The organism is Micromonospora sp. NPDC050200, from assembly GCF_040656135.1.
Taxonomy (GTDB): Bacteria; Actinomycetota; Actinomycetes; order Mycobacteriales; family Micromonosporaceae; genus Micromonospora.
On the sequence record NZ_JBFALG010000046.1, the window covers coordinates 1 to 56,022 of the forward strand.

A 56,022-nucleotide genomic window follows, 5' to 3' on the forward strand; every position below is an offset into this window, starting at 1 on the left:
TGAAACGCCTGGTCAACCGCCAGATCCTGACCGAGACCGAACCCGGAATATTCGCCCTTGCCCCGAAAAGGACCTAACCTTCCGAACCGCCCTCTGAGACGGACGTGAACCGGCTCGCGATCACCATCAGGCGGCCGGGGCAACGGCTCCGCCGGTCTGCGATACCGCGTGCGTGCCGCCGTGCCGCTAGGCTATGTCCTTGACGCCGCATGGCTTGCAGGGGAGACGGACATGTCGCAGGGTCGAGCTGACCAGCCCGTGGAGGATGTGACCTCCAAGCTGGACACGACGGTGCCGCACTCGGCACGGGTGTGGAATTACTGGCTCGGCGGTAAGGACAACTTCGCCCAGGACCGGGCAGTCGGCGACCAGGTCCGGGCGGTCTTCCCGGAAATCGTCGAGGCGGCACAGTATTCGCGGGCGTTCCTGCGCCGGGCGGTGACTTATCTCGCCGCCGAGGCGGGCATTCGCCAGTTCCTCGACGTCGGTACCGGCCTGCCCACGGCCGACAACACCCACCAGGTCGCCCAGGAGATCACGCCGCAGGCGCGCATCGTCTACATCGACAACGACCCGATGGTTCTCGCGCATGCCCGGGTGCTGCTGACTAGCAGCCAGGAGGGCGCCACGCAGTACGTCGACGCCGACCTGCGTGACCCGGAAAAGATCGTCCAGGACGCCCGCGGAACACTGGACTTCACTGAGCCCATCGCGTTGATGATGCTTGGTGTCATGGGTCATGTCGAGGACCCGGCCGATGCCCGTGCCATCGTCGGCGCTCTGGTGTCGACCCTGCCGTCCGGCAGCTTCCTGGCGATGTCCGACGGCACGGCTACCAGCGAGCGGGTGATCGAGTCGCACCGGCAGTACAACAAGAGCGGCGCCGTGCCATATCACCTGCGCGAGGTCGCCGACTTCACGGCGTTCTTCGACGGCCTCGAACTCGTCGAGCCGGGTGTCGTGCCGCTCGGCCACTGGCGCCCGGACAACAGGCCAACAGCCGTCGTGGATGGCTACTGCGGGGTCGCCCGCAAACCCTGACGTGCGGGCGAGCCGGCCCGAGCCTGCCAGTACTCCGAAGCGCCTCGTCATTCGGCGCACGTCGCAGGCTCCGGCTGGCGGGCCGTCTCGGCGAGAACGCGGTCGGACGGTCGCTGCACCTTGCCCCTGGCGTTATAGGACGTATGCCCGTTCCGTGCCCGAGCCATCCACTCGGCTGCTGCGGCGGTCGGGAGCGCACTGGGAGCAGGCGGGAGCACTAGACACGACTCCTAGCGAAACCGACGTCCTGCTATTTTCGCCGCTCACAGCCCGTCAAGCATCGTTGCTCTGCCTGGTTGACCTCTTCGGGAAGACCGAAGTGGTCAGGGTTCGCTGCTCCCCGCCTGGCTGGTGCCGGCTGTCGTTTTGCGGCCCGCTGACGCCAGTCAAGAGGATCTTGTCGCATCGACGTATGGCTCTGGGCTCAGCCGTGCTGTTATCGGGATGGATCCCGAGAACTGAGACTCGAATCCCACCGGCAACCCTCTTGCCAGGGCCTCCTGCTCGATGATCTCTTCGGCGCGCCCGAAGAGATCAGGTTCAGGCGCTAGATGGTCGGCCGACGTCCTCATCTAGCCGATGAGCGAGCGCATCCTCCGAAGAGGCGTGCAGAGGAGCCGGTTGGCGTCTCGCGGGCCGTGCCGGTGCCTCGTGTCCACGGTGGTTCGGCCTCGTCCGCCGTGCGTGTGGTCCAGGTCCCTCTTCCCCCCGCGAGTGATCCGGTCCCCTCTCGAGGGGATGCGTGGGACTCGGCGTGGCTGCGATCTTGAAACAGCAACGCTAGGCATTGCCTACCGGATTGCGGGATGCACATGGCCATCCGCAACGATCAGCGTGGACAAGGAGATTTCCCTATGACCGCTCGCACCATCCTGAGGAAGCTGCACGGCCGGACGGCGGTGGGCGTGCCCCGCTGGGCCATGCTGGCCGCATACGCCGCCGCCCTGACCACGCTGCCCTCCACCATCTGGCGGATCACGGCCTTCGTCTTCGAGGCTCCGCTCGTGAAGCGCATGGACGCCCCGCCGCCCGGCCACGGTCCGATCCTGTTCGAAGGGGTCTGGTACATCATCACGCTCACCCTGGTCAGCGAGGTGCTGGCATTCCTCGCCCTCGGGCTGGTGTGCGAGTGGGGCGAGGTGTGGCCGAGGTGGATCCCGGGCCTGCGCGGCCGCCGGGTACCGACCCTCGCCGCCGTCATCCCCGCCAGCCTCGGCGCGACCGCCCTGCTGATCTTCCCGTACGCGCTGGCCATGATGGCCTCTGGCCGGATGCTCAACGGCAGCCCGAACACGCCGATCACAGAGGGCTGGCAGAGCGTCGCGATCTGGATCGCCTACCTGCCGCTGGTCGCCTGGGGACCGCTGCTCGGTATCTTGACCGTTCACTACCACCGGCGCCGCCGAGCTGCCCAGTCCGCCACCGCCGGGTCCCGAGAGGCCGAGGTCGCCCTGGCCGGATGACAGGCCCATCCGAAGAAAGCTCACAGCGTGCTCGATCATCTATCCGAATCACAATGCCCATGATTCGTGACAGCGGGCTGACGTCGTCCGTACATCGGCGGGTGCTGCTGGCCGCTGACAGATCAGCTAGCCGCAAGCCGCACGGCCCATCCTGATCTGCCGCCGATCGTACGCGCCCGGCGCCGGTCCACCGCCACACTCCGTGCGCCCGTCCCTGCTCGGCCAGCACGCACTCCTGCCGATAAGTGCCCGGCTGATCCTCAATCCTTGGCCGTGCCCTGGTGGTGGCGCTCGGCGAGTTGCTTCAGGTTCAGTAGCTGACGTCGAGCCATGATCAGGTCGCCGACGGACAGCCCGAGGGCGGCCCAGCGGGTTGTCTGCATGACGACCTTGAGCAGCAAGCGCGTGTCGTGGCTCTGGGGCACGAGGACGTAGGACATGAAGGCGCCCATGATGGTGCCCGTCAGCTGTTTCCCCGGGTCGACCGAGACGATTTTGCCCAGCTCCCGTCCGCCAGCAGTAGTGAATCCTTCTCCGACTTGTGGCTCGGGAAGGCCTACCAGCTCGCGAGGTGAGCGGCGGCCAAGGTTGTCGATCCAGTCATAGGAGTATGGCGCAAGCCTCACTTGTGCAACCCACGGCCACACCACGTCGGCAGACGCCTCGACGCGTACACCCCGCCACGCCTGTAGCGTGGGTGAGACGACAAAATCGTCGCACGGATAGCAGCGCAATATCTCGCTGTCGGTCACGCCCCACCGGTCACCGATCATGCATCCATTTTCCACCAACGCCCGGGATCCGGATCTGCCGCGATCCGCGCGCATCCGTCCGTGGTGCAGTGACCGAGCGTGGCCGGATGAAGCGACCGCCCCAGTGATGATGGCAGCCTTCAGGTCGACCGCCCCTGGTCCCGTCGGCATGTGGATCTTTGTACGTCGCGGCGTACCTACCTATGTACTCAGGCCCGTACGCGGACATGGGCTGCTCCGGATTTATCCGTAGCGGGGCCGGGGATCGGGGGAGCGGGGTGGGAGCAACCGGGTGCGTTGAACGGCAGTCAACTGCACTCAACGGCGCCGAATAGCGCTCAACGGCACCCGTGCCGACCTGCGGTTCTGTGTTTCCGCAGGTCAGAGTCGGTGCAGCGTCCTGCTTCACACCGAGTGCTGAGCTATATAGAGCAGCAGTCGATGGCGCTCTATGTCACCTGGTGGGGGAGTGTCCGCAGGTCAGGGCGGTAAGGAGCTGCTGGATGGCCTGGCCTTGCATGTGGGTGCAGATTGGGTGCAGGCGAAGTGGTCATCCCGCCCGAAGTGCTCACCGCAGTCGGACGCGGAACAGCGCGGTGACCTGCGGTGATGTGGGCGAGCAGGCCGGCGTGGCCTCCCAGAGAAGACCGAAGTGGTCAGGGTGGGCTGCTCCCCGCCTGGATGGTGCCGGCTGTCGTCCTGGGGCCCGCTGACGCCATTCACGAGGGCCACGCCGCATCGACGTACGGCTTTGGATGGCGCCGTGGTGGCATCGGTATGGATCCCGAGATCTGAGACTCAAATTCCACCGGCAACCTGCTGATCAGGGCTTCCTGCTCGGTGACCCCTTCGGCGGCTCCGAGGTGGTCAAGTGCCTCACCGACGGACGCAGCCAGCCGAGTTCGAGGGGTTACCACGGCCGGCGGCGACCGCCTACTGATCTCCGACATGGCTCTATGCCGTGCGCTCTCTACCTCCGAACGAGTGTCAGCGTCTCCGCAGCCAGGTTCACCCGCCTCGGCCTAAGTGAGCTTCCGGGAACTTCGGTTACCAGTTGCCGGTGCGGGCGAGTCGGCGTGACATTGTTATGATCATGGCGATGTGGATCATGGCTTCGTGGTGGTCGGGTTTGGTCTGGTAGTCGCGTACGCAGCGGCGATGCTTGCTGATCCAGGCGAGCGTTCTCTCTACCACCCACCTGTGGGGCGGGACGACGAAGCCCGGCTTGGTGCGTTTGACGATCTGGACAGTCAGGTGCAGGACGTTGCGGGCCCAGACGAGGAGTCGTCCGGTGTATCCGGCGTCGGCCCAGACCAGGGCGATGGTGGTGAAGCGTTCGCGGAGTCCGGCCGGTAGTCGGTGGGTGGCGTCGCGGTCTTGCAGTCCGGCCATCGTGACGATCACGGCCGGCAGCAGGTCGCCGGTGTCCACGGCGAGGTGCCGTTTCGTTCCGTTGATCTTCTTGCCGGCGTCGTATCCTCGGCCGGCTCGGGGCACGGTGTCCGCGCCGCGCACCGACTGGGAGTCGATGATCGCAGCGGTCGGTTGCGGGTCGCGGCCCTCATACACGCGGACCAGGTCGCGTAGCGCGTCATGGATGGCCTGCCACACGCCGGCCTTGGCCCAGACGCGGAACCGGTCGTAGACGGTGGTCGGTGGCGGGAACCCGACCGGCAGTTGCCGCCATGCGATCCCGCCCCGCACCAGGTAGAAGATCGCGTCCAGGACCAGGCGACGGGAATGCTTCTCCGGCCGCCCGCCCCGCCCACCGGTGTTGCCCGGCGCGGGCAGCAACGGCTCAATGATCGCCCACTGGGCATCGGTCAACGAGGACGACGGGTAGAACCCGCAGGTCGGCGGCGCTGACACGCCTGCCGGGTGGGCCGGGCATGACACACAGACACACGCAGGCGACAATGACACAACGAGCTCCTGGTGAACGGCTGGCCTAGACAACCGCCGAACTACCAGGAGCTCGCTCCATATCGATCCACCACACGCCGTGCTTCACCGCCTTGTGACCATGCACCCTGCCGAGTTCCCGGACGCTCACTAGATGGAGTGATGCGCGTCACGTCGTGTCATGTCTCGGTGTTCCGTGGTGTCTTGGGGACATGACTGAGCACAACACACGCCACAAGGTCGTCGTCATCGGCGGTGGTTATGCCGGAACGCTCGCGGCCAACCATCTGCGGATGCGTGCCGGCGTCGACATCACTCTGGTCAATCCCCGGCCGGACTTCGTCGAACGAGTGCGGCTGCACCAGTTCGTGGCCGGCACCGGCGACGCCACGGTCGACTACGGCAAACTGCTCGGCGAGGGCATCCAGTTGGTTGTCGACAGCGCCACGCGCATCGACACCGCCGCCAGCGCAGTGCAGTTGGCGTCGGGCCGCACGCTGAACTACGACTATGTCATCTACGCGGTCGGCAGCACCGCAGCGATACCGTCATCGGTGCCTGGCGTGGCCGAATTCGCTTTCCCCATCGCCGAGTTCGAGGCTGCGCGGCGGCTGCGCGCCAGGCTGGAGGGGTTGCCCGTCGATGCTCCGGTCACCGTGGTCGGCGGCGGACTGACCGGCATCGAGACGGCCGCCGAGCTGGCCGAGCAAGGACGTACGGTCACCCTGGTGTGTGGCGGAAACCTGGTGTCGTCATGGAGTTCGCCGGGTCGCCGATACGCCGCCAAGTGGCTGTCCCGGCACGGTGTCACCGTGCGCGAAGCTGACGTGGTAACCGAGGTTCGGCCGGATGCGATCGTCTTTGCCGACGGTATGGTGCGTTCGAGCGCACTGACCATCTGGGCGACCGGTTTCGGCGTGCCGGAGCTGGCGGCCGCGAGCGGGCTGCGCACCGACACGCTCGGCCGGGTGCTCACCGACGAGACGTTGACCAGTGTCGACGACGACCGGGTGGTCGCCGCCGGCGACGCCGCGGCACCGTCGGGCCAGCCGCTGCGGATGAGTTGCCAGGCCGCCGGGCCGCTGGGGGCCCAGGCCGCCAACACCGTGCTGAGCCACATCGCGGGGACCGAACCGGCGGTGATCAACCAGGCCCTCACGGGGTCGTGCGTCAGCCTCGGCCGGCACGCCGCCATGCGACAGCTCGCCCGCAAGGACGACACCGTGATGAACATCTACATCGGCGGCCGGCTGGGCGCCGCGATCAAGGAGCTGACCTGCAAGGTCGCGGTGTCGAGGATCCGTCGCGAGGCCCGCAAGCCGGGTTCCACGGGCTGGGTCAAGGGCGGTCGGCGGCTGGAGCAGCCGGCCTCCGCTGCGCGGGTGGTCACGTCCCCGTGACCACCGACGAGCATGCCGAGCGGTTCACCCTGTTGCGGCCGCTGCTGTTCACGATCGTCTACGAAATACTCGGCTCGGCCACCGAATCCGACGACGTGCTGCAGGACAGCTATCTGCGGTGGGCCGAGGTGGACCTCGCGACGGTGCGGGACACCAGGTCGTACCTGGCGCGGCTGGTGACCCGTCAGACGCTCAACGCATTGCGGGCGAGCGCGCGCCGTCGCGAGGACTACGTCGGCCCATGGCTGCCCGAACCGCTGTTGCTCGACGAGAACGACCCGTCTGCCGATATGGTGCTCGCCGAGTCGGTGTCGATGGCGATGCTGGTACTGCTCGAAACACTCACCCCCGATGAGCGTGCGGTGTTCGTGCTGCGCGAGGTGTTCGGCTTCGGCTACGACGAAATCGCCGCAGCGGTGGGCAAATCCGTGGCGACGGCGCATCAGGTGGCGCACCGCGCCCGCGAGCACGTGCAGGCGCGACGCAGGCGATTCCAGCCCGTCGACGCCACGAAGACCGCGCAGATCACCGAGCAGTTCATGACCGCGGCGGCCACCGGTGACATGGCAGGGCTGCTCTCCCTGCTCGCGCCGAACGTCACCTGGACCGCCGACAGTGGCGGCAAGGCCACCGCGGCGCGCCGGCCGGTGGTGGGCGCGCGGAAGGTGGCCGCCGTCCTCATGGACCTCTTCCGCACAGGACGGCAGATGCCGGGCATGCGGATCCAGATGGCCAACTGCAACAACGCGCCCGCGATGGTCGCCCACATCGGCGACCGCCCCGAAGGCGTCCTCCTGATCGAGATCATCGACGGGAAGATCACCAACTTCTACGCCATCCGCAACCCAGACAAACTCGTCGCGATGACGGTCCCGCGTCAGATCAGCCGGTAAGGAGCCGACAAGCCACAGCGAATTGGGTCACCATCGCGTATGTCCTGCGAAGGCTGAGCGACGCGGAGTTCGGCGGCGGTCTGGCTGAGAGTTGCCCTGATATCTACGCGCCTGCAGGTCCTGGCGCCGGAGGTTTCCCTGTGGGGTGACCGGTGGAGGCAAGGCTCAAGCAGCGGGGGGCCTTCGGCCGATCCGTGGCCGGGACAAGGTTGCCCGCCTGCTCGCCGGTGTCGCCCCCGCTTCGGCAAGGCTCTCAATGTCGTCTACCGCAGGGTCAACGGCGACTCATCGGCGCTGCTGTTCGCCGGTGACTCCCCCTTCGCCGTCGTCGTCCTCGACCTCACTTCGGACGGCAGCCAGGTGTGCGGCATCTACGCCGTCATCAATCCCGACAAGCTTTCCCACGTCGACTGAACACTGAGGAAACCCCATGTTGCGAAAAGTAATGACCTTGCCCAGTGGCAGGATTGCGAAATGGGCCATCGTGGCCATCTGGGTCGCCCTGATGGTGCCGGCCTTCATGCTGGCCGGCAACCTGGGCGACGTTGAGAAGAACGACAATTCGGCCTGGCTGCCCAGCAACGCGGAGGCGACCAAGGTCATCGACCAGGCCAAGAAGTTCCAGCCCGCCGAGACCCTGCCCGCGATCGTGATCTACGACCGGCCCGAGGGCGTCACCCCTGCCGACATGGCCAAGGCCCAAGCCGACGCCGAAGCCTTCAAGGGCATCGAAAACGTCGTGGGGCAGCCACAGGGCCCATTGAAGGCCCAGGACGGCAAGGCCATCCAGACCGTGGTCCAGGTTCACGACGGTAACGAGGGCTGGGACGGGGCCCACAAGGTCGTCGACGCGATGACCAAGATCGGCGAACAGAACGCCAACGGTCTCGGGTTCCACGTCACCGGACCGGCCGGTTACGCATCCGACTCGATAACGGCCTTCAGCGGAGGAGGCGCCCTGGGGGCGATCACCGCGTTGGTGGTGGTCGTCATCCTGCTGTTCACCTACCGCAGCCCGTTGCTGCCACTGCTGCCGCTGCTGACCGCGGGCGGCGCCCTGGTCACGGCGGAAGCGGTGATCTACCTGCTGGCGAAAAGCGCCGGGCTCACCGTCAACACGCAGACCAGCCTCATTTTGACCGTACTGGTGTTCGGCGCCGCCACCGACTACGCGCTACTGCTCATCTCGCGGTACCGGGAGGAGTTGCGGCGGCACGAGGACCGGCACGAGGCGATGGCGGAGGCCCTGTACCGCTCCAGTCCCGCGATCATCGCCAGCGCCGCGACCGTCGCTATCAGCCTGCTGGTGCTGCTGCTGGCCACCCTCAACTCCACAAAAGGGCTCGGCCCGGCCTGTGCCGTCGGTATCCTCGTCGGGCTGCTAGCCATGGTCACCCTGATGCCGGCCCTGCTGGTCATCTGCGGCCGCTGGATCTTCTGGCCGGTGAAGCCGTCGTACGGCTCGGCCGGGACAGCCAAGGACAGCATCTGGACGCGGGTCGGCACCGCCCTCTCCAGCCGGCCGCGGATCGTGTGGGTCGGCACCGCGCTCGTCCTCGGCGTCATGGCGATCGGGGTGACGGGGCTCAAGGCCGATGGGATCCCGAGCAAGGGCCAGTTCACCAACGAGCCGCAGGCGGTCGTCGGCGAGGAGATCCAGTCCAGGCACTTCCCGGCCGGGTCGGGAGACCCCATTTACGTCGTGGCCAAGGCTGCCTCGGCGGAGCAGGTCAAGAGCGTGCTGTCAGGCGTCCCAGGGATCGCCGACGTCGCGGCGCCGATGATCAAGGATGGTGAGGTCTTCGTTCTCGGGACGCTCAAGGACGCTCCCGGCAGCAAGGCCGCGATGCGCACCGTCGAGCAGGCCAGAACTGCGGTCCACAAGATCGAGGGTGCGGGTGCCCGGCTCGGCGGCAGCACGGCGATCGCACTCGATACACAACAGTCTGCCGCCCGCGACTCCAAGGTGATCATCCCCGTCGTACTGATCGTGGTTTTCCTCATCCTCGCGCTGCTACTGCGGGCGATCGTCGCACCGCTGCTGCTCATGGCGACGGTGGTGCTGTCGTTCGGAGCGGCCCTCGGCGTGAGCGCTCTGATGTTCAACCATGTGTTCGACTTCGCCGGGGCGGACGCGAACTTCCCGCTCCTGGTGTTCGTGTTCCTGGTCGCCCTGGGCATCGACTACAACATCTTCCTGGTCACCCGGGTGCGGGAAGAGGCACTGCTGCACGGCACCCGGCGCGGCGCGCGGACCGGACTGTCCGCCACCGGCGGTGTGATCACTTCGGCGGGTCTGGTACTGGCCGGTACCTTCGCGGCGCTGGGATCGCTGCCGTTGGTGTTCGCGGCGCAGCTAGGGTTCGCGGTCGCGTTCGGCGTGCTGCTGGACACCATGATCGTCCGCTCGGTGCTGGTCACCGCGCTAACCTTGGACGTGGGTCGATGGATGTGGTGGCCCAGCAAGCTGTTCAAGCACCACGACCCACAGCCGGCGGGCGAGCCCGACCCCGAACCCGCTCCCGCGGGCGCGGGCAGGTGACAACCTTCCGCCACGGGCCTTCTGGCGGCGGCCGGAAGGCCCCGGTTCTGGAGGCGACGCCGCTCGGGAAGGCCGGCCGTACGGTGCGCGGCCACGACCGTGTCCGGCCGCGACCGGACCGCTGGGAACTCCAGATACGCGTCCAGCAGCGCTAGCCCGAACCGCACGACCAGATCACCAGCCGCATTCAGGGACCGCCGCAGACGCAGATCCCCCAAGACATACAGGAACCTCTCTGCCCGAGCCGCCAGCATCAACCGGCTGTGGATCAACAAATACCTGCATATCAAGCGGAAGCGGATACCGAGCAGATGCCACGGCGGGGTGGTGCGCAGCAACCCCACCATGACTCCGATTAAGGCGCTCAAGCCGGTTTCGTGGGCCAACTCCGGCCTTCACAGTGCTGTCAGGTTCAACCAAGGTGGGGCCGCCTCAGGTCGTCCAGGTGAGACCACGACAGCCGTCACACCACATCAGCGTCGCGCGAGTGCACGACACCTGTCGCGCACTCGCGCCCGGCAGGCGGCGGCACCGCTGCCAGCCGAAGCGCGCGGCGCGCTCACTGACCCGGCAGGACGCCACCGCCGCACCGGCACCGGACCTGATCAGGCGGAACTTCACCGCCGACGCCCCCGGACAACGCCTCGTCGGGGACATCACCTATCTGCCCACCGCCGAAGGCTGGCTCTACCTGGCCACCACCATCGACCTGCACACCCGCGAAGTCGTCGGACACGCCATGGCCGCGCACATGCGCGCCGAACTCGTCGCCGACGCCGTCACCCTCGCCCACCGACGCGGCCTGGTCGCCCCGCAAGCGATCTTCCACTCCGACCGCGGATCCCAGGGCAATACACCTCCACCGAGTTCCGCACCACCCTGACCAGCCTCAACATGCGGTCGCCAATGGGACGGGTTGGCTCCTGCTACGACAACGCAGTCGCAGAATCGTTCTTCGCCACCCTCAAAGCCGAGATCGGCACCCGCGTCTGGGCCACCCGAGCCGACGCCCGACGAGATGTCTTCGCCTACCTCACCTACCACAACCACAACCGCCCACACTCGACACTCAACCATCGCACACCCCACGAAACCGCGCCTGCTACCGTCAAAACCACGCCCTCGCGGCATGAAACCCCGGTGTCCGGTCCCAGGGTGGAACCTCACCACCAAACGACAGACGTATAGCCGGGCGGATCTCGACCTGCACCGCAAGCGAGTCCTGCTGGACTGACAGGGTCACTCCGATCACGAGAAGTGGGCCAGATCCTGGATTGAGGCGGCGTTGACACCACAGATCTGATGGCGGTTGCCACCCGCGCGGGGCCTACTACGGACCGTCGATCGGACCGGCTCGGCGTTGCGATACCGTCAAGGCGCCCACACCGGCGTCGAGCAGTCCGCGTTTGCCGGCTGGCGATGCTCCGCAGGGCGCCCGACGAATCCAGGGAGATACCGATGCCGGAGCCCGAGCCCGTTCAAGGCGCCCACGCCGAGGACGCGGACACGCCAACCACGACCGAGACCGAGACCGACGACCCTGCCGCTTACGCAAATCGGGCCGCCCGACGCGCGAAGGGCAAGGTTGCCTCGCCTCAACCGCATGGAAAGGGTCAACGCCTCGGCGGCCGGGGCTCGGTCCAGAGCCCGCGCCAGTGGGGTAACCGCCGAAGCGGCTGACCCGTTGGTGGAGCATTCGTCGGCACATGGCTCCCGTTGCCGTGGCGATGATGGCGGGGCAGCAGGGCTGGTGTAGTCAAGGTCCGCCAGCGAGACGGCCCTGCGGGCTTGAGATCCATAGGACGTCGGGATGGCGAAATTGCAGCTGCGTGAGGCGGTAGACAACCGATGCTTTCATCTGGGCGACGTCGCTGGCGAGACCCGCCGGGGCTGACAGGATGGCGACGTGTTGGCTGAACTCGATAGACGGCTGGTTGTGGCGCCGATGGCTGGCGGACCGTCCACCCCGGCGTTGGTCACGGCCGCCTCGCGTGCTGGTGCCGTAGGTTTCCTTCCGGCGGGCTACCAGTCGCCGGAGGCGGTGGAGGCCGCAGTGCGGACAGTGGCCGCGGCCTCGGTGCCGTACGGGCTGAACATCTTCGTGCCGTTTCCGCCGATCGCCGACCCAGGGCCGATCGAGCGGTACCGGCGGGCGTTGGCTGGCGAGGCCGAGCGGTACGGCGTCGAACTGCCGGCCGTGCGAACCTACGACGACGACAGCTTCGCAGCCAAGGTCGAGCTGGCCGTGGCCCTCGCGCCGCCGTTCGTCAGCTTCACTTTCGGGGTGCCCGATCGGGCGGTGGTGGTCGCCCTGCGTGCGGCGGGCGTGACGGTGCTCATCACAGTGACGAGTGTGGCCGAGGCGCTCGCTGCAGTCACCGCCGGGCCGGACGCGCTGGTCGTCCAGTCCGGTGCCGCAGGCGGGCATGCCTCGACGACGCGCCCGGCCGAGCACCGCGGCGACACCGAGGTGGGGTCGTTGGTGTGGGCCGTCCGGTCCGCGGTAGACCTGCCGCTCGTGGCCGCCGGCGGGATCAGCTCGCCAGCGGCGGTGGCGGCGGCGCTCGCCGCCGGGGCCACCGCGGTCCAGGCCGGCACGGCGTTCCTGCTGGCTGACGAGGCGGGCACCCGGCCGGCGCAGCGGGCCGCCATGACGTCCGGGCGGTACCGCGACACGGTGGTCACCCGGGCCTTCACCGGCCAGCCCGCACGGGCGCTGCGCAACCGGTTCACCGAGCAGTACGGCGACATCGCGCCACTGGGGTACCCGGCGGTCCACCACCTGACCGCTCCCATACGCGCCGCCGCGGCGGCCACAGGTGATGCCGAGGCCCTGAACCTGTGGGCCGGCACCAAACACGTCTCAGCTCGGCCCGCTCCTACCGCCCAAATCATCGACAGCCTCATACCGTGAACGTTGACGGGCAGGCCACACCCCACTCCACGGAGTGGACGAAGGCCGACGTGATGGCTGGGAGGCGAGGGCGGGACGCCGACAGCAAGCCATGAGCCGGCAAGATCGTCGGGCATGTTGCCGCACTTTCCGCTACCTGCTGGTGTTCTGTCTCGAAAATAGATAGCCGGTTGGTGTGATGCTGGTCGTGAGTCGTGCCGCGGCACCGTTGGTGCTTGATCCTGGCCAGCGTGAACTGCTGGATTCTCTGGCGAAGTCGCGGACCGCGGAGCACCGCCTGGTCCAGCGGGCGCAGGTGCTGCTGCACGCGGCCGACGGCGCCTCCCGGCTGGCCCCCTCTCGGGTGGCGTCAGATGCCGTCAGCCTGATCGGGCGAAGAGAAACCATGATCACGAGCATGCCGGCTCGCCGCATTAGGCGGATGAGCTGCCGTACTCATCCTGTGAGCACCAGGCCTCCGGCCACAGGCTCCCCTCGTGTGGAGCTGGCCCCTGCCGGTGTAGGCCCACCAGAAGCTGCGTGTTCTCGCACGGGACTCAACCTCACCGTACGAAACGTCACCACGCACACCCGGCATGAGCTCACTGAACAGGAAGGCATGAAGCGGCTCGCGGCCTATAGCTACCTGGCCCGACTGCTCGACAAGTCCGAGATTCGTCGTGCTGAGAGCATGACGGACGGCTGAGCGCAGCCCTCGCTGGCCATGCGGTCAGGGCGGCCTCGCTGCAGGGGCGGTACGGAATGCGGTGGCCCCGGTCAGGCCCATCCTCGGCGCCGCCGGTCACGGTCTCGACGCCGAGCCTCCCGATGATCGACGAGTCGAGAATTTGTGCGCCATTCGCTGGTGCCTATCGCTGGACGAGGGTCTGGCCGCACACTATTCGTATGGCTACCGCTACAGCCGCGCGGGTCCGTACGGTAACGGGGGCTGCCGTGCTCACCGCCCTGGTCCTGGTTATCGCCTTCGGCAACGCGGCCTACAGCGACTGGGCGAGGGACCATACATCGAACGACGCGTGGGGCTTCTTTCTGAAGCAGTTGGCGTGGCCGGCCTGGTCGTTCAGCTCGGATGATTCGATCCGGACCATCCTCGCCAACGATGTCAAGGCAATCCTGGTTGTGGTGCTCACCGGCGTCTTCGTCTCCCTGATGGCCGACCCGTCGCCATCCCGCAGCGCGAGGCTGTTTTTCTCGAGCTGGGGCGCCTATGTGTTCGCTGCGGCGTTCGCCGGCCTGCTGGCCGCGTTCATCCAGGCCGACGCCAGCCTCCGCGGTGCGATCGACTGGGCCGCCGGCGGGGGGATCTACGGGTTGTTCGTCGGTTGGGTGCTGGCCATCGTCGTCTTCGCCTCCCGGCACTGACCCCCGTTCCGCGTCGGTGATCACGCCTTCGGTGAGGCGGCGAGCCGCATCGCGTCGAGGATCGCCTCGTTGGGGGGAAGCCGTTGCCCTGGGTCTCCCGACCTCAGCTACCTGACGACGTCCGCGTTGACCATCGACAGCGACGTTAGGCGTCGCCGTGGGTGACGATCAGGTATGGCTCCTCGGCCGCGCGGACTTGCATCTGTAGCGCCACCACGAGGAGGAGGAGCCACGTGCTTGAGGCGAGGTTTGCCCGGTCGCCGGCTGCGGGTATCATCTTCGCGCCGTCTGTTCCGCCCTCGAAGGGCGCCCCACCGATGATGGGGGAGCAGGATGGGAGCAGCGGGGTGCACTGAACGGCCCGCACCCAACGGCGCTCAACTGCACTGAACGGCACCGATCCCTACCTGCGGTCTTCCGTTTCAGCAGCTCAGGGGCGACGCAGCGTCCCGGTTCACAAACTGCACTCAACGGCAGCGAACAGCAGTCAACGGTAGTCTATGCCGCCTGGTAGGGGAGTATCCGCAGGTCAGGGTGAGGACCAGCCCGACCAGAGTCTTGTCCAGCTCGATGGCGTAGACCTCCCAGGCGTACTCCACGTACTCCTCGGCGGTGCCGTCGCACAGAATGTCGAGCAGCCAGGCCCCGTCAGGATCCGGCACCGGCTGGAGACATGCTGAACGGTCAGTGCGGTGCGTCTATTTCGTCGGCTGTAGAGGGCCGGCGGCGCGAAACCCGATCGTCACGATCGGTCTTCGGGGCGTCCAGCCACAACATACCCACGGGCCTGCCCGTGCACCTTCTGCACACCGGGAGTTGTCCGGCGCATCACGCCCGCAGCTGCGTGGCCCGGCCCCGCCGGTCGTCCACCTGGTCGCGTCGTGGCTTGAGCACGCTCGTCAGGTGAAGCTGCGCGTCTTCCGGAGCGCTGCTCACCGGCACCTTGTAGGTCGCCACCCGCTCCAGCCAGTCATGGGGCACGTGGCCCCGGTCCGGATCGCCGACGAGGACCCGACCGCCCTTCGCCGCGACACGGGCGAGGAACGGCAGCATCCGGGCCGCCACAGACGGGTGGTAGAGCGCATCACCGGTCAACACCACATCCACGCCGTCACCGTCGCCGTCAAGCAGGTCACTCGACGACAGGGTCAGGTCGACGCCGTTGGCGTGGGCGTTGGCACTGATTGCCGCGATCGAGTAGGGGTCGATGTCGTTGGCGGTGACACCGGCGGCGCCCGCCAGCGCCGCGGCGATGGCGACCAGTCCGGATCCGGAGGCGACGTCGAGGACATGGAGACCGGCCACCGTGTCCGGGTGATCGAGGATGTAACGCGCGAGAGCCTGTCCGCCGGTCCAGGCCGACGCCCAGAACGGCGGCGGGAGGACGTGCCCCGCCTCGGCTTCGAGTCGGGCCCAGAGGACGATCGCGTCCTCGGCCATGACCAGTCGCACCTCTGGCACCAGCGGCACCGGGGCCAGCCGGAGCCGATCGATGCTGGCTGTCCCGGTCGCGCGCTCGGGGGCGGACAGCGCGTACAACACCAGCGGTTCGAGGCCGGGCACCGTGGCGTCGGAACGGACCATTATTCGCCGGTCCGTGGTCTCAGCCGCCGCCGTGGCGACGGGCGAGGCCTCGCCGCCACGGCTCCGCGGAGTCAACGTCAGACCAGACGGATGTTAGCGGCCTGAAGCCCCTTCTGGCCCTGCTCGACGTCGAACTCGACCCGCTGATTCTCGTCCAGGCTGCGGAACCCGCTCGATGAGATGGCGGAGAAGTGGGCGAAGACGTCAGCGCCGCCGTCATCCTGCGTGATGAAGCCGAAACCCTTGTCCGCGTTGAACCACTTGACTGTACCGAATGCCATGTCTTCTCCTCTGATGTAGCTGATGGAGCCACTTACGGCCCCGGTTGTCGCCGCTGCTCGTCCGGAAGAACCGGCAGAACAAAAAGCGCCCGGCGGGTTAGATACCCACCAGGCGCTGGCAAAGTATGCGACAAACCAAAGCTTGCAACCCGCACGCTAGCACGGGCGCGCCGCCCGCGGTGTCTTGGCTGTCAGCACTGACCACGCCGGCTACCAACCCGCGTGCCGGAAGAGAACGCCGCCGCGCCCTGCGGCAACGGACATGGTTTCCACGGCACTCGTTCGGCGACCTCTTTTCGAGCCTGTTCGGCGCCGCGCTGGCGGTCACGCGGCCGTCGCTACGCGGCGGGCCGGGCGCCCCGTGGCGCTGTGGCGTCGTCCGCTATGCGGCGCCGTCGGCGCCATGGGAGGCGTCACGAGGCGGGGCGGCGTGCCGCCATAAAGTCTCCAACGTGGGAATGGGTCGCCCTGCCCGGCGCTGACCGATCGGTCGCGGCGCGTGGTGGTCGACGTCAGATGCAGGCCGTGGTCGGAACCGGCGGAGTGCTTGATCATTCTACTGGCACCCGGCCCAAGCCGTACACGATGGTCGTTTTGGGTTAGGGTTTGGCGGGCCGAGCGAAACGATCCGACGCTGCCCCGGCGGGCGGCCGGATCCACCCCGCTCATCTTCCGCACCCGACTTGCATGTGTGAGCGGGTGAGTCGCGCGTTGACGCGCAAACTTTGGAGCAGCTGTTGACTGATGTAACCACGCATGACTCAAGTCCATTCCGTGAAGCACCGGGAGCAGATGCGCCTTTCGACCACACACCTGCCGTCGACGTGAGTTCGGCTGCGATGACTCGGCTGCGCACCCCGTTCGATGCCGAGGGCGACGCCGACCGGCAGCCGGCGGCCGTGCCCATCGCTGCTCGCTAGGCCATCACGACGCCACGGAGCGCAGCCGGCAAGGGCTACCACGCGTGCTCGGTTCGACGCGTCACAGGTACCGAGGCCCTGTGCAGGTGGATCAGCACGTCTCCACGACCCGACCGCCGGATGGGGCGGTGGCGGTGGACCGCCCGCTCGGCCTTGCCCGCATTCATCGTCGCGTCGGCCATCCGGCTGCGTTGCGTTGACCGTTGACATGGTCGGGGCAGACTTGAGCTGTGAAGGGGAACCTCAACACACGCCGGAACCTGTCCAGGTCCCCGACCCATCTGCCGCAGCACGATCATGCTCACCTTCAGAAAAGAACACGCGAGGGCAAGATCTCACAAAACTCCCTCATAGGAGTCGGGCGGCCGACCAGGCGCGGGCGAGCCCGAATTCGGCTACGCCGCAGAGGAGATCGTGAAGGGTCTCCTCGCTGACTCCGGCGGCCCTGGCGAGCTGGGCGTGGAGCTGGAAGGACTCCCCGAGTGTCTGGTAGAAGACATCAACGACCAGGCATGCGAGCGCTCGTTCGCGGACGCTGAGATAGGGGCGGGCCCATCGCTGGGCGAGTTGCTGCTCGCTGAAGTCGGCAAGTCCAGGGGCGGCGGCTTTCAGGCTCTGTACGATTCCGGCCAGCGTGCCGTCCAACGCGCCGACCTTCAGCGGCTGGTGATCCCTCGCCTCGGGCAGGCCCAGCTCGGTCAGGCGCTGAAAGGCGGTTACCAGGATGGGGTAGCCCACGTACGGTGCCAGATGCCGGTAGAGCTCCCTGATCGATTCGGGGTCGACCCCGCTGGTCAACGCCATTTGAACGTGCATGGCCAGCGGGGTTCCCAGGTGCGGGTGGCACAGGTCGGCGGTCAGGCAGATGAAGGCCTTCTCACGCATGGTCAGGTTCGGCTGGCCCCACAGGTTGTGGCCCGCGCTCAGGGCCATCTGCGCGAAGACGGGGTCGAGCTGGGCGAGGCCGTCGGCTCCGGCGAGTTGCTGCTGCGTCATTGTGGTCTCCTCAGGGAGCGCTGTTGTTCAGGACAGGCCGAGTGCGCGCATGCGCAGGGTGTCGAGTGCGCGCTGGGGCAGCCAGCGGCCGAGGGTGCTCATCAGCCGGGAGCCCTTGCCCACTGGGTAGCGGACGCGGGGGCGGCGTGCGGTCAGGGCGTGCAGGACGGCGCGAGCGACCACGTCGGGGCTGGAGCCGGCGCGCTCCTGCTTGAGGCCGGCGGCGACCATGGTCCGATAGGCATCGCCGTACAGTCGCCTGCCCTGCTCGCCAAGCGAGGCCAGGCGCGGCTCGACCTCGCCTTCGAGCTTGTCGACGGCGTCGGTGTGGATGGAGCCGGGCTCGATGAGGATCGCCTCGATCCCCCACGGCTTGACCTCCATGCGCAGCGCGTCGTTGAGCGAGCGGATGGCGTGCTTGGAGGAGCACAGCGGGCCGCCGAAGGGCAGGGTGATCCAGCTGCCCACCGAGCCGACGGTGACCACGCGGCCGCGCGAGGCGCGCAGCAGGGGCAGCATGGCCTGGGTGACCGCTACCTGGCCGAACACGTTGACCTCGTACTGCCAACGCAGCGCGTCCAGTGGAGCGAACTCCATCGGTCCGGTGACGCCGATGCCGGCGTTGTTCACCAGCGCGTTTAGGTGGCTGATGCGCTCGACGGCGCCGGCGATCTGGTCAGGGTTGGTGACATCGAGCGTGATCGGGGTGACGGTGGGGCCGAGCGCTTCCCCGTCGGCGTCCTTGCGCACTCCGGCGTAGACGGTGAACCCCTTGCGCGCCAACAGCAAGGCGGTGGCCCGGCCGATTCCGGTGGAGGCGCCGGTGACCAGCACAGTCTTGGACATCTTTGGCCCCTTCGATAGCTTTGCCAACAGTCGTTGGCATAACTGTCGCTGACCGCGATCCCGAAGTCAACAGGTGTTGGCCTACACTTGTAGGCATGAGGAGATCGGCAGAAGTCACCAAGGCGGCCATCCTGGCCGCCGCCCGCGAGCGCTTCGCCACCGACGGGTACGAGAAGGCCACCATCAGAGCTATCGCCACCGACGCCAACATCGATCCCTCGATGGTGATGCGCTACTTCGGCAACAAGGACAGGCTCTTCGCCGCCGCGGCCGAGTTCGACCTGGACCTGCCCGATCTGAACGCGATTCCGCGAGACCAGGTGGGCACCGCCCTGGTCAGGCATTTCCTGACTCGCTGGCAAGCCGACGACGCCCTGCAGATTCTTTTGCGCACGGGAGTGACCAACGAAGCCGCAGCCGAGAGGACCCGTGTCGTCTTCGCTGCCCAGCTCGCACCGCTCATCATCCATCTGGTCGGCGACCCTGGCCAGGCGCCGACCAGGGCGGCGCTGGTGGCCTCCCAGATGCTCGGGATGGCGCTGTGCCGCTACATTCTGAGATTCCCACCGGCGGTGGCCATGTCCGACGACGAGGTCATCGCCTGGATGTCTCCAACCATCCAGAACTACCTCACTGGCGAACGCCCCGACCCTCATTAAGGGACGTCTCGTAACCCCGGCGTCTGTCCGCCGAGGCCGATCACCGAGGATGCGTGGGTGCAGGTGATCAACGCGAGGCACCCGGAGTGGATCTTCCCGTTCACCGGGCTCACGCCCACCCAGTTCGGCAAGCTGGTCCGCCTGGTCGCCGAACGCGGTGGAGAAAAGCCGACCGGCTCACACCAGCAGTACAGCAGCGAAGTACAGCAACCGTGCCAGCCGCACCGCACCGGGACGAGCGTGAGCAGCCCATGTAACCTCGAAAGACGCTCCAGCCAACCGGCCCGCCGAGAGTTCATACCGAAGAGGTCACTGGTTCGATCCCAGTATCGCCCACCGTAAGAAACAGCAGGTGAGAGGCCGGTTGGAGTGATCTCCAGCCGGCCTCTCTGCTACCCCCCCCGCCGGAGATCATGAGTCGCCTGTGAGTCGCGGCCGTCGCGGCCTCGGCAGCGGGGTGACTCCACGCTCGGCCAGCTGGGCGCGGTAGCCGATCTCGAAGCCCTGCTCGATGCCGTCCTCGCGGGCCCGCTGCAGCCTCACCCCGGACGGGCCGGTGGCGGCGTCCACACTGGTCTGCCGGATTCCGGCGGGCGCTGGCTGGCTGGCCTGCGAGGCGTACGTGTGGCCGCCCGCCCGGCACGGCGACGCGGGCCCCGGCCGTGCACCGCCCCGGCTGGACAGTTGCTCCATCGCGCTGGTCAGCTCCGTCAGCCGGTCCAGGATCTTGCGCCGCTCGTCGGCCGCCTCCCCGCGCACGCGGCGCTCGGCCTGGCCCACCATCCACGTGATGGCCCAGCCGCAGCCGCCGATGACGATCCCTGCCGCGAGGATGGCGTACATGCCGGTCGCGAGTGCGACGCCGAAGTAGTGCTGGTAGCCGCTGGCCATTTCGGCGACGATGCGGTGGCGAGTTGCCCTGCCATGCCCGGCACCGGATCCCGATCAACCGTGGCCACTGGCCGCACGGAGAAGCCGAGTGAACGACGACCAGGAGCAGGCCATCCTCGCGTACACGTCCGAGGACTCGATGGCATGTGCGTCGGCTGCCGCGCATGGTGGTCGCGGCTGACGCCGTACCCGTGCTGGCAGGTGGAATGGGCGACCAGCCGGCAGGCCCGAACGATCACCACTCGGTTCCTTGGTAATGTGCGGTGACCACCCACGGCCCGGTCATGCCGAATGCCCTCGCCGGGCATCGCCCTGTGCCCCGGAGGTTGCCCCGACCACGCTGTAAGGCCGGGGCAGAACGCGGCGCCGGTTCCAGGCGTCATTTCCGGCGGATGCTACTTTTCATCGTCTGGAGATTGGGTTTCGAGCAATCCAGCCTTCGCCATATCGCGCGGGTCCCACGACGCATCTCGTCAGACGCCTGACCATGACCGCCGGTTTCCTGGCATGCTCTTGTCCCCATCGCCTTTCAGCTCCGGGTAAGCCATCAGACCCAAGAACCTGCCTCCAAGTTCCTCTCAGCTGAGCTGGGGATACAACAGAGCGCCTCGCGGCGCACCAACGGCAGTACTCCGGCACCGCCGGACGAATCGAGAACTGTCAGCTCGGCGTGTTCCTCGCCTACGCCAGCAGCAACGGACGCGCCCTGATCGACCGCGTGCTCTACCTGCCGCAACGCTGGTGTGACGACCCGGCGCGACGCGCCGAGGCCGGAATCGGCGAGCACGTGCAGTTCGCGACCGCAGGTCAGCGAGGCCAACGGTCATTATCACCGACGATCTTGAGCCAAGTCGGGTTCCCCAGCGACCCGGGCAGCGCACCTCCGGCGACTACGCCAGGGCCTGCCGCGCTCTGGGGGTGCTGCAGTCGATGGGCCGGGTCGGTTCCGCGCTGGACAACGCCGCCGCGGAGGCGTTCAACTCCACGATCAAGGTGGAGTACATCCACCGGCAACGCTTCCGGACCCGGGCCGAAGCCCGAACCAAGATCTCTACCTGGATCGTGGACTTCTACAACGTCAGACGCCGCCACAGCGCCTGTGATGGCATGCCACCCATCGACTACGAACTTTTTCGGCCGAGGCTCGGGGAGCCGAAGCCGCTTAACGAAGTACTCCACGATTCCGGGGATTGACATTCTGTCCGTCTGAGATGGCCCGTTACTCAGACGCCGTCCGCAGCCTCCAGGTGCAGTGCTGCACCGATGGCGAGCGCATCCTCGTGGTACACGACATCATCAGCATGGTTGAACGCTGAGTGCCCGGAGACGTTCGCGCCAAGGTAGACCATGGCGCCCGGCCAGCGCTGCAGGAAGTACGAGAAGTCCTCGGTCACCATCGACGGCCTTGTCATGGGCTTGAGCATCGCCCCAAGATCTGTGGAGGATAGGCGGGTGGTCAGCCGGTCGATGTAGTCCGCGTCGTTGATGACTGCGGGATAGCCCTCGTGAAGGACGAGGCTGGCATCCAGCCCGAGCCGCTCTGCGACGACGGTAACCAGGTCCCGCATTCCGGCGATCAGCGCTGCCCGATGGTCTGGGCTGAGCGTGCGGATCGTCCCCCGAAGTCGGCCTTTGGCGGGGATCACATTGACAGTGTTGCCCATCAGGCACTCAGTGACTGTCGCGACAACGTGCTCGTCAACGCCGAGTTCTGCAACGAGCGACCGGAGGCCGGTCGTGAAGTCCGCCGCCGCCTCGATCGGATTGCCCGCCAGGTGCGGCTGGCTCGCATGACCGCCGGGCCCGGTCACATCGACAGCAAACCAGTCCCCAATTGCCATGAACGGACCGGGTCGGTGCAAAATTGCACCCACCGGCTCGAGGGCATGGACGTGAATCGCGAAGGCGGTGGCGGGGCTGTCGATCTGGAGGTTGTCATGCCGCAGCGTCCCTAGCGCGCCACGGTCGGACTCCTCTCCTGGCTGAAACGCAAGGACCGCGTCGCGGCGCGGCGGGTGCACGGTCATGACGCTGGCAGCACCGAGGAGCATCGCCATGTGAAGGTCATGGCCGCAGGCGTGCATCGCGTCGGGGATGGTGGAGCGGAACTCCACATCGCTCCGCTCCTCGACCGGAAGGGCGTCCATGTCCGCGCGGAGCACCGAGACCACCCCGTCGGGTGCCGAACCGGGTATTGCAACAGTGAGGCCGGCCCCGTCGTGTCGCTCCACGCCCAGGCCGAGCCCCGTGAGCACGCCCTCGAGGTAGTCATGCGTCCGCGGCAGGTCGAGCCCGATCTCGGGGTGCCGGTGGAGGTGTCGGCGGTGCCCGGACATCCACCCCTGCAGCGCCCTTGCCTGTTCGAGTCGGCCGCTCATGTCGCGCTCTTGACTGGCAGCGCCGGTGCGGCGAAGTCAGGCGGCAGTTGGGCGCCGGCGACGAGTGTGCTGCGGCTGGCGACCTCGACCGACCAGGCGACGGCCTCATCCAGCCCAGACCCGTGGGCGAGGGCTACCGCGAGCGCACCGCAGAAGGCGTCACCGGCACCGCTGGTGTCAACCGGCTTCACGGTCGGCGCCGGGTGGTGCCGTCGTGGCTGGTCCGGTTCGTACACGACCGCGCCCTCGCCACCCAGCGTGACGACGATGGTGCCGGTGAAGGCGAGTCGCTCAACACACCGGTCGACCTCGATCAGGCTGGTCGGCTCGGAAAGACCAGCAAGTTGGCCGAGTTCCTTCCTGTTGGGGACGAGGATGTCAGCGCGGCTGAGTAATCCCGCAAGAACCGTCGGGGTCGCCACCATCGGGGCAGGGTTGAGCACAAAGGTCTCGCTGGTTGGCAGCGCCGTGGCTGCGGCCTCGAGCGCCTCGACCGGCACCTCGAGCTGGGCGATCGTGACGGACGCATGCCGTTCACGGACCTGGTCTCGTACCCATCCCGGGTCGAGGGCTGCGTTGGCGCCCGGGTGCACGGCGATCAGGTTTTCCCCCGTCTTATCGACGAGGACGATCGCCACACCGGTCTCCGCCGCGCCTTTTACCTCAACGCCGCTCACCTGGACGCGTCGTTGCCGGAGATTGTCGAGGTAGCGCCGGCCGTCCGCATCGCCACCGACGACACCGATCAACTCGACGTCGCCCCCAAGGGTGGCCACGGCGACCGCCTGATTGCCGCCCTTGCCCCCGAAGGCTTGGGCCCGGCCGCTGGTGAGGATCGTTTCTCCCGGAACGGGAAGAGTAGCCACCCGCAGAGTGAGGTCAACGTTGAGGGAACCGATCACCCTGATCCGGCCGGGCTCCGCGGTGACCGGATCATTCATGACTGCCTCCCGAGCCGATCGACGCTCTTGAGAACGAGATCCCAGTAGCGCTCGGCATCGAGGGTGATCGCAACCTTGGCGTTGGGCGCCTGCTCCCGATACCGTCCGTGGAGGTCGACCACGGTCGTGCCGCGCGTCCACTTTCCCTCGAGCTCGACCGCCACGAACGCTTCACGCCATCCGATGACGTCACGGTCGATGAGTGCCGCAACGGTGCATGGGTCGTGCACCGGGGGCGCGTCGAACTCCCAGATCCGGTTGTAGGAAGCTCCGAAGAACCCCATCCATGCAGCACAGGTTTGACCGACCGTGTGATGCATCGCGGCCATCCGCTCGACGACGGCGGGAGCCGCGAGGGCCTGGTGCGTGAGGTTGAGACCGACCATCCGGACCGGCAGGCCGGACTGCAGGACGACGTCAAGAGCCTCCGGATCGGCGTATGTGTTGAACTCTGCCGTCGGCGTATGGTTGCCCCGCTCGGTCGAGCCGCCCATGAAGATGATTTCGCGGATGCCCTCCTTCGACTCCGGCGAGTCCAACAGCAGCTGTGCGACGTTGGTGATCGGGCCGGTTGCGACGACGGTGACCGGCTCCGAGCTCTTCTCGATGACCCGCCGCATCATCGCGGGTGCCGGCTCCTCCACGATGTCGAAGGCCGGGGCCGGCATCGGTGGCCCGTCGAGTCCGCTTGCGCCATGCACGTAGTTGCCCAGAGTCGATAGCCCGCTCAGCGCTCCTGCCGCTCCCCGCGCAACCGGGACGTCGGTCGCGCCAGCGAGCGTGAGGATCTGCAGGGCGTTGCGGGTGGCGTCCTCGACCGAGCAGTTACCAAAGGTCGTCGTGACGGCGCGCAGGTCGATGGCATCGGAGCCGACGGCCAAGAGCAGGGCGACGGCGTCGTCGTGCCCGGGGTCACAGTCGATGATGACCGGCTTGCCGGCCATCACGCGTTCCTGCCAGCGCCAAGCCACCGCAGCATGGCACCAACGACAGGCGCGAAGCCCTCCCACGTGAGGAACTCGGCGGGGCACCAGTGCGGGCCGATGTCGGAGGTCCACACGAGCGAGCGGCCCTTGCCGACCTGCCTTGTGGCGATCAGGACGTCGTTGCCGACCGTTGCAACGACCTCGGCATCCGGCTTCGCCGTTACGACGTTGTAGCCGAGAAGCTCCGGAGCGGTGCCGGCCCACACCTTGGCAATCTCATGCTCCGGGGCAACCACCACGCAGGCGGAACCTTCGGGAGTTTCGGCACGGTCGTCGCCGATCAGCATGTCGACCGGGAGAACTTCAGCGATCGGGCTGCGGGCGAAGTTGGCCCGCGCCTGGAAGCCTTGGAAGCTGAGGTAGCCTCCGGCCATCATGAGCCCGCCGCCGGCCCTGGTCCACTCGGCCAGGCTAACGAGCGGGTTGTCGCTCTTCTGGCCCTGCAGCCAGGTCTGGTTCGGCAGGACGAACGAGTTGTAACCGATGTCCGACAGAATCACCACGTCGTACGCCGAGAGTGCCTCGACGGTGCGCGGGAACTTCTCCGGCACGTCGTGGGCATAAATCTGCTCGATGCTGATGCCCTCCTTGGCGGCAGCCGCGATGAAGTCGTCGGCGCCGGTGTGGAAGGTTGTCGACGAAAAGCTATCGAAGCCCTTGAAATGGACGGACTGCGAGATCCAGCTCTCGCCAGCGAGCAGCACCCGTGCCATGTCAGTTCTCCCTTTGATCAGTGGTGGTGAAGAGCGCCCGTGGATTCTCCACGAGCAACTTGTCGATTTCGCGCTGGGTCATCCCGAGGCGGAGCAGCCTCGGGACGAAGTACTGGAGGATGTGGGCGTAGCCCGGGCCGCCATAGTGGCGCAGGAGCGACTTGAGGAAGATGTCCTGCGAAACGAGCAGCTGACCGAGGTGGCCCCGCTCCGCAAGCCGGCACAGCCAGATGGCGTTCTCTTCATCGGACGGGCACTGGACATCCTGGTCCGCGTAGAAGACCTCCATCCCGATCATGTCGTACTGGACGTGGACTCCCCGGCGCAGCAGATGCTCCTGGTAGGCAAGGTCGTCGCCGGACGGCCCCATGTGGCAGAGGACGAGGTGCCTCGGATCGACGTCGTGCTCCTCGGCGATGTCGAGGACCTCGTCGGCGCGGCGGAACCACGCTGGCAGGTGCACCTGAATCGGCAGGCCGGTGTGTCGCTGGGCGATCAAGGCCCCACGGAGGCTTGCCCGCTCAGCAGGCGTGAACTCGCTCCCGACGCCGATCTCCCCGATGATCCCCGGACGGATGCCGTCCTCGCCCTCGAGCACGTCATGAACGATGATCTCGGCGATGCGCTCCGCCGGCAGACCCTTGACATCCGAAGGCTGGGCGCCGTCGAGGTAGAACCCCGTCCCGGCGATGATCGTCACCCCAGTCTGTTCACTGACCCTCTTTAGGCGGGCCAGATCGCGACCCAGCCCGAGGCCCGTGGTCTCGATGATCGTGGAACCGCCCTGGGCGGCATAACGTGCTACTTCGGCGATCGCGAGCGCCTCGTCGTCCAGGCGGCAGTTGTCCCGGTTCGCGAATGGGTCGTGCTTGAGGTCCCATAAAAGGTCCATGGTCACCGGTCGGCTGGCGAGATCTTCCGCATCCCATCCACGTGAGCGGGTCGGGTGCCCCCAGGAGGAGACGTCGTTGAAGATGTGCTCGTGAGTGAGGGTGACACCGAGCTCGGTGCTGTCCACCGGTCCGCAGACAGACATGACCTTCGTCATCGGCGCGATCCCACGAGCCGGCTGAACAGCTTGCTGTTGAGGAAGATTGCGACGACGAGGATGGCGCCCTGCACGATCGGCACCCAGTACACGTTGACCTGGAGCAGCACCAGACCGTTGCTGATGATGCCGAGGGTGAGGGCGCCGATCGCGGACCCGATGACCGAGCCACGGCCGCCCATGAGACTCGTTCCTCCGAGAACGACTGCGGTGATGACCTCGAGCTCGAACATGGTGCCCGAGTTCGACGACCCGCTGGCGAGCCGTGTTGCCGTGATGATCCCAGCCACCGACGCGAGGACTCCGGTGATCACCAGAGCGGCCATCTGGATGCGTCGGATATCGACACCGGAACGGCGCAGGGACTCTGCGTTCGAGCCGACGGCCACGATGTAGCGGCCAAAGCGAGTGTGGGTGAAGACGTACCACGCGATCGCGATTGCACCGATGGCGATCCAGGTCGGGGTGTAAAGACCGAGAAGCTTTCCGTTGCCGAGTGGGAGCAGGAAGGTCGAGTCGATGGGCGTGCTGTAGCCCTGGGTGATGAGTAGGGCGATGCCGCGGACAGCGGTTAGGGCCGCGAGAGTGACGATGAAGGACTGGAGCCTGCCGAACGCGGTGAGAGCGCCATTGATGACGCCGATTGCTGCGCCGATCGCAAGTGTGAGCACCAGAGCGACGACAGGGTTGCCGCTCTGGGCGAAGAGTGCAAGCGCTGACGCGGTGAGCCCGACGATCGAGCCGACTGACAGATCGATGGCACCAGTCGTGATGACGTAGGTCATCCCCATGGCGACTACAACTGTTGGTGCGATTTGCCGGGCAACATTGACAAGGTTATCGGCGGTCAGGAAAGCGTCGGCGCGCGCGCTGAAGAATACGAACAGCGCGACGAATACCACGGATATCGACAACAGTCCCAAGTGGCGGCCAACGAACTCGATACGTGACCCCCTCAAGAAGCGTGTGGGCCGGGCGGCGGTCGTGATCACTGGTTCACTTTCCCATCATCGCGTTTACGAGCTGTGCAAGATCACTCTTCGAGGGCTGAAGTTCCTGATGGATGACACCCTCGTAGAGAACGACGAAGCGGTCGGCGACCTCGAAGAGGTCTTGGAGCCGGTGCGTAATAAGCACGACGCTCACCCCGCGCTTGGAGACGTCTCCGATCAACTGGAGGACCATCTCGACCTCTTTGGCCGCGAGAGCGGCGGTTGGTTCGTCGAGTACGAGGACCTTCGGGTCGAACGTCACCGCTCGGGCGATGGCGATCGCCTGCCGCTGGCCGCCGGACATCTTGCCGACTTCCTGCCGGGTATTGGTGATCCGGATGTGGAGCTTCTTGAGTTCCTCGGCCGCCTCACGGTGCATCTGATCGCTAGCGAGGCGCCGCGTAACAGGGTGGTATTTCTCGCGGCCGAGGAATAGGTTTGCCGTGACATCGAGGTGGTCGCAAAGCGCCAGATCCTGGTAGACCATCTCGATCCCATGAGCACGGGCGACGCGGGGACCCGCGCCCGTCATCTCCGCGCCATCGATGAGGATCTGACCACCGTCCGGGGTCTCAGCACCGGCCAGCATCTTCATCAGCGTCGACTTGCCCGCGCCGTTGTCTCCCACCAGACCCACGACTTCGCCGGGGGCGATTTGCAGGTCGACCCCCTTCAGCACCTCGAGCGCGCCATACGACTTGTTGATCCCGCGCATGTGTACCCGCGGTGGACCATCATGAGCGGTGCGGCCGTGCGTCGTTGCGATCTCAGTCATCAGGGGGTCGGCCTTCCATCAAATTGGTTGCTGCGAATCAGGGAAAGATCGCCTTGTAGGTCTCGACGTTGTCCTTGGTCACGATCGTGATCGGGACATCAATGAAGCCCTTGGGGGTGGCACCTCCGAGGATCGCTTTCAGCTCGTTGACAGCCTCGACGCCCTCTTGCCTGGGGTTCTGCTGGACAACCGCCGTGACAACACCGCTGTCGATCCCCGCGATGACCTCCTTGGTGAGGTCCCAGCCGATAATCTTCGTCTTGCTCGATGCGCCGAGCGCGCTCGTGGCACCCACCGTGGCCGGCTCGCCTGTCGTGTAGACAAAGTCAAGGTTCGGTACGGCCGTAACGAGATTCTGAGCTGCCGTCGCAGCCTTCTCCTGCACGTTGTCGCCACTGACGCTCTGGGTGTAAACAGCCCCGCCGGCATCGGCAGCCTTGCGGAAGCTGTCCTCACGCTGATTCTGGATGAAGGAGTTCTTCGCGTCGACGACACCATATTTCTTGCCCTTGACAAGACCGTGCTGGATCGCCCAGTCAGCCGCCTCCTTTCCGGCCTTCTCGTTGTCGACGCCCACGAACGTCTCGACCGAGCCTTCTTCAAGCTTGGCGTCGATGGCGACCACCTTGATGCCCTTGTTGCGGGCGGCCTTCACTGCCGGCAACACCCCGTTGACGTCGATGGCGACGACGATGATGCCGCTGACACCCTGCGTGACGAAGTTCTCGATGTCGCTGCTCTGCTTGGCCGAGTCGTTGTTGGCGTTGGCGATGTTCAACTCGCATCCCGCCGACTTGGCCGCTTCCTGGGCACCCTCGTTCATCTGGGTGAAGAACGCCGCGGTCTGGTTGATCTGAGTCATCCCGATCACGCACTTGCCGCCAGCCGCGGTTTGTCCGCCGGACGAAGCCGCTGGCTCGTTCCCCGTGCTGCACGCGCCCGTGAGCAGTAGTGCCCCGGCCGTGGACATGGTGAGCGCAAGTCGGCCGAGAGACGCTCTCTCGTATGTCATGAGGCCTCCAACGAGGATCTGGGTAATCGATTGCCGGTGTGCGTAAGATACTCGCGACGACACGGTCCGCCAGTCACGTTTTGGTAACGGACGCTGGTCGACGAGGAGGAACCTTGGCAGTGGGCGCTGACCGGATAGATCCACTAGCACAACTTTCTGCCCAGCACGTGACCATGGCCGATGTCGCCGCCCGCGCGGGAGTATCGACGGCGACCGTGTCGAGAGTGCTAAGCGGATCGCGGCCCGTCGCAGAAGACTTGAGACGTCTGGTCCTCGGCGCCGCACGCGATCTTGGCTACAAGGTGAACCTCGTCGGCCGGGCGCTCAGGAAGGGCCGAACGTCGACCCTGGGGCTGCTCGTTCCTGACCTGGACAACCCCTTCTTCTCGTCCCTGGCGCAGCACCTGTCACGCACGTTCGACGGGTCGGGCATCGATGTATTGGTGTTCAGCGCAGACGACGATCTACGGATCGAGAGACGGGGCATCGAGTCCTTCCTGGGCCGGCAGGTCGACACGCTCGTCATCATCCCGTGCCATGAGTCCGAGAGCTCTGTAAGCGTCGCTCTCGCCGCCGAGTCCACGCTGACAATCCAGCTCGACCGCAGAGTCTCCGATGTCGACGTTCACTTCGTCGGCTGCGACAACCACGAGGGAATGCGGCTCGTAGAAGGCCACGTGAGCGCCTGCGTCGACCAGAAGCGCCAGCCCGTTGTCTACGTGGGCGCGTCGACCGAGTCATCCTCCGGTCACGAGCGACTCGAGGGGTTTCGGTCGCATTTCGGGGAGCACCCTACCTACCTCGGCACCTTCGACTTCGGCTGGGGCCAAGACGCAGCACAGCGGCTACTTGCCGACGGGTTTAGATCTGCGACTGTCGTTACAGCCGCAGACATCATCGGCCTCGGTTTGCTTGGCCGTCTGCAGTCACTCGGCCATCGCGTACCAGAGGACTTCCGGGTTATCGGCTTCGACGGGATCGGGGTTGCTCGCCTGGCTCATCCCACCCTGACCACGGTTCGCCAGCCCGTAGAGGAGATCGGGCGTACGATACTCAATCTCATCAACACCGCTACATCGGCAGACCGGCACACACTGGTGCGGATTGCGCCTGAACTGGTCATCGGCGAATCGAGCCCGGCATGACCTGCACTCGCGAGTTCCGGGGTAACTGCTCAGCCGGTTTGGGGTATCCAGGTCTGTCCGTTGTGGAGGCGGGTGAGGGCTTCCAGAGCGTTGATGCCCTGTTTACGCGGGGTGGACAGGTAGCTGCGGATCGCGCAGAACGTCTCGGCGCCGGCCCAGGTGCATAGCCCGCCGCTGATCTTCTGCCGGAGTTTGACCATGCGGAGGTCCCGTTCGGCGCAGGGCCCCGGAGTAGTCCGCGGATGTCCTCTTTGGCCTGATCTTGGCTGGTGCCCGGTGTAGGGCGAGAACGGCACCTGTGGATTATGGAGTTGTCTAGTGCTCTGACCGGGAAGGTTCGCCGGGTTGGTGGTCGCGACGGTTGGATGTGCGGTGACGTCCGATCCGATCGCTGGAGGCGCGGTGGCTGAGCCTGTCCGTGTACGCAGACTGACCGACCAGGAGGGGCAGAAGCTGCAGCAGATCGTGCGCCGGGGTAGCACGAGTTCGGTGCGCTACCGGCGCGCGATGATGCTGCTCGCCTCGGCGGGTGGGAACCGGGTGCCGGTGATCGCCCAGCTGGTCCAGGCCGACGAGGACACCGTGCGCGATGTGATCCACCGCTTCAACGAGATCGGCCTGACCTGCCTGGACCCTCAGTGGGCGGGAGGCCGTCCCCGCCTACTCAGTCGTGACGACGAGGACTTCGTCATCCGGACGGCCACCACTCGCCCCAGCAAGCTCGGCCAGCCCTTCACCCGCTGGTCGATCCGCAAACTCGCCGCCTACCTGCGGAAAGTGCACGGACGTGTCATCCGCATCGGCCGTGAAGCCTTACGGTGCCTGCTCCGGCGCCGCGGCATCACCTTCCAGCGCACCAAGACCAGGAAGGAGTCACCCGACCCTGATCGCGACGCCAAGCTCGACCGGATCGAGCAGGTGCTGGAACGCTTCCCGGACCGGGCTTTCGCCTTCGACGAGTTCGGGCCCCTGGGGATCCGGCCCACCGCAGGCTCCTGCTGGGCGAAGCAGGGCAAGCCAAACCGGCTGCCGGCGACCTACCGCCGCACCCATGGCGTCACCTACTTCCACGGCTGCTACTCCGTGGGCGACGACCGCCTGTGGGGCGTCAACCGCCGCCGCAAGGGCACCGCCAACACCCTGGCCGCGCTCAAGTTGATCCGCGCCGCCCGACCCGACGGCGCCCCGATCTACATCATCCTGGACAACCTCTCCGCCCACACCGGCGTGGACATCCGCCGCTGGGCGAAGAAGAACAAGGTCGAGCTGTGCTTCACCCCGACCTACGCTTCCTGGGCCAACCCGATCGAGACCCACTTCGGCCCGCTGCGGCAGTTCACCCTGGCCAACTCCCACCACCGCAGCCACCCCGCGCAAACCCAGGCACTGCACCGCTACCTGCGCTGGCGCAACACCAACGCCCGCCACCCCGACGTACTCGCCGCCCAACGCAAGGAACGCGCCCGCATCCGCAGCGAGAAGGGCATCCGCTGGGGCGGACGCCCCCTCAACACCGCAGCCTGACCAACCGCGAACCGCAGCTCCCGAACGCCGAAGGGGCAAGTTCAGGAGAAGGACAGCGACAGAAGGATGACTCAGGAGGCGGACGGCTCGATCTCCCCCGCGAAGACGATGACCTGGTCGATGAGGCTCCGTCGCAGATGGACGACGTCCGTTCCCGCCAGGCGGGGGCCTCCATCAGGCGTGGTGAAGAGCCACTGGTACCGGGCCCATTCGTCAGGCATGTCCACCGCTGAGCAGCGCACCATCGTGCCGGTCCCCGCCGGGTGGCGCCGGATGTCCAGCACGAACCGCTCGACCGCCGCGATTCCTTCGCTGCGACCCAACGGTCCCCAGAAGACCACGTCTGAGGTCAGGGCCTGGGAGAGCAGGGCAGTCACATAGCTGTCGTCCGAGGCGTTGAACGCGGAGATGAACGTGTCGATCGCGGAGCGTGCGGTCTCTTCCTGCATGCCCTAGTAATACCAGCCGTTTCGCGTGCGCTCGTCCCACGAGCCGCCTTCCGATCACGGTGAACCATCCCGGTCACAGCACTAGGCTTCAAGATCCGCAAGGGGTGCCGTGCTCGCCGTGTCATCATCGCTCATGGTCTCGGCGGGTCGCGCCGCGGCTGTCTCCGCGGCACCTGGGTCGACCACTTCCGACGGGCTGCTCGACCGGTTGGCGGGGGTGACTGACCCTCGTGACCCGCGTGGCGTGCGGTACGCGTTGGCGACCCTGCTCGCGATTGGTGTCTGCGCGATGAGCGCGGTCGGCCATAACTCTCTGACCGCGATCGCGGAGTGGGTTCGCCGTTGTGACCAGCGGGAACTTCGCCGGCTGGGCTGCCCGTTCAATCCGTTCACGGGCCGCTACCGGGTCCCGGACGAGCGGACCCTGCGCGACGCCTACAGCAGAGTTGATCCGACTGATCTGACCGCCGTCGGATTCGGGTACCTGGCCACCCTCGCCAGACCCGGACCCGCCCCGCTGACGCCGGACGGTGTGGTGGAGCGGGAGCAACGCCGTGCTCACCGCGCCGTCACAGCCGACCCGCCGCGCCGCGCCGCCATCGCCGTGGACGGCAAGTGTCTTCGCGGCGCCAAACGCCCCGACGGCAGCCAGATGTTCATCTTGTCCGCCGTGCGTCACGCCGACGCGGTCACTGTCGCGGCCCGCCAGATCGGCGCGAAGACCAACGAGATTCCCGAGGTCGTCACCGTGGATGATCTGCTGTTCCCCCACGCCCGCCAGGTCGTGCGGATCCGCCGCCGACGCCGCCAGCCGGGCACGAAGAAGTGGACCCCCGAGGTTGTCTACGCAATCACGGACCTGCCCACCCACCAGGCCTGACCCAAAGAAATCGCCGCCTGGGCCCGCGAACACTGGACCATCGAGAACAGCGTCCACTGGATCCGCGACGTCACTTTCGGCGAAGACGCCAGCCACACCCGCACCCACCACACCCCCGCCGTCAGGGCCGCCCTCCGCGACATCATCCGCAGCACGTTCCGCCTCACCGGCTGGGCCAACACCGCCAGCGCCCGCCGCGCCCACACCACCCCCGCAGCCGCCCTCACCCCCTCCACCGCATCCCATGATCAAAACGGACAATCACGGAACACTCCGGGGCCCTGACTCCCACCACATGACGAGCGCGAGCCCCCAAGGGGCGCGACCCGACCGGGTGAAGATCGGGACCACCGGGTGAAGATCACGACGCCAGCTCGTAAAGACCCTCTATTGCCCGGTTTCTCCCGTCAAGGGCGCAGCGACGCTGCGTGCGGCGCGCCGGACCGGCTCGGTTCCCGAGGCCGGTTCTTGCCATTGGCGCCAACCGGCCTGCCCGCGACCTTCCACCGAGCGGTACCGAATGTCATCGTCAGTCGCTGGCCGGCCCCTTCCTGATTCACCCCCTGTTCGCCGAGGAGTTTCATTCATGCGTTCTCAACGTTGGCGGCTGCGAGCAGCGGTCACCGGCGCGGTGGTACTCGCGCTGGTGGCCGCGACCGGGCCGGCCGGCACGGCGGCACCTCCGCCGACCGTGCCAGCCTCGACCGCGTTAGCGAGCCCGGCCGGGGCGGCGTCCGCCGGCGAATCGCCGCTGCCGGCGACCAACACCCCGCTCGCCGGTGCGATCAAGGTCACCCTGGTCACCGGTGACGTGGTGTCCTACCTGCCCGGTGCCAACGGTGGTGCGCCGCAGGTGGAGGTGGCCGCGGCACCCCGGGCCGGCGGCCGGTCGGTGTCGTTCACACACCTGCGCGAGGGTGACGCGTTCTACGTCTTCCCGTCCGACGCGCGCGGGCTCATCGGCGCAGGGCGGTTGGAACGCGGTCTGTTCGACGTGGCGTACCTGGTGAAGAACGGCTACGCCGACGACGCATCGAAAGAACTCCCACTCATCGTGCAGTACCCGAAGTCCACCCGGGACGCGAAGGTACTGTCCACCAAGACCGACGCACTCCCGGCGACCGCCACACCGAAGGCCCTGCCAGCGGTGAGTTCCGCCGCGGTAAAGGTCACCAAGACGCAGGCCGCCCGGTTCTGGGCGTCAGTCGACTCCCCGAACCCTGCCGGCAGGGCGGCTGCGTCCACGCTGGACGCCGGGGTGTCAAAGATCTGGCTGGACCACAGGACCAAGGCCCTGCTCGACCAGAGCGTGCCGCAGATCGGCGCGCCGGAGGCGTGGGAGGCCGGCTTCGACGGCACCGGCGTCACGATCGCCGTGCTCGACACCGGCATCGACGACACCCACCCCGACCTGACCAGCAAGGTCCTCGACTCGAAGAGCTTCATCGACGGCGAAGCGGTCAAGGACGGTCACGGCCACGGCACCCACGTGGCGTCGACGATCGTCGGCTCCGGCGCGGCGTCCGGCGGGAAGTACAAGGGTGTCGCCCCAGGCGCGGAGCTGATCGTCGGCAAGGTTCTCCGCAACGACGGCTACGGCTCCGACTCGGCGACCATCGCCGGCATGCAGTGGGCCGCCCGGTCCGGCGCCAAGATCGTCAGCATCAGCATCGGCGGCGCGGTCACCGACGGCACCGACCCGGTTTCCCAGGCCGTCAACGAACTGTCCGCGCAGTACGGCACCCTGTTCGTGATCGCCGCCGGAAACTACGGGGGCTTCCAGCAGATCAACACACCCGGCGCCGCCGACGCGGCGCTGACCGTCGCGGCGGTCGACAAGCAGGACCAGATGGCGAGCTTCTCCAGCCGCGGCCCCCGGCCCGGAGACTACGGCCTCAAGCCCGACATCGCCGCCCCCGGTGTGAACATCACCGCCGCGAAGGCCGACGGCACCGCCCTCGGCCCGATCGTCGACGACAAGTACACGACCATCTCGGGCACCTCGATGGCCACCCCACACGTCTCGGGCGCCGCGGCGATCCTCGCCCAGGAACACCCGGACTGGACCGGGCAGAAAATCAAGCAGGTACTCACCAGCACCAGCAAGGACCTCGGCCACGGCGCCTACTCCCAGGGCGCCGGCCGGGTCGACGTCGCCCGGGCGACCGCCCAGCAGGTGTACGCGACCGGCAACGTCGACTTCGGGCTGCTCACCTATCCGCAGACCGGCCCGGCCAGCAGGACGCTGAGTTACGCCAACGACGGCGATGCACCGGTCACCCTCGACCTGTCCACCACGCTCGTCACCAAGGCCGGCCCTGCCCCCGCCGGCGCACTCACCGTCACCCCGTCGACCGTGACCGTCCCGGCCCACGGCACCGCCGAGGTCACCGTCACGCTCGACGCCACCAAGGGCGATTTGACGACCTACCAGGGCTCGGTGCACACCACCGGTACCGCCCCTGCCACCGGCGGTGACATCCAGGTGACCACCGCGGTCGGCGGGTTCAAGGAACCCAAGACGGTGAACCTCTCGGTCAACGTGATCAACCCGCCGGGCGCCACCGACGTCACCTATGGCGGATTCCTCGCGCTGCGGCTCGACGACCAGCCCGAGTTCACCCCCCTGGGTCTGTCCGACCCGGTGCAGAGCCACACCGGCGAACTGGTGGCGGGGATGTACAGCATCGGCACCGACGTGACCTGGCGGGACGCCGACGGCGAGTTCAACCACGCGGTGGTCACCAACCCCACAGTCGACGCCACCAAGGATGTCTCGGTCACCTTCGACCTACGCAAGGCGCAGCGGGTGACGGTCAAGACTCCCAAGCCCTCCGTGCCCTACCAGATGGCGCTGGGGTACCGGGACGTCACCGAGAACAGCCGGTTCGAGCTGGAGCAGTACTACAACCAGCCCTACGGCGAGACCCGCCTGTGGACACTGCCGACCGGCCAGGCCACCCGGGGCAGTTTCACCTCCTACACCCAGTTCCTGTCGGGCGTCGACCCGGTCACGATGACCCTCCACGGCGCCGGCCACACCAGGCTGACACCGCATTACCAGATCGCCGACGCGGAGATACCGAAGCTGGACGGGCGGCGTACCCTGCCGCTGGTCTCCGCCGGAGCCGGCCTGCCGGCCGACTTCGAGGGCCTCGACGTCCGTGGCAAGCTGGTTCTCCTCGACCTGTCCGACATCTGCCCGGCAGAGCCCTCCTCGGAGTGGTTCCCCTGCGACACCGACGGCCTGGACCGGGTGGAGAACGCCCAGCGGGCCGGTGCGGCCGGGGTGCTCGGCTACGGTCCGCTCGGCCGGCCGTTCCTCAACCCGACCAGCCGGTACGCGACCGAGCAGTGGTGGCCGCTCTACCCGATCCCGACGATGAACCTCGCCGCGGGCGAGGGCCGGATGCTCGCCGACATGCTGGCGAAGGGCCCGGTCAGCCTCGACGTCAACGCCACCGCGTCGACGCCCTACGTGTACCCGCTGACGTTCGTCGGGCACGACCGGATGCCGGGTGGGGCGCACGCGGTGACCGATCGGGAGCTGTACCGGATCGACAACCGGCTGCACGCCGACGCACCCGGTATTGCCGCAGTGTCGTTCCAGCCGATCCTCGCCGGCCCGAAGCTGCTCCGACAGAACCGGCTCGACGTGACGGCGCCCGGCACCCTGACCTCCTACGTGGGGCCGGCGCAGAGGGACCTGGTCTGGCTGGACAACGCCGAGTTCGTCTACGAGACCGGCTACCGAGGCTGGTCACAGGGCTACACCGATGCCGTCGCGCGGTCAGGTTCGACCGTCCGCGACTGGGGCGAGCAGCCGATGGTGCCTGGTTCGATCCGGGTCGACCCGGCCACGGCCGACTACCTCTGGCAGATGTGCATGTCCTGCCGCAACGGCAACATGCTCAGCATCCAGCACGCGCTGAGCAACAACGGCGCCGGCGGAGGTCAGCTGGCCTGGGCCCGGGACCCCGACGGAAAGCTGAGCACCGAGCTGCACCTGTACAAGGACGACGGCACCGAGATCCCGGTGCAGGAGGGGCTCTGGTTCTACTTCCTCTTCGGGTACTTCAGCCCCTACGCCATGCTGCCGGCCGAGCAGACGAACCTGCGGATGACCGAGCGGTACCAGACCCCGCGTGCCGAGCAGGTCTACGCCCGCGAAGTCCAGACCGAGCGGACGTTCACCTCGCAACGGCGTGACGACGGGTTCACCACCGTCCCGCCGGCAGGGGTGGGCATTCACTGCAGCGGCTGGTTCGTGCACACCCCGGTCGACGACGAGGACGGCTGGGCCGATCCGATCCTCGACCCGTGCCAGGCGACCGACGAGCTGTACCTCGGGTACGACTTCGACCTGGACCTGGACAACACCCTGCCCGCCGGCACCCGGCGCCAGGTGACGGTCACCGGGTACCACAGCCCGTACCTGACCGGGCCGGAGCCGACGCTGAAGAGCCTGAAGCTGTGGCTCAGCTTCGACGACGGCAAGCACTGGAAGCAGATCACCACCCAGGCGGCCCGCGACGGCGCGTACACCGCGACGTTCGACCACCCGGCACTGTCCAAGACCACCGGCGCGGTCAGCGTCCGCGCCGAGGGTGTCGACTCCGCCGGCAACACCGTCACCCAGACCATCACCCGGGCCTACGGCCTGAAGGCCGGAGAACACCACGCGGGCCAGTACCGCGGCACGGGAGCAGCCGCGATCTAGCATCCACTCACCCTCTGGGGTGGCGGACACACCGTCCGCCACCCCAGACCCATGCTCCCGTCCGATGTCACGGGAAAACCGGCGGCTCACCCGTCCTCCGTCGGTGATGATCGACGGGTGCTACGCATCCTCGGTCTGTCGCCGGTGGAGCAGGGCCTCTACGAAGCGTTGGTTGCCCACCCACCGGTGACCCACGCCGAACTCACCCGGCTCGCGGCCGACCACGCCTGGACCGACCACACCGGACCAGCACTCGCCCGACTCCGACAACTGGACCTGGTCACCCTGACCAGCACGGACCCGCCGCGGTATGCCGTCACCCCGCCGCAGACCGCACTGGGAGCCCTCGTCGGCGCACGCAGCCAGGAGCTGACCCAGGTCCACCAACGCATGCTCACGCTGAGCACGCAGTTCCACCAGGTTCACGGCACCACGGCCGACGGCGGTCCGACCGAACCGGTCGAGGTCGTCCACGGCGCCGCCGAGATCGACCGGTACCTCACTCACGTCCTGCGCAGCGCCCGACACGAACTGTGTGTGTGCGACGCACCGCCGTACGCCGCAGAGAACCAGCTGGACCCCAACCAGATCGAGCTGGAACTGCTGCGCGGCGGGATGTCCTGCCGGGTGCTGTACGACCACGGCGCGCTCGACCTGCCCGGCCGGGTCGCGGCCATCTCCCAGACCATCGAGGCCGGTGAGCAGGCCCGGGTCACCGAGACTCCGCTGAAGATGATCCTGAGTGACCGGCCACTCGGGATGCTCCAGCTCGACACCGACACCGCGCCGTCAGACCGGGTGCTGATCGTGCGTGACCCGGTGCTGCTGGCGGCGCTGTTCGCACTCTTCGAACTGTGCTGGGAACGCGCGGTGCCGCTGCGCATCCGCGACGGCAAGGCCGAGGTGAGCCGGCCGGGTGAGTTGCCCGATGTGGACCGCGATCTGCTGTCCCTGCTGGTGTCCGGATTGACCGACCGGGGAATCGCCGACCACCTCGGCTGGTCCGAACGCACCGTGCGTCGTCGGGTGAGCGACATGATGTCCGAACTCGATGCCCGAACCCGGTTCCAGGCCGGCTACCGGGCGGTCGCCCGCGGCTGGCTCACCGCGCGAGGGGAGGGTCACGGTGCCCAGCCCTGACGGCCTTCGACCGGCACCGGACTCAGTCCCGGACTCGGCAGCGGGAACAGCCGCCGACGGACGCGGCACGCTGGCAGCGATCGGGCTGGCCCCGGCCGAGGAGGCGGCCTACGAGTTGCTGGTGGGCCGGCTCCCCACCACCGTCGCCGACCTCACCACGGCCTGGCAACGCCCCGAGCCGCTCGCGGACGTACTCGCCGCGCTGGAGGCCAGGGACCTGGCCAGCCGGGTGCCCGGCCCGCCGGATCTGTACACTGCGGTACCGCCGGACATCGCGATCGAGGCGCTGCTGCTCGCCTACGAGCGGCAGATGCGCGAGGCCCGCCGGCACATCGACGAACTCGCCACGGCCTACCGCGGGCACGCCGCCGGCCGCCGCCCCACGGTGGTCGAGAGGGTGAACGGCCGCAGAGCCGTCGTGCAGCGGCTCATGACACTGCATCGGACCGCCCAGCACGAGCTGCGTTTTCTGGTCCGACCGTCCGACCTCGGTGGTCCGTCCGATTTGGACCCCGGCGTGGTGTTCGAGCCGACGCCGCCGTACGGCCAGGTGATCTGCCGCGCGGTCTACCAGAGCGACTGCCTCGAACTTCCCGGCGCGCGGAGCCGGCTGACCGACCTGGCCGCCGCCGGCGCGCAGGTACGGACGCTGCCGGCGCTGCCCGTCAGCCTCTGCCTGGTTGACGACCGGCTGGCGCTGCTGCAGGTCGAGCCCGAACCCGGCGACGCCCAGCACACCCAGGGCGCAATGGTGGCGTACCCGAGCGGGCTTCTCGTCGCACTCGGCAAACTCTTCGATGCACTGTGGGAGCGCGCCGCGCCGGTGCCGCAGCCTCCGCTCGACCCGGCAGATGCCGGCCAGGGCATTTCGCCGGCCAGCCAGCCGCCCAATGCGTCGGATGTGGATCACAGCGAGACCGAACGCTTACAGCAGCAGCTCGTGGCACTGCTCCTGTCCGGCAGCACGGACGAGGTGATCGCCCGGCAGCTCGGGGTCGGCTACCGCACGCTGGGCCGACGGATCGCCACCCTGATGACCGAACTCGGCGCGCGCAACCGGTTCCAGGCCGGCGTCCAGGCCGCCTTCCGCGACTTCCAGGAGTACCAGGACCCGCGGGGCCACCGCGGCACCTCGGGTCAGGCGTAGATGTCGGCGGCGGTGACGAGCGTGACCGTGGACTCCTCCGCGGCGAAGGCTCGAAGTCGGCCACTGAACCGGCTGCGGGAGAAGAGAAAGCGCTGGACCGGTCCCTTGGTGCCATCGATGCGGGGGATGAGCCGGTCCATGAGATCGGGTTCGTCGAAGTCGGTTTCCCCCACCGTCCACCTGCACACCCGACCACCAAGGGTGTGCCGTGTGCGTCAACTCCGACGACGTCGACCTCGCGCTCCTCGGTCCGCTGCCCCTGCCCGGTGGGCACCTGCCCCCACCACCGCCCGACCAAGCACTCACCCCGGGGAACCGTGTGGAGCACATGCTCCCGGCAGATGTCCTCCCACGCCTGTGACGCGTGGTGGTCGAGCTGCGGGAGCACCCAGTCGCGCAGGTGATCCGCGGACAGGGCGTTGGTGCGTAGTTGTGAACGGGCCGGGTCGACGAACCGGTAGTGGAACCGCAGGAACTGGTCGCAGATCCGGTACGCGATCTTCCTGGCCCGCGGCGATGACGTGATCGGCCGCAGCCGCTCGACCAGCCCGAGTCGCTCCAGCGAGTTAAGGATCTTGGTGACCCGGGTTCGAGGTGGATGCGCTGACTCGGTTCATCCTGTTCCCGCCCGGGGAGCTGCGCCTTCCTCACGGTGGGACGAGGACCCTCCGGCTTTCCCCTCGGGCTTCGCACCCCACCGTTGCCCGCAGCGCACGCCAAGGGCAGGGCCAGGCAGCAAGCACGCGCCCGGGACTACACAACCGACATCACGTCGGCCCTCCTAACTGCGAGTCCACTCGCAAAGTGCGACATCGTGTCGCAACGGCAGATCAGTTCGTTGCTCTCCGGCATACAACGCAGAGCGGTCACGTGGTGGTGATGATCCGGCGCGCCAGCTGGGCCACCGGCAACGCCGCGTTGTCGCCGTAGTTGCACAGCACCACCACCGACCAGCGGGTGTCCGGGTACAGGTCTATCGACGTCGATGCGCCGGGTGAGCCGCCGCCGTGCCCGAGGGTGGCGTGGCCGTTTATGTACCCGCCGATCGGCCCGTAGCATTGGAACGTCGTCGTCGGCGGCGGCGGGGTCGCGCCTGGCGGCGGCGGCATCGGCACCTTGCCGCTGAGCGTGATGTGCGTGACCGGCGGCGTGAGCAGCCGCTCCTGTAGCAGGGCCTGGCCGAACCGGTCCAGGTCCGCGGCCGTGGCATAGGCGTCGCCGGCCGGGGTGCCGACGAACATCATGCGGTCGGTGAGGTCGACTCGCTCGCCCGACGGCTGCTTCCCGTACGGGTGGGCGATCCGGGCGTCGGTGGCCCGCTGCGGCCGGGCGGGGAAGTCGGTGTCGTACATGCCGGCGGCAGCGAAGACGTGCTCGCGGACGTAGTCGTAGTACGTCCGCCCGGACGCTCGCGCGACGATCTCGCCGAGCAGGTGGTAGCCCGAGTTGCTGTACCGGTGACCGGCACCCGGCTCGAACGCCGGCGACGATTGCCGGATGAAGGCGGTGCAGCCCGCCATGACCGACTCAGGGCTGGTCCAGTTGGCTGCCTGGTCCCAGAAGCCCGGCGCCATGTGGTGGTCGCCGAGGCCGGAGGTGTGCGTCAGTAGGTGGTGGACGGTCACCTTGTCCGCGATCCCCGCCGGGAACCCGTCGAGGAAGCGCCCCACCGAATCGGTGTAAGCAACCGTGCGTTGCTCGACCAGCCGGGCGATGGCGACGGCGGTGAACAGCTTCGTCACCGAGGCGAGCGCGAACGCGGTGTCCGGTCCGTTGGGCACCAAGCGCGCCTTGTCGGCCATGCCGTACGAGCGGCTCAGCACGGTGCGACCCCGGTGGGTCAGCACGACGGTACCGGAGAACTGGTCCTTGGCGGCGAGGTCGGCGACGAGTCGGTCCAGCTCTCCGCCCGGCTTGAGGCCATCGGGAACCCTGCCCGCCGCGTTGCCGGTCGCGGCGGGCTCCGCACCGGCCCGCGCCGGAGCCAGGGCCGTGCTCGCCAGGGGAGCGGTGCCCAGCAGGGTCAACATCGAACGTCGAGTCGTCATGGCCAACTGTCTACCGGCGGGCGGGGATGGACAGCCGATCGCCGACCCATATCCGGTCCATAGGCCGATGCCGGGATACTGGGTCGATGCGGGTGCTGCTGGTCGAGGATGAGCAGCCGCTGGCCGGGTACATCACGGTCGGGCTGCGCAAACACGGCTTCGCGGTGGACGTCGCCCTCGACGGCCGCGCCGCGCTGGACAAGTGTGCGGTTACGCCGTACGACGTGGTGGTGCTGGACCGGGACCTGCCCGTCGTCCACGGCGACGTGGTGTGCCGGCAGTTGGCGCAGGACGGTACCGCGCGGGTGCTCATGCTCACCGCATCCGGCACGGTGGAGGACCGGGTCGACGGGCTCGCCCTCGGCGCCGACGACTACCTGGGCAAGCCGTTCGCGTTCTCCGAACTCGTCGCGCGGGTGCGGGCGCTGGGCCGGCGTACGACCGTGGCCCGGCCACCGGTACTGCGCGCCGCCGACGTCGTGCTCGACCCGGCCCGGCGCACCGTCGAACGGGCCGGCCGGCTCCTGCACCTGACGCCGAAAGAGTTCGGTGTCCTGGAGGAGCTGCTGGCCGCCGGGGGCGCCGTGGTCAGCGCCGAGATGCTGCTGGACAAGGTGTGGGACGAGAACGCCGACCCGTTCACCAACGCCGTCCGGATCACCGTCGGCACGCTGAGGCGCAAGATCGGCGGCCCGCCGCTGGTGGAGACGATCATCGGCGCCGGGTACCGGATCACACCGTGACCCGGGTGCGACTGACGGCGCGGGCGCGGCTCACGCTGCTGTACACCGCGCTGGTGCTGGCCGCCGGCCTCACGCTCACCGGACTCACGTACCTGCTGATGGGCCGGAATCTGGGCCGCCGCCTGGTGCACGTCCAAGTGCACACTGTTGACGGGACTGAGCCACCACCACCGCTGCACGACGTGGTGCCGGACGTCGCCGACCAGGTGCGTACCGAAGCCCTGACCGAGTTGCTCACCCAGGCCGCGACCGCCCTCACGGTGGTGACCGTGTTCGCCGCTGTGGCTGGCTGGCTGGTCGCCGGCCGGGTGCTGCGACCGATCCGGGTCATCGCCGCCACCGCCCAGCGGCTGTCCGCCGAGCACCTGTCCGAGCGGGTGCCGGTCACCGCGGCCGGCGATGAGCTGGCCGCGCTGGCCGGCACCATCAACGGGATGCTGAACCGGATCCAGCGCGGAGTCGCGGAGCGCGATCGGGTCCTGGACAGCCAACGTATGTTCACCGCGAATGCAGCACACGAGCTGCGCACCCCGTTGACCACCATGCGGACCGCAATCGACGTCACCCTCGACGGCCGGCCCAGCCGCGCTGAACTGCTCGCCATGGCCGAGGACGTGCGGACCGCGGTCGACCGCAGCCAGCGCACGCTCGACGGGCTCCTTGCCCTCGCGCACAGCCAGGCCAGCCCGGGGCGACGGCATCCGGTGGACCTCGCCGTCGTGGCGACCGCAGTGCTGCACGCCAAGGCGGGCGAGGCGGCGGCGCGGGGCATCACCGTGGGTATCGACCTGCGACCCGCGCCGGTCACCGGCGACCCGACGCTACTCGAACGCCTCGCTGGCAACCTCATCGACAACGCTGTACGACACAACCACCCCGACGGCGAGGTCACGGTAACCACCGGCACCGAGACGGGCCACGCGGTGCTGCGGGTAGCCAACACCGGCCCACCGATACCGGCCGACGCGGTGGATCAGCTGTCCGAGCCGTTCGTCAGGGGCGGCGTCGCGGGCCTGGGGCTCGGCCTGTCGATCGTGCGTGCCATTGTCCTCGCGCACAGCGGCGAACTTTCCCTCGCCGGCCCGGACACCGGCGGGCTCGACGTCACGGTGCGCCTGCCGCCCGGCGATTGGGCCTAGCGAACGGGCCTGTTGTCAACCCTGGGGCACGCTTCATGGCGATCGCCCGCGGCCTGTTGCGGCACGAGCGCGCCGCCGCGCTCACCGGCAACGCCGCCGAAAGCCGCTTCCTCCACTCCCGCGCCGCCCTCTCCGCTTGAGCCACAAGGCACTCAACTCTGCAGATCCTTTCGTACGCAGCGCACTGATCGCGGCAGACGGGTGCGCCTGATCAGAGGCGGGTGCGGGCACGGCGTGACGCCTCAGGTCTCGCGCTTCTCGACCCGGGTCCACCCGGTCCACCCACGCTCAGCGATCAGCTCCCGCAGCCGCGCGACGGCGGGGTGGGCACCATCGGCGAACGCGTCCATCAGGCGGATGAACTCCGCGTCGGGCACATGCTCATCCCGCCAGTCCAGCTGCCCAATGGCTGCCGCCTGCTCGAACAGCTCGCTCATCAGGTCGGCCGTCTCGCGCAACAGTTCGTCGTCCTCCCAGTCCTCCGCGATCCGACCGATGAGCTGGTAGAGCCGGACCATTTTCGGGTCGGCCAGCTCGGCCACCTTCTGGGCCATGAACGCCGGGATCGCCTCCGGCCAGCGCGCCGCTATCAGGATCCAGGCGTCGCGCTCGGCCACGATCATCGCCTCCGGCGCTCCGGTGGCACGCAGGCGGTCCAGGTAGTCGACCACCTCCTCCGGGAGAGCCAACGAATCGCCGGAGCCCAGCCGCGCGATCCGCCGCCGGTGCTCCTGCAGCGCGCGGATCTGCGCCCGCAGCTGCCGGTCGATCTCAGTGGTCGCGGCGGCGAACGCCTCCGGGGCGGCGTCGAGCAGCTCGCGGACCCGGGCCAGCGGGACGCCGGCCTCGGCCAGGGTCCGGATCCGGATGAGTCGCACGACCGCGACGGCGTCGTAGGTCCGGTAGCCGGAGGCGTCGCGCTCCGGCTCCGGGAGCAGTCCGATTTGGTGGTAGTGCCGCACCGCGCGGATGGTTACCCCGGCGTAGGACGCCAGCCGTCCGATCGTCAGCATGGCTTCAGCCTGCACGAAGGAGACACATCGTCAACTGATCTTGCGGTGGTAGATGGCCATGGCGACGCCATACGCGACGATGAGGAGGCTGGCACACCAGGCGAGGGCGATCCAGATGTCGCCACCGACCTGCTGCTGAGCGAACAAGCCGCGGATCGTGTTGACGATGGACGTCACCGGCTGGTTCTCGGCGAAGGCGCGCACCGGGCCGGGCATGCTGTCGGTGGGTACGAAGGCCGAGCTGATGAACGGCAGGAAGATGAGCGGATAGGAAACCGCGCTCGCGCCGTCCACGGACTTCGCGGTCAGGCCCGGGATGACGGCGAGCCAAGTCAGGGCCAGGGTGAACAGCATCATGATGCCAGTGACCGCTAACCAGTCCAGCGCGCCGGCCCCCGAGCGGAAGCCCATGACGAGGGCGACCAGCACCACCACCACGAGCGAGATCAGATTGGCGACCAGCGAGGTCAGCACGTGCGCCCACAGTACGGACGAGCGTGCGATCGGCATGGACTGGAACCGCTCGAAGATGCCGCCCTTCATGTCGAGGAAGAGCCGGTATGCGGTGTAGGAGATGCCCGAGGCCACCGTGATGAGCAGGATGCCAGGCAGCAGGTAGTTCACGTACTTGTCCGACCCGGTCTGGATCGCGCCGCCGAATACGTAGACGAACAGCAGCATGAACGCGATCGGCATGACCACGGTCGTGATGATGGTGTCCGGGCTGCGGCTGATATGGCGCAGGGACCGCCCCAGTAGGGCGGCGGTGTCATCGAAGAAGTGCTTGGTCATCGAGGGTCCTTAGTTGTTCGTGCCGTCGGAGCTGGCGGCGCCTACTTTGCTGTCAGTGCCGTCGTCACCGACGATGGCGAGGAAGACGTCCTCGAGGGTCGGCTGCTTCTCGACGTACTCGACCTTGGCGGGCGGGAGCAGCTGCTTGAGCTCGGGGAGAGTGCCGTTGGCGATGATGCGCCCCCGGTGGAGGACCGCGATCCGGCTGGCGAGCTGTTCGGCCTCGTCAAGGTACTGCGTGGTGAGCAGCACCGTCGTGCCCTGCCCGGCGAGCTCCCTGACGGCCTGCCACACCTCGAGACGCGCCTGTGGATCGAGCCCGGTCGTCGGTTCATCGAGGAAGATCACCGGCGGGTTCCCGATGAGGCTCATCGCGATGTCGAGGCGGCGGCGCATGCCACCCGAGTACGTCGACACCTTCCGTGTCGCCGCGTCAGTCAGTGAGAAGCGAGCCAGCAGGTCATCCGCGATCCGGCCCGGATCCCTCAGATGCCGCAACCGGGCGACCAGCACCAGGTTCTCCCGCCCGCTGAGGATCTCATCGACGGCCGCGAACTGTCCCGTCAGGCTGATGGACTCCCGCACGTTCGCCGCTTGCGTGGCGACGTCGAAGCCGTTGACGCTGGCCGTCCCCGCGTCCAGCTTGAGCAGCGTGGACAGGATCCTCACGACCGTGGTCTTACCCGCCCCGTTGGAGCCGAGCAGGGCGAAAATGCTGCCCCGCGCCACGTCGAAGTCCACGCCACGCAGCACGTGCAGATCCTTGTATGACTTCTCCAGGCCCTGAACCTGGATCACAGGCCCGCGGACCTGCTCGGTTGACATCTGAAAATTTATGGACATGGTGCCAGCATGCAGGGTTGACGCTGCGTCAAGGTCAAGCCCGGGAGCAAGGCAGCGTTATCTGCTCAGATTGCGGGAGTGGCGTCAGGGCTCCATCCACCGCTCGCTCATCGGCAAATCCGCACACCCGCCGAGGGCAGGCCGGGTGACCAGCTTCTACTCAGCGTGACTACGCCGCGGCGGCTGGACGCGCGACTCGCGGCAGATGTGCGCGTACCAACGCAAAGATCATCGCCGCGAATGGCTGTCCGGTCACTGCACGTTGGGCTCGGGGTGCTCGTCAAGAAAACGCGCGGCCGCATCGTCTTCGATGAGCGAGTTGGCGGCGAGCCATTCGACCACGCGGCGGCGGGCGCGGGCCTCGCGGAAGGCGTACCACGCTGGCAGCAGGTGCGGATACTCCTCGTGCAGCTCGGCTTTGAACCGGCGGAAGGCGCCCTTGCCCTGGATAGCCCGCGCCAGTCTCCGCCCGGCTCGGTCGTCGCTGATCTGATCGGCGAAGTCGGCCATGTCCTGGTACCAGATGTAGGACGGCAGCGGGTCGATGCAGATCAGGTCCAGCTCGTCGAGGTCAACGGGTGTCTGGCCGTCGATTCCGGTGTCGGATGTCCAGAACACGACCGCTCCGTTCTGTGGATTGATAAGCCACCGGTGCTCGTAGTCGGTCTGGTCCGCCAACGCGGTCGCGATCTCCTCCAGGTCAAGGCTGCTCAGATCAAGCACCTGACCACCGTAATCCCTGCACGGGCGCGGTCCGCGGTAGAATCGGACGTTGCCCTGCGCAGGTTATCGGCTCTGCTCTGGCCCGCTGGCGGGCCGGTTCACGGACCACCTTGGAGCGGTCCCCGCGTCTCACCGACACCGGCTTTGCGGACCGGGACACCATCACCGTGCTTCGTACCATTCAGCAAAAGGTCGCCGCCATCGTCCACGGCTCCGACGACCGCGTCACCGAGGTCGGGCCGCAGTCGCAGCCCGCCCGGAGCCCGATCTCCATGGACGCCGACGACGAGTACTGGACGCCGTTCTGTCGGCGATTCGCCTTCCGGCCCGGCATGCACTCCGGGGAGCCCGCGATAGCCGAGCCCGTGCCGTCGGTCACGGCCGACCTCGGCCCGATCTTCGCCCCGCGCAGCCTCCCGGAGTTCGCCGCCGGAGTCCACGCCGCCAAACAGCGTGCCGTTCACGCCCCGCCGGCGGGCGGGACGCAGGAAGTGGCGATCGACCCGCAGCGGCAGGAGCAGCCGGCGCTGACGGATGCGCAGGTCGTGCGGCTCGTGCAGCTCGGGCGGCGGATCGAAGCGCATTTCGGCCGCCCGCAGGACATCGAATGGTGCCTGGTCGACGTGCGACGGTAGGGAGACGACCGGCGCGTCCGGCCACAGGCATTCTGTTCTGCCGATGTCAGTGCGCCAACCGCGACGTACAGAGTGACCCCGGTTTCGTGACCTTGCCGGTGCGTCCTGATTGTTAGGCATTTGGCTTGGTTCCGAGGTGGTCGGACGGCGGCGGGATCATTGTTGACTCAGCTACCGCAGTCGCCTGGCCAGGTCGAGCACCTCGGACAGTTGCTCGCCGGTCAATCGCCGGGCATCCCAGGCCAACCGGGCAAGTTCAACGTGGTTGCGGTGCAGACGTGGATCGGTGGCCGCAGCAACCCCGGCGACGGCGGCCAAGTCATCGTCAGGAATACCCAGGACGGTGGCGAACGAGGTCACGTACTGCGGCGTCAGCCGCGTACGGCCAGGTCCCAGCTTCGCCATCGTGAAGGCCGACACCATTGGCCCGTCGCCGATCAAGTACAACAGCTTCGGGTCGTATGGCCCGATATTGCGGTTCCGCAGTAGCCACAACATCATCTCGCCAGGCCCCAGCCCGTACCTGTAGCGCGGCCCCACAGGCGGCCACGCCGGCGGATGCTCGGGTAGCGACCGGACGAACTCGCGCAACCGGCGCAGCGACTGCGGCGCCACCTTGGCCGCCCTTTCCAGAACCGTCCCGACATCCCAAGGCCGGGTACCGCTGGCAGGCACCAGATCTTGCGGCAGATCGAGCCCGGCGACCACGAACAGATCCGCCGTGTGCAACCCGAGCATCGGCGCCAGCTGCCGCACCAACGAAGGACTGGCCGCGCCGCCGGTCAGCACCGCGTCGAGTTCCGGCCGCAGGGCACCCGCTGTCGCGGCAGCCTCCGGCCACCGATGCGCTAACAACCGCCCCAACGCGGTTCCGCTCCCAGGCCCCACCATCGCGGTCAGCCTAGCCACCAACAGGCACCCACATCATCCACATACCCATCGAGGGAAACACCCTGATCTGCCGCGATCCGCGCGTTATGCAGCGTGACGCGACGCCGGTGGGCCGCCGCTCGAAACTGTCGATGAGCGGATGCCCGTGAGGCGTCCGGCACCATGGCCCCGTGCGGCAAGATCCGACTGGGCCACCGACCTCTGTGCTGGCGGGCACCGATGTGGTGCTCGTAGGCCTGTTCTCGGCAAAGGATATAGAGTTCGGCGCAAAGCTCGATCTGCTGGCGGCTTCGGTGGAGGCACATGGTGGGCGGGTAGTGAGCCGGCACGTCCAGCGGCGGGGCGTCTCGCACGGCGGTGCGGCCAAGATGACCGTACCGTTCTCTCGACGGACGCTGATTAGCCCCGGCAAAGCGCGCGAAATTGCGCAAGCATGCCGGGCCGCGAAGGTCGGCGTTGCGGTCTTCGTAAACCCGCTGACGAAGCACCAACGAGCTGTCCTCGGCGGCATGTTCGGGTGCTTCGTGATCAGTGGCGAGGACCTTTTCGCCCCCGGCCGGTGAGCGCCCGGACATGCCGCGAGTTGCGCGGTCTCGCCGACCGGCCGGATCTGCCGAGATCAGTACATGGTGGTTGAGCCATGCGGGCATTGGCCCATCAGGCCATCGCCGGCCCCACGGTCATCCAGCGCGAAGACCGAAGGTCGGTAGTTAAAGGACCGGACGCCCGTCACGGCCGGGCGGCAGCGCCGTCTCCGCCGCCAGCACGCTCCGCTTTCGGTCATTGTCGTCATAGCGGCGGCCAGTTTGTTGACCGGGAGGACGGTCGTGGTCGGTGAAGGCGGTCCAATCGTCCAGCTCGGTCCCCACGGCACCCCGGGAATCTCGTTGCCGTTGGCATCGGGCTTGCGGCGCTGTCATGCCCACCTTTCCCAGCCCGATCCGTGTGGGATCCGGGTCCGGGCAACGAACGCGGGCCGGGAGTGAGCGCGAGCACCACTCCGATACGGTCTCTGGACCGATTCGCGAATGGGGCCGCAGGTCCGCGCGGAGCGGTCGCGCCAGCACTGCGCGAGGCGAACGAACGGGGAGGCTGAGACGATGGCGGCGGGTAGGGGGCGCAAGCCGGTCGTGGTCGAAGGGCTGGTCCGCGAGGAGCCGACCGTCATGATATGGCAGGACGGGGAGCGGGATGTGTGGTGGTCGCGGGCCACGGCGCTCGACCACGGACTGGAGAAGCCCGACTGGGTCAAGGCGGCGACCGGCGCGGACCGGCTGTCCGATCTGACCTTGGAGCAGGTGTCATGGCTGTTCGCGAAGGGGCCCGAGGCGTCGGCGCGGGCGCTGCTCGCGGCGCCGCTGCAGCTGCTGCGGCACCGGCAACGGATCGATGTGGGCCGGGTCGCGGTCGCGCGGTTCGAACTGGACGCGCTGGCGCTCGCACTCAGCGAGGCGGGTGGGAGCGCCGACCGTCTGGGGGTACTGGTGCTGCCGTTCCGGGGGCCGGAGGTGGCCGCATTGGTCGCGGGATGGCTGCGGCACCTCGGGTCCGCGCGGCTGTGGGCGCGACTGTGGCTGCACCGGCATGCCGAGACCGCGGCGCGGGCGCTGATCCCGGGCGCGGTCGGGCGCCCGGGCAAGCCGCGACAGAATGCCGAGGACGCGCTGCGCTACCTGGCCGCGATCGGCCACGGGCCGATGATTGTCAAGATCGCTGACGAGTACGGGGTCGCCGCCCTGCTCGAGCCCGCCGCTGGCCGTGAGCTACCGGCCGCCGGGCCGAATTGGCGACCGGCGGATGACCTGCTCACGCCCGTACCCTCGGTGTTTCCGGACGCGGCGCAAGCCGCGCGAAAAGGGAAGGCGCCGGAGTGGGCGCGACCTGAGCGGCTGCCGGAGATCCGGCTGGCCGGGGGCGGGACGATGCCGGAGGACGAGGTCGCTCGGTTGGTCGGTGCGCTGACCCGGTCACGCCTGGCGGAGGCGCCAGAACCGGCGCCCGGGGATTCCGCACCGCACGACAGCGGTCTGCCGCTGGCCGTCGAGTCGTCGGCGGCCGCGCAGCCGCTGGTATCCGCGGCCGATCCGGAGTCGGAGAGGCTGATCGCGGGCTGCGACAGACAAAGCCTGGCGGCATTCGGGCGGGCGTTTCTGCAGGAGTGGCTGACGGACAAGATGCCGGCGTCGGAGGCGTGGGTGGTGCTGGCGCAAGCGCACGTCGGCGACGACGCCACGATGGACACGCTCGCGCCGCTGGTGCGGTCGTGGCCAGCGAAAAGCCGGTACGCGCGGGCGATCGACGGATTCGCGGTGCTGGCCACGGTGGGCACGGACGTGGCGCTGCGGCACCTGCTGGCGATCGAGGAGGGCATGTCGGGCGGGCCGACGAACGAACGGGTTGTGGTCTACCTCACGCAAGCCGCCGCGCGGCGCGGGCTGTCCGTGCCGCAGCTGGCGGACCGCTTGGCGATCACACACGGGCTGGACACCGGGGTCACGCTGGACTACGGCCCGCGCGCGTTCACGGTGGTCACGGACGATCACCTCACCGCGTACGCCATGGACGCGGACGGGCGGCGTCTGACGAGGCCGCCCAAGCCGGGCGTCAAGGACACCAATCCCGAGGCTTACCAGCAATTCCTGCGGTTGAAAAAGGATCTGCGAGCGACCGCGGTGGCACAGATCGCGCGCCTGGAGCAGGACATGCTCGCGCATCGGCTCCGGCCGGCGCGGGACCTCCCGGCAGTCCTGCTGCCGCACCCGATCCTGGGCCCGATCGCACGGCGGCTGTTGTGGGGCGAGTACGACCCGGGGAAACGCCTGGTCCGGGCGCTACGGATCGCGGAGGATGGCAGCTTCGCGGACATCCACGACACGACCGCGATCGTCGACGGGAACGCGCCGTTCGGCATCGTGCACCCGGCGGAGCTCGGTGAGGACCTCGCCGACTGGGTGCAGATCTTCGCCGACTACGAGATTCTGCCGCCGTTCCCGCAGCTGCACCGGCCGGCGGTGGCGCTGACCGAGGCCGAGCGCGCGGCGACGAGCCTGGCGGGATTCGGACCGGTGGCGACGGACCAGGTCGTAGGGCTGCTGCGCGGACGGTGGCGGGGGAACGGGTACCACCAGTCGAGCCGTCAGCACACCCAGCTGGCGCACCAACTGCCCGGCGGGCTGACGTTGCTGGTCGAGCTGGATCCGGGCGTAGCGACGTCAACCTACAATACGTGCGACGAGCAGCGGATCACCGAGATCTGGGCCGATGACGTGTGGTCGGATCACTGGCAGATCGCGCGGAGTACCCCCATGGGGGTTTGTGATCCGGCCGCCCTGTCGGAGTTGCTGGTCGAGCTCGATGCGCTCAAAAGCTGAGCAGCTCGAGGCCCCAGGTGCCGCACCGCCTCGCCAGGGGCGGTCCGCCGATACACCGGCACCGCCCCTGCCCGAGCGGACGAGCGGCGACGATGGCACCCGCCGCGGACCGGTTAGCGGCCTACGCCGAGGGCAGGGCTGGAAACAGCAGCGCACGTCGGCCGTTCACGCGCCGCCTCGCGCCCGCGGGGTCGGCATGAGGCAAGATCCGGTGCGCACATCTGCCGCGGTCCGCTCGTCGCGGCTGTCCGCGGCTGTCCGGAGTGGGAGACAACGCCTTGTAGGTTGCTTCGGGGCCCAGGCGGTCTTGTCGTAGGTTGATCGGGTCGCGTGTCGATCTCTACCGTCGCACCATGGATGTGGACTGGAACGCAGAGCTGGTCGACCAACTTGAGTGGCACTGGCAGCATCAGCTTCGTGGATCCGGGATGTCCGCCACCTCGGCCCAGCCGGACTAGCTCAACCGCAAGCCGCCATCTCACCGCCGGAATACGCCGACGCACCGATGGCGAAGCTCATCCTGCACGTACACCGCGAGGTCATTCACCACGGCGCCGAGATATCCCTGCTGCGCGACCTCTACCTATGGAAGGGCAGCCGAGGCCACCTATGACGTCCCGGTATTCGTTCCGATCTGGTGCACGCTCCAAGTAGCCGCGATGATGGCGCCGTGCGAGCCACAGGTCGACCGTGGCGGCTGGTGCAGATTACCGCCGGCAGGACGCCGCAGCCGTCCACCGTGTGTTTACCTTCTGATATGCCGCACCCCATCGTGTTTGACGAGGCAGATCCGCTTCTGAGCCGGCTGCGGGCGCTCGCCCTGGCCTTCCCCGACGCGGCCGAGAAGATCTCCCACGGACATCCCGCCTTCTTCACCACCAAGGTCTTCGCCTACTACGGGGGATCGGTGAAAGTCGACGGCGTCTATCGGCAGCATGAACATTCGGTGCTCGTGTTGGTTGATCCCGACGAGCGTGAGGCGCTGTTGGAGGAAGACCGCTGCTTCGTGCCGGCCTACCTGGGTGCCTACGGGTGGATCGGGGTGGACCTGACCGGCGACACCGACTGGGATGAGGTCGACGAGCTACTCGACGCCAGCTACCGACGTACGGCCGGGTCACGCAGGGTTGCTCTGCTCGACTCCGGCGGTCCCGAGCATAATTCCGGCCGAGGCCATGAAGAGCGATGACCGCCACGACAGCCCCGGCCCCACCAGACGCACGGATCTGCCGCGAACGGTGCTGGAACGGGCTGGCTCCACGTGTCGATCAGCCGGCGAGCTGGTCGCGGCGGCGGGTGAGGTAGGCCCGCTCCACGGGGTTGCCGGCGAGACCGATGGCCCGGTCGTACGCCGCCCGCGACTCGCCGCCGCGCCCGAGTCGCCGCAGCAGGTCGGCGCGCGCGGCGTGGAAGGCGTGGTAGCCGTCAAGGACCTCGGCGAGCCGGTCGACCTCGGCCAGCCCGACCCCGGGGCCGTCGACCTCGGCGACCGCGACCGCCCGGTTGAGCCGCACGATCGGCGAGGGATCGAGCAGCACCATCTGGCCGGTAGGCCGTAGCCCGCGAGACCCCGAACCCCGCCCCGAGGGTGGCCTTGTCCTCACCCTTGCGAAACCACACCAACACCAGGATCGCCTGGTAGAAGCACGTCAGCGCACGGGTTCCCGGTCGGGTGCCCACCGCCCGACGCTCGGCACGAAGCAGCCGCACCACGTGCTGTACGAGTTCCCTGGGCACGTCGAGCCTGGCAGAATAGGCGATCACGTGGAGCCCTCTCGAAGACTGGATTCTGTCGCAAGAACCTGTCTATCGATGGCTCCACGTCCATATCCCACACCGTCCGGTATGGACGTTACGCCCGTGTCATCCCCACCCGGCCGCCGAACCTTGCTGAGATCACCTCACTGGTTCCACGAACGGCTACGCCTTGATACGACACCATCCCGGAAACTCCTGCTCAAGGCAGCCCGCCGTCGTGACTGAGGAAAGGATCGACCTCCGTCCTTCGAAACGCACACTCGCCCGCTTGACTCCCCGGCAAACCGCGAGCAGTTGGGGAGGTCGAGCAGGTCTGAGTGTCGCGGATGTTCGCCCCTCGTCTGCAGATACGGCACGGCGTGACCGCTCATGCCGCTGACAACGGGCGGCCCCCGACGATCCGGCCAGCGGGGCGCGAGTCAGGCGCTGCCCGGGGCGGGTGGGGGCACTATCGTTCTGGCGTGCACATCCGTTTTGACGTCCCAGCCGACCCCGCCTACCCAGGCCGCGTGGCCGCTGCGCTCAGCAGTGTTCGGCTGCGCAAGTACGGTTATATCGGCGCGGTGCTGGCGGCGGTCGGGGCGATCGGTTTCGCCGTCTCGCGGGGGTTCGCGTGGGGCGACCAGATCTCGCCGCTGTGCATGGCGATGGTCGTGGGTGGCCTGCTGTCGATGCTGTACCCGCCGTGGGTGCAGTTGCGCGCCCGGCGCCGCTCCAGTCGCTACGCTGTCGAGGGCGCCTACGACATCACCGACGACAACATCATGATGCGCAGCGGCTCGGAGTCCGGCGGCATCGCCTGGGACGGGGTCGCCCAGGTAAGGGACACCCCTGAGTTCTGGATCGTGTACGTCGGCCGGATGCCGGCGACCGTGATCCCACGCCGCTTGATGTCCGCCGAGGACGCCGAGACGTTGCGAGCCTATATGGCCAAACGTGGGCTGCTCCAGCTTCAGTGAACTCATTTGCCGCGGGTCGGGCCTACGGATCGTTACCAACATTGATCGCGGTCCGCTGTGCGATGGGATGCTCGTCCAGCGACAGGGCTCCTCGGCTCGTTGCGGGTCGAGGGTGAGCCGTGACGCTAAGGCTGATCCAGCTGCCAGGCCCCGTCCACCCGCCGGTAGAAATCGCGTGTCAGCGGGTGATCGGCAGTTGGCCAGACACGGTCGATCAGCTCACCTAGTTGGGTTCGACCCTCCGCGCTGCTGGCCGGACAGAACGCGAAGATGTCGCGGGCCGGCGCAACCGCGAGGATCGCCGGTTCACCGAACTGCGCCTCGAACCACGCCCATACCTCGTCGAGGAACATGAGGCTGACCTCGAAGTTCCCGTCGTACAGGACCGGCGTGATTGCGTGGTATTTCGGCATGCGGACTCGTTGCTTGGCCACCAGTTCGGCGAAGTTGCGCACGGCCCGCTGGTGCAGTTCGTCCACGGTGATCGCGGTGCCGGTGAGGTCCTGCTCGGAGACGAACCGCAGCCCGGCGCCTATGTCAATGACGTAGGTGGTCATCAACGAACCGACGAATGCGCGGCTTACCGGCGTGAGATCCGAGATCCGCTGCTGCTGCCGATGCGGGCCGGCAGTCGCTGCCTTGACGTGTGGCAGGACCGAGCCAAGGTCCAATCCACGCGATTCCTCGTGTACCTCGCGATCAAACACGCCATGATCCTAGTGTTCTGTCTCAGTTTTGACTAGCCGCTTGCTGGAGTGCGACGCGTCCACGTCGAACCTTGGCCAGGATCGATTCGGCAGTGGCGGTCCAG

Annotated in this window: 49 protein-coding genes and 8 pseudogenes; 29 read left to right on the forward strand and 28 right to left on the reverse strand. The window is 67.7% G+C overall.

The features are described from left to right. Positions 1-231 precede the first annotated feature (231 nt). Positions 232-1,041: an SAM-dependent methyltransferase gene (locus tag AB0I41_RS25445; protein WP_357112343.1), complete on the forward strand. Its 810-nt coding sequence runs from the start codon at positions 232-234 to the stop codon at positions 1,039-1,041. An 854-nt stretch (positions 1,042-1,895) separates the two neighbouring features. After that, positions 1,896-2,504, forward strand: coding sequence for a hypothetical protein (locus AB0I41_RS25450; RefSeq protein WP_357112345.1), 609 nt, complete (start codon positions 1,896-1,898; stop codon positions 2,502-2,504). 260 nt (positions 2,505-2,764) lie between these two features. On the opposite strand, the gene AB0I41_RS25455 is transcribed toward AB0I41_RS25450, so the two are convergent. Continuing rightward, positions 2,765-3,277 (reverse strand): polyketide cyclase, encoded by a 513-nt coding sequence (locus AB0I41_RS25455; protein WP_357112348.1) that lies wholly within the window; start codon positions 3,275-3,277, stop codon positions 2,765-2,767. A 1,026-nt stretch (positions 3,278-4,303) separates the two neighbouring features. Continuing rightward, positions 4,304-5,125, reverse strand: a complete 822-nt coding sequence (locus AB0I41_RS25460; RefSeq protein ID WP_357112350.1) for an IS5 family transposase — start codon at positions 5,123-5,125, stop codon at positions 4,304-4,306. 209 nt (positions 5,126-5,334) lie between these two features. Here AB0I41_RS25460 and AB0I41_RS25465 point away from each other — a divergent pair, with 209 nt between their 5' ends. Continuing rightward, positions 5,335-6,558 (forward strand): FAD-dependent oxidoreductase, encoded by a 1,224-nt coding sequence (locus AB0I41_RS25465; protein WP_357112354.1) that lies wholly within the window; start codon positions 5,335-5,337, stop codon positions 6,556-6,558. After that, entirely contained in the window at positions 6,555-7,451 is an 897-nt protein-coding gene (locus AB0I41_RS25470) for an RNA polymerase sigma-70 factor (RefSeq protein WP_357112357.1), read from the forward strand. The genes AB0I41_RS25465 and AB0I41_RS25470 overlap by 4 nt, the downstream gene beginning before the upstream one ends. 285 nt (positions 7,452-7,736) lie before the next feature. Here the strand turns inward: AB0I41_RS25470 and AB0I41_RS25475 are convergent, their stop codons facing one another. Next, positions 7,737-7,973: a hypothetical protein gene (locus AB0I41_RS25475; protein ID WP_357112360.1), complete on the reverse strand. Its 237-nt coding sequence runs from the start codon at positions 7,971-7,973 to the stop codon at positions 7,737-7,739. Between AB0I41_RS25475 and AB0I41_RS25480 the strand changes: the two genes are divergently transcribed. The 6 genes from AB0I41_RS25480 to AB0I41_RS25505 all read left to right on the forward strand — a co-directional run bounded on the left by AB0I41_RS25480 (position 7,972) and on the right by AB0I41_RS25505 (position 14,269). Then, a complete protein-coding gene (locus tag AB0I41_RS25480) occupies positions 7,972-9,993 on the forward strand; it encodes an MMPL family transporter (RefSeq protein WP_357112363.1) in 2,022 nt (673 codons plus the stop codon). The genes AB0I41_RS25475 and AB0I41_RS25480 overlap by 2 nt on opposite strands. 487 nt (positions 9,994-10,480) lie before the next feature. Continuing rightward, entirely contained in the window at positions 10,481-10,876 is a 396-nt protein-coding gene (locus AB0I41_RS25485) for a DDE-type integrase/transposase/recombinase (protein ID WP_357112365.1), read from the forward strand. Positions 10,877-10,899: 23 nt separating this feature from the next. Then, positions 10,900-11,181 carry an integrase core domain-containing protein gene (locus AB0I41_RS25490; protein ID WP_357112367.1) on the forward strand — a complete coding sequence of 94 codons (282 nt, stop codon included), beginning with the start codon at positions 10,900-10,902 and terminating at the stop codon, positions 11,179-11,181. Between the two features lie 718 nt (positions 11,182-11,899). Further along, on the forward strand, positions 11,900-12,907 hold the full coding sequence (locus AB0I41_RS25495) for a nitronate monooxygenase (protein ID WP_357112369.1): 1,008 nt from the start codon (positions 11,900-11,902) through the stop codon (positions 12,905-12,907). 175 nt (positions 12,908-13,082) lie between these two features. Beyond that, the gene (locus AB0I41_RS25500; RefSeq protein WP_357112372.1) at positions 13,083-13,592 is read left to right on the forward strand and encodes a hypothetical protein; all 510 of its coding nucleotides are present in this window, start codon (positions 13,083-13,085) and stop codon (positions 13,590-13,592) included. 248 nt (positions 13,593-13,840) lie between these two features. After that, positions 13,841-14,269 carry a hypothetical protein gene (locus AB0I41_RS25505; RefSeq protein WP_357112375.1) on the forward strand — a complete coding sequence of 143 codons (429 nt, stop codon included), beginning with the start codon at positions 13,841-13,843 and terminating at the stop codon, positions 14,267-14,269. Between the two features lie 828 nt (positions 14,270-15,097). On the opposite strand, the gene AB0I41_RS25510 is transcribed toward AB0I41_RS25505, so the two are convergent. From AB0I41_RS25510 to AB0I41_RS25525, 4 genes are all read right to left on the reverse strand, one after another. Continuing rightward, positions 15,098-15,928: a 50S ribosomal protein L11 methyltransferase gene (locus tag AB0I41_RS25510; RefSeq protein WP_357112379.1), complete on the reverse strand. Its 831-nt coding sequence runs from the start codon at positions 15,926-15,928 to the stop codon at positions 15,098-15,100. 2 nt (positions 15,929-15,930) lie between these two features. Further along, complete coding sequence (locus tag AB0I41_RS25515; protein WP_107078210.1) at positions 15,931-16,134, reverse strand: cold-shock protein; 204 nt, start codon at positions 16,132-16,134, stop codon at positions 15,931-15,933. Between the two features lie 1,268 nt (positions 16,135-17,402). Then, positions 17,403-18,050, reverse strand: coding sequence for a carboxymuconolactone decarboxylase family protein (locus AB0I41_RS25520; RefSeq protein ID WP_357112383.1), 648 nt, complete (start codon positions 18,048-18,050; stop codon positions 17,403-17,405). Between the two features lie 27 nt (positions 18,051-18,077). Further along, a complete protein-coding gene (locus AB0I41_RS25525) occupies positions 18,078-18,896 on the reverse strand; it encodes an SDR family oxidoreductase (RefSeq protein ID WP_357112386.1) in 819 nt (272 codons plus the stop codon). A 95-nt stretch (positions 18,897-18,991) separates the two neighbouring features. On the opposite strand from AB0I41_RS25525, the gene AB0I41_RS25530 reads away from it, so the two are divergent. Continuing rightward, on the forward strand, positions 18,992-19,555 hold the full coding sequence (locus AB0I41_RS25530) for a TetR family transcriptional regulator (RefSeq protein WP_357112389.1): 564 nt from the start codon (positions 18,992-18,994) through the stop codon (positions 19,553-19,555). Positions 19,556-19,612: 57 nt separating this feature from the next. Then, positions 19,613-19,720 (forward strand): annotated as a pseudogene (locus tag AB0I41_RS25535) (IS5/IS1182 family transposase); the annotation flags it as partial. A gap of 246 nt (positions 19,721-19,966) precedes the next feature. Here AB0I41_RS25535 and AB0I41_RS25540 read toward each other — a convergent pair. After that, positions 19,967-20,446, reverse strand: coding sequence for a hypothetical protein (locus AB0I41_RS25540; protein WP_357112392.1), 480 nt, complete (start codon positions 20,444-20,446; stop codon positions 19,967-19,969). Positions 20,447-20,456: 10 nt separating this feature from the next. On the opposite strand from AB0I41_RS25540, the pseudogene AB0I41_RS25545 reads away from it, so the two are divergent. From AB0I41_RS25545 to AB0I41_RS25555, 3 genes and pseudogenes are all read left to right on the forward strand, one after another. Continuing rightward, a pseudogene (locus AB0I41_RS25545) lies at positions 20,457-20,713 on the forward strand (hypothetical protein); the annotation flags it as partial. Positions 20,714-21,065: 352 nt separating this feature from the next. Beyond that, positions 21,066-21,278, forward strand: a pseudogene (locus AB0I41_RS25550) (transposase); the annotation flags it as partial. 86 nt (positions 21,279-21,364) lie between these two features. Continuing rightward, positions 21,365-21,640 carry an integrase core domain-containing protein gene (locus AB0I41_RS25555; protein ID WP_357112395.1) on the forward strand — a complete coding sequence of 92 codons (276 nt, stop codon included), beginning with the start codon at positions 21,365-21,367 and terminating at the stop codon, positions 21,638-21,640. Between the two features lie 29 nt (positions 21,641-21,669). On the opposite strand, the gene AB0I41_RS25560 is transcribed toward AB0I41_RS25555, so the two are convergent. Genes AB0I41_RS25560 through AB0I41_RS25595 form a run of 8 tightly spaced genes read right to left on the reverse strand, consistent with a single transcriptional unit; the run spans position 21,670 to position 29,291 of the window. Further along, complete coding sequence (locus AB0I41_RS25560; protein ID WP_357112399.1) at positions 21,670-22,824, reverse strand: M20 family metallopeptidase; 1,155 nt, start codon at positions 22,822-22,824, stop codon at positions 21,670-21,672. Beyond that, positions 22,821-23,765: a ribokinase gene (locus AB0I41_RS25565; RefSeq protein WP_357112402.1), complete on the reverse strand. Its 945-nt coding sequence runs from the start codon at positions 23,763-23,765 to the stop codon at positions 22,821-22,823. The genes AB0I41_RS25560 and AB0I41_RS25565 overlap by 4 nt, the downstream gene beginning before the upstream one ends. Then, entirely contained in the window at positions 23,762-24,709 is a 948-nt protein-coding gene (locus AB0I41_RS25570) for a nucleoside hydrolase (protein WP_357112404.1), read from the reverse strand. Before AB0I41_RS25570 ends, AB0I41_RS25565 begins: the two co-directional genes overlap by 4 nt. Beyond that, positions 24,709-25,464, reverse strand: a complete 756-nt coding sequence (locus AB0I41_RS25575; protein ID WP_357112407.1) for a glutamine amidotransferase — start codon at positions 25,462-25,464, stop codon at positions 24,709-24,711. The genes AB0I41_RS25570 and AB0I41_RS25575 overlap by 1 nt, the downstream gene beginning before the upstream one ends. A gap of 1 nt (position 25,465) precedes the next feature. Next, positions 25,466-26,512, reverse strand: coding sequence for a hypothetical protein (locus AB0I41_RS25580; RefSeq protein ID WP_357112410.1), 1,047 nt, complete (start codon positions 26,510-26,512; stop codon positions 25,466-25,468). Further along, on the reverse strand, positions 26,509-27,504 hold the full coding sequence (locus AB0I41_RS25585; RefSeq protein WP_357112412.1) for an ABC transporter permease: 996 nt from the start codon (positions 27,502-27,504) through the stop codon (positions 26,509-26,511). Before AB0I41_RS25585 ends, AB0I41_RS25580 begins: the two co-directional genes overlap by 4 nt. 4 nt (positions 27,505-27,508) lie before the next feature. Next, complete coding sequence (locus AB0I41_RS25590) at positions 27,509-28,279, reverse strand: ATP-binding cassette domain-containing protein (RefSeq protein ID WP_357112415.1); 771 nt, start codon at positions 28,277-28,279, stop codon at positions 27,509-27,511. A 37-nt stretch (positions 28,280-28,316) separates the two neighbouring features. After that, entirely contained in the window at positions 28,317-29,291 is a 975-nt protein-coding gene (locus AB0I41_RS25595) for a substrate-binding domain-containing protein (RefSeq protein WP_357112417.1), read from the reverse strand. A 173-nt stretch (positions 29,292-29,464) separates the two neighbouring features. On the opposite strand from AB0I41_RS25595, the gene AB0I41_RS25600 reads away from it, so the two are divergent. Next, positions 29,465-30,436: a LacI family DNA-binding transcriptional regulator gene (locus tag AB0I41_RS25600; RefSeq protein ID WP_357112419.1), complete on the forward strand. Its 972-nt coding sequence runs from the start codon at positions 29,465-29,467 to the stop codon at positions 30,434-30,436. A 29-nt stretch (positions 30,437-30,465) separates the two neighbouring features. Here the strand turns inward: AB0I41_RS25600 and AB0I41_RS25605 are convergent. Then, positions 30,466-30,654 (reverse strand): annotated as a pseudogene (locus AB0I41_RS25605) (IS66 family transposase); the annotation flags it as partial. A 184-nt stretch (positions 30,655-30,838) separates the two neighbouring features. Between AB0I41_RS25605 and AB0I41_RS25610 the strand changes: the two are divergent. Further along, positions 30,839-31,960, forward strand: coding sequence for an IS630 family transposase (locus AB0I41_RS25610; RefSeq protein WP_357112423.1), 1,122 nt, complete (start codon positions 30,839-30,841; stop codon positions 31,958-31,960). 71 nt (positions 31,961-32,031) lie between these two features. Here AB0I41_RS25610 and AB0I41_RS25615 read toward each other — a convergent pair whose 3' ends face one another. After that, on the reverse strand, positions 32,032-32,409 hold the full coding sequence (locus AB0I41_RS25615; RefSeq protein WP_357112426.1) for a nuclear transport factor 2 family protein: 378 nt from the start codon (positions 32,407-32,409) through the stop codon (positions 32,032-32,034). A 133-nt stretch (positions 32,410-32,542) separates the two neighbouring features. Between AB0I41_RS25615 and AB0I41_RS25620 the strand changes: the two are divergent. The 4 genes and pseudogenes from AB0I41_RS25620 (at position 32,543) to AB0I41_RS25635 (ending at position 40,296) form a co-directional block, all read left to right on the forward strand. Continuing rightward, positions 32,543-33,574, forward strand: a pseudogene (locus AB0I41_RS25620) (transposase family protein). 301 nt (positions 33,575-33,875) lie between these two features. Beyond that, positions 33,876-38,009 (forward strand): S8 family serine peptidase, encoded by a 4,134-nt coding sequence (locus AB0I41_RS25625; protein ID WP_357112429.1) that lies wholly within the window; start codon positions 33,876-33,878, stop codon positions 38,007-38,009. A gap of 117 nt (positions 38,010-38,126) precedes the next feature. Further along, positions 38,127-39,149: a LuxR C-terminal-related transcriptional regulator gene (locus AB0I41_RS25630; protein WP_357112432.1), complete on the forward strand. Its 1,023-nt coding sequence runs from the start codon at positions 38,127-38,129 to the stop codon at positions 39,147-39,149. Further along, positions 39,136-40,296, forward strand: a complete 1,161-nt coding sequence (locus tag AB0I41_RS25635) for a helix-turn-helix domain-containing protein (protein ID WP_357112435.1) — start codon at positions 39,136-39,138, stop codon at positions 40,294-40,296. The genes AB0I41_RS25630 and AB0I41_RS25635 overlap by 14 nt, the downstream gene beginning before the upstream one ends. On the opposite strand, the gene AB0I41_RS25640 is transcribed toward AB0I41_RS25635, so the two are convergent. The 3 genes and pseudogenes from AB0I41_RS25640 to AB0I41_RS25650 form a co-directional block, all read right to left on the reverse strand. After that, positions 40,287-40,469: a hypothetical protein gene (locus AB0I41_RS25640; RefSeq protein WP_357112437.1), complete on the reverse strand. Its 183-nt coding sequence runs from the start codon at positions 40,467-40,469 to the stop codon at positions 40,287-40,289. The genes AB0I41_RS25635 and AB0I41_RS25640 overlap by 10 nt on opposite strands. Positions 40,470-40,510: 41 nt before the next feature. Then, positions 40,511-40,870: pseudogene (locus tag AB0I41_RS25645) on the reverse strand (DUF234 domain-containing protein); the annotation flags it as partial. 292 nt (positions 40,871-41,162) lie between these two features. Then, the gene (locus AB0I41_RS25650) at positions 41,163-42,344 is read right to left on the reverse strand and encodes a serine hydrolase domain-containing protein (protein WP_357112438.1); all 1,182 of its coding nucleotides are present in this window, start codon (positions 42,342-42,344) and stop codon (positions 41,163-41,165) included. A gap of 86 nt (positions 42,345-42,430) precedes the next feature. On the opposite strand from AB0I41_RS25650, the gene AB0I41_RS25655 reads away from it, so the two are divergent. Beyond that, the gene (locus tag AB0I41_RS25655; RefSeq protein ID WP_357112440.1) at positions 42,431-43,087 is read left to right on the forward strand and encodes a response regulator transcription factor; all 657 of its coding nucleotides are present in this window, start codon (positions 42,431-42,433) and stop codon (positions 43,085-43,087) included. A gap of 5 nt (positions 43,088-43,092) precedes the next feature. Then, positions 43,093-44,226 carry a HAMP domain-containing sensor histidine kinase gene (locus AB0I41_RS25660; protein WP_357112443.1) on the forward strand — a complete coding sequence of 378 codons (1,134 nt, stop codon included), beginning with the start codon at positions 43,093-43,095 and terminating at the stop codon, positions 44,224-44,226. Positions 44,227-44,468: 242 nt separating this feature from the next. On the opposite strand, the gene AB0I41_RS25665 is transcribed toward AB0I41_RS25660, so the two are convergent. The 4 genes from AB0I41_RS25665 to AB0I41_RS25680 form a co-directional block, all read right to left on the reverse strand. Then, the gene (locus AB0I41_RS25665) at positions 44,469-45,239 is read right to left on the reverse strand and encodes a MerR family transcriptional regulator (RefSeq protein ID WP_357112446.1); all 771 of its coding nucleotides are present in this window, start codon (positions 45,237-45,239) and stop codon (positions 44,469-44,471) included. A 30-nt stretch (positions 45,240-45,269) separates the two neighbouring features. Continuing rightward, positions 45,270-46,031, reverse strand: coding sequence for an ABC transporter permease (locus AB0I41_RS25670; protein ID WP_357112449.1), 762 nt, complete (start codon positions 46,029-46,031; stop codon positions 45,270-45,272). Between the two features lie 9 nt (positions 46,032-46,040). Next, positions 46,041-46,874 carry an ATP-binding cassette domain-containing protein gene (locus AB0I41_RS25675; protein ID WP_357112451.1) on the reverse strand — a complete coding sequence of 278 codons (834 nt, stop codon included), beginning with the start codon at positions 46,872-46,874 and terminating at the stop codon, positions 46,041-46,043. 252 nt (positions 46,875-47,126) lie between these two features. Continuing rightward, entirely contained in the window at positions 47,127-47,597 is a 471-nt protein-coding gene (locus AB0I41_RS25680; protein ID WP_357112454.1) for a UPF0158 family protein, read from the reverse strand. Between the two features lie 110 nt (positions 47,598-47,707). On the opposite strand from AB0I41_RS25680, the gene AB0I41_RS25685 reads away from it, so the two are divergent. After that, positions 47,708-48,232 (forward strand): PEP/pyruvate-binding domain-containing protein, encoded by a 525-nt coding sequence (locus AB0I41_RS25685; protein ID WP_357112456.1) that lies wholly within the window; start codon positions 47,708-47,710, stop codon positions 48,230-48,232. A 171-nt stretch (positions 48,233-48,403) separates the two neighbouring features. Here the strand turns inward: AB0I41_RS25685 and AB0I41_RS25690 are convergent, their stop codons facing one another. Beyond that, a complete protein-coding gene (locus AB0I41_RS25690; protein WP_357112458.1) occupies positions 48,404-49,123 on the reverse strand; it encodes a hypothetical protein in 720 nt (239 codons plus the stop codon). A gap of 170 nt (positions 49,124-49,293) precedes the next feature. On the opposite strand from AB0I41_RS25690, the gene AB0I41_RS25695 reads away from it, so the two are divergent. The 4 genes and pseudogenes from AB0I41_RS25695 to AB0I41_RS25710 all read left to right on the forward strand — a co-directional run bounded on the left by AB0I41_RS25695 (position 49,294) and on the right by AB0I41_RS25710 (position 53,683). Then, on the forward strand, positions 49,294-49,686 hold the full coding sequence (locus AB0I41_RS25695; protein ID WP_357112461.1) for a hypothetical protein: 393 nt from the start codon (positions 49,294-49,296) through the stop codon (positions 49,684-49,686). Positions 49,687-50,253: 567 nt separating this feature from the next. Then, complete coding sequence (locus tag AB0I41_RS25700) at positions 50,254-52,494, forward strand: DUF4132 domain-containing protein (protein WP_357112463.1); 2,241 nt, start codon at positions 50,254-50,256, stop codon at positions 52,492-52,494. A 517-nt stretch (positions 52,495-53,011) separates the two neighbouring features. After that, positions 53,012-53,107, forward strand: a pseudogene (locus AB0I41_RS25705) (DinB family protein); the annotation flags it as partial. An 87-nt stretch (positions 53,108-53,194) separates the two neighbouring features. Then, positions 53,195-53,683, forward strand: a complete 489-nt coding sequence (locus AB0I41_RS25710; RefSeq protein ID WP_357112466.1) for an MmcQ/YjbR family DNA-binding protein — start codon at positions 53,195-53,197, stop codon at positions 53,681-53,683. A 79-nt stretch (positions 53,684-53,762) separates the two neighbouring features. Here the strand turns inward: AB0I41_RS25710 and AB0I41_RS25715 are convergent. Beyond that, positions 53,763-54,038: pseudogene (locus tag AB0I41_RS25715) on the reverse strand (RNA polymerase sigma factor); the annotation flags it as partial. A gap of 675 nt (positions 54,039-54,713) precedes the next feature. Between AB0I41_RS25715 and AB0I41_RS25720 the strand changes: the two are divergent. Continuing rightward, positions 54,714-55,211: a YcxB family protein gene (locus tag AB0I41_RS25720; RefSeq protein ID WP_357112469.1), complete on the forward strand. Its 498-nt coding sequence runs from the start codon at positions 54,714-54,716 to the stop codon at positions 55,209-55,211. Positions 55,212-55,336: 125 nt separating this feature from the next. Here AB0I41_RS25720 and AB0I41_RS25725 read toward each other — a convergent pair whose 3' ends face one another. Continuing rightward, on the reverse strand, positions 55,337-55,918 hold the full coding sequence (locus tag AB0I41_RS25725; RefSeq protein WP_357112472.1) for a hypothetical protein: 582 nt from the start codon (positions 55,916-55,918) through the stop codon (positions 55,337-55,339). Positions 55,919-56,022: the final 104 nt, after the last annotated feature.

What these genes read in the sequence shown, in the direction of transcription:
- AB0I41_RS25565 (WP_357112402.1), bottom strand. Translation starts at nt 23,765, where the DNA reads ATGAATGATCCGGTCACCGCGGAGCCCGGCCGGATCAGGGTGATCGGT.
- AB0I41_RS25480 (WP_357112363.1), top strand. Translation starts at nt 7,972, where the DNA reads ATGCTGGCCGGCAACCTGGGCGACGTTGAGAAGAACGACAATTCGGCC.
- AB0I41_RS25570 (WP_357112404.1), bottom strand. Translation starts at nt 24,709, where the DNA reads ATGGCCGGCAAGCCGGTCATCATCGACTGTGACCCCGGGCACGACGAC.
- AB0I41_RS25675 (WP_357112451.1), bottom strand. Translation starts at nt 46,874, where the DNA reads ATGTCCATAAATTTTCAGATGTCAACCGAGCAGGTCCGCGGGCCTGTG.
- AB0I41_RS25595 (WP_357112417.1), bottom strand. Translation starts at nt 29,291, where the DNA reads ATGACATACGAGAGAGCGTCTCTCGGCCGACTTGCGCTCACCATGTCC.
- AB0I41_RS25445 (WP_357112343.1), top strand. Translation starts at nt 232, where the DNA reads ATGTCGCAGGGTCGAGCTGACCAGCCCGTGGAGGATGTGACCTCCAAG.
- AB0I41_RS25615 (WP_357112426.1), bottom strand. Translation starts at nt 32,409, where the DNA reads ATGCAGGAAGAGACCGCACGCTCCGCGATCGACACGTTCATCTCCGCG.
- AB0I41_RS25665 (WP_357112446.1), bottom strand. Translation starts at nt 45,239, where the DNA reads ATGCTGACGATCGGACGGCTGGCGTCCTACGCCGGGGTAACCATCCGC.
- AB0I41_RS25560 (WP_357112399.1), bottom strand. Translation starts at nt 22,824, where the DNA reads ATGAGCGGCCGACTCGAACAGGCAAGGGCGCTGCAGGGGTGGATGTCC.
- AB0I41_RS25590 (WP_357112415.1), bottom strand. Translation starts at nt 28,279, where the DNA reads ATGACTGAGATCGCAACGACGCACGGCCGCACCGCTCATGATGGTCCA.
- AB0I41_RS25600 (WP_357112419.1), top strand. Translation starts at nt 29,465, where the DNA reads ATGGCCGATGTCGCCGCCCGCGCGGGAGTATCGACGGCGACCGTGTCG.
- AB0I41_RS25490 (WP_357112367.1), top strand. Translation starts at nt 10,900, where the DNA reads ATGGGACGGGTTGGCTCCTGCTACGACAACGCAGTCGCAGAATCGTTC.
- AB0I41_RS25655 (WP_357112440.1), top strand. Translation starts at nt 42,431, where the DNA reads ATGCGGGTGCTGCTGGTCGAGGATGAGCAGCCGCTGGCCGGGTACATC.
- AB0I41_RS25650 (WP_357112438.1), bottom strand. Translation starts at nt 42,344, where the DNA reads ATGACGACTCGACGTTCGATGTTGACCCTGCTGGGCACCGCTCCCCTG.
- AB0I41_RS25625 (WP_357112429.1), top strand. Translation starts at nt 33,876, where the DNA reads ATGCGTTCTCAACGTTGGCGGCTGCGAGCAGCGGTCACCGGCGCGGTG.
- AB0I41_RS25690 (WP_357112458.1), bottom strand. Translation starts at nt 49,123, where the DNA reads ATGGTGGGGCCTGGGAGCGGAACCGCGTTGGGGCGGTTGTTAGCGCAT.
- AB0I41_RS25520 (WP_357112383.1), bottom strand. Translation starts at nt 18,050, where the DNA reads ATGACGCAGCAGCAACTCGCCGGAGCCGACGGCCTCGCCCAGCTCGAC.
- AB0I41_RS25455 (WP_357112348.1), bottom strand. Translation starts at nt 3,277, where the DNA reads ATGATCGGTGACCGGTGGGGCGTGACCGACAGCGAGATATTGCGCTGC.
- AB0I41_RS25475 (WP_357112360.1), bottom strand. Translation starts at nt 7,973, where the DNA reads ATGAAGGCCGGCACCATCAGGGCGACCCAGATGGCCACGATGGCCCAT.
- AB0I41_RS25515 (WP_107078210.1), bottom strand. Translation starts at nt 16,134, where the DNA reads ATGGCATTCGGTACAGTCAAGTGGTTCAACGCGGACAAGGGTTTCGGC.
- AB0I41_RS25575 (WP_357112407.1), bottom strand. Translation starts at nt 25,464, where the DNA reads ATGGCACGGGTGCTGCTCGCTGGCGAGAGCTGGATCTCGCAGTCCGTC.
- AB0I41_RS25530 (WP_357112389.1), top strand. Translation starts at nt 18,992, where the DNA reads ATGAGGAGATCGGCAGAAGTCACCAAGGCGGCCATCCTGGCCGCCGCC.
- AB0I41_RS25670 (WP_357112449.1), bottom strand. Translation starts at nt 46,031, where the DNA reads ATGACCAAGCACTTCTTCGATGACACCGCCGCCCTACTGGGGCGGTCC.
- AB0I41_RS25450 (WP_357112345.1), top strand. Translation starts at nt 1,896, where the DNA reads ATGACCGCTCGCACCATCCTGAGGAAGCTGCACGGCCGGACGGCGGTG.
- AB0I41_RS25525 (WP_357112386.1), bottom strand. Translation starts at nt 18,896, where the DNA reads ATGTCCAAGACTGTGCTGGTCACCGGCGCCTCCACCGGAATCGGCCGG.
- AB0I41_RS25540 (WP_357112392.1), bottom strand. Translation starts at nt 20,446, where the DNA reads ATGGCCAGCGGCTACCAGCACTACTTCGGCGTCGCACTCGCGACCGGC.
- AB0I41_RS25580 (WP_357112410.1), bottom strand. Translation starts at nt 26,512, where the DNA reads ATGACGAAGGTCATGTCTGTCTGCGGACCGGTGGACAGCACCGAGCTC.